This window comes from Kribbella yunnanensis, assembly GCF_039529655.1.
Lineage (GTDB): Bacteria > Actinomycetota > Actinomycetes > Propionibacteriales > Kribbellaceae > Kribbella > Kribbella yunnanensis.
In genome coordinates, this window is the sequence record NZ_BAAANF010000008.1 from 56,059 (window position 1) to 101,477 (window position 45,419).

52 protein-coding genes (1 of these 52 running past the window's edge) are annotated in these 45,419 nt (G+C 67.3%); 29 read left to right on the plus strand and 23 right to left on the minus strand.

Annotated elements, in window-relative coordinates; all coding sequences use genetic code 11:
* A protein-coding gene (locus tag ABD231_RS11655) for a hypothetical protein (RefSeq protein ID WP_344149393.1) crosses the window boundary here: on the minus strand, positions 1 to 101 show its 5' end (the start). 262 nt of this gene lie to the left of the window's left edge; the window shows 101 of its 363 coding nt (coding positions 1-101); the start codon lies at positions 99 to 101; its stop codon lies off the left edge, out of view.
* Between the two features lie 24 nt (positions 102 to 125).
* Here ABD231_RS11655 and ABD231_RS11660 point away from each other — a divergent pair, with 24 nt between their 5' ends.
* Complete coding sequence (locus ABD231_RS11660; protein ID WP_344149395.1) at positions 126 to 455, plus strand: Imm10 family immunity protein; 330 nt, start codon at positions 126 to 128, stop codon at positions 453 to 455.
* A 35-nt stretch (positions 456 to 490) separates the two neighbouring features.
* Here ABD231_RS11660 and ABD231_RS11665 read toward each other — a convergent pair whose 3' ends face one another.
* The 3 genes from ABD231_RS11665 to ABD231_RS11675 all read right to left on the minus strand — a co-directional run bounded on the left by ABD231_RS11665 (position 491) and on the right by ABD231_RS11675 (position 2,180).
* Positions 491 to 790 (minus strand): hypothetical protein, encoded by a 300-nt coding sequence (locus tag ABD231_RS11665; protein ID WP_344149397.1) that lies wholly within the window; start codon positions 788 to 790, stop codon positions 491 to 493.
* Complete coding sequence (locus ABD231_RS11670; RefSeq protein ID WP_344149399.1) at positions 787 to 924, minus strand: hypothetical protein; 138 nt, start codon at positions 922 to 924, stop codon at positions 787 to 789. The genes ABD231_RS11665 and ABD231_RS11670 overlap by 4 nt, the downstream gene beginning before the upstream one ends.
* 209 nt (positions 925 to 1,133) lie before the next feature.
* Positions 1,134 to 2,180, minus strand: a complete 1,047-nt coding sequence (locus ABD231_RS11675; RefSeq protein WP_344149401.1) for an SIS domain-containing protein — start codon at positions 2,178 to 2,180, stop codon at positions 1,134 to 1,136.
* Between the two features lie 112 nt (positions 2,181 to 2,292).
* Between ABD231_RS11675 and ABD231_RS11680 the strand changes: the two genes are divergently transcribed.
* Positions 2,293 to 3,012 carry a GntR family transcriptional regulator gene (locus ABD231_RS11680; protein ID WP_132407309.1) on the plus strand — a complete coding sequence of 240 codons (720 nt, stop codon included), beginning with the start codon at positions 2,293 to 2,295 and terminating at the stop codon, positions 3,010 to 3,012.
* 162 nt (positions 3,013 to 3,174) lie between these two features.
* Complete coding sequence (gene fbaA / locus ABD231_RS11685) at positions 3,175 to 4,200, plus strand: class II fructose-bisphosphate aldolase (protein WP_344149404.1); 1,026 nt, start codon at positions 3,175 to 3,177, stop codon at positions 4,198 to 4,200.
* A 66-nt stretch (positions 4,201 to 4,266) separates the two neighbouring features.
* Here the strand turns inward: fbaA and ABD231_RS11690 are convergent, their stop codons facing one another.
* Complete coding sequence (locus tag ABD231_RS11690; RefSeq protein ID WP_344149406.1) at positions 4,267 to 5,217, minus strand: type IV toxin-antitoxin system AbiEi family antitoxin domain-containing protein; 951 nt, start codon at positions 5,215 to 5,217, stop codon at positions 4,267 to 4,269.
* Between the two features lie 98 nt (positions 5,218 to 5,315).
* A complete protein-coding gene (locus ABD231_RS11695) occupies positions 5,316 to 5,765 on the minus strand; it encodes an HNH endonuclease (RefSeq protein ID WP_344149408.1) in 450 nt (149 codons plus the stop codon).
* A 145-nt stretch (positions 5,766 to 5,910) separates the two neighbouring features.
* Here ABD231_RS11695 and ABD231_RS11700 point away from each other — a divergent pair, with 145 nt between their 5' ends.
* From ABD231_RS11700 to ABD231_RS11710, 3 genes are all read left to right on the plus strand, one after another.
* On the plus strand, positions 5,911 to 6,318 hold the full coding sequence (locus ABD231_RS11700; protein WP_344149410.1) for a DUF3151 domain-containing protein: 408 nt from the start codon (positions 5,911 to 5,913) through the stop codon (positions 6,316 to 6,318).
* Between the two features lie 43 nt (positions 6,319 to 6,361).
* Positions 6,362 to 7,108 (plus strand): 2-phosphosulfolactate phosphatase, encoded by a 747-nt coding sequence (locus ABD231_RS11705; protein WP_344149412.1) that lies wholly within the window; start codon positions 6,362 to 6,364, stop codon positions 7,106 to 7,108.
* Positions 7,109 to 7,259: 151 nt separating this feature from the next.
* The gene (locus ABD231_RS11710) at positions 7,260 to 8,438 is read left to right on the plus strand and encodes an MFS transporter (protein WP_344149414.1); all 1,179 of its coding nucleotides are present in this window, start codon (positions 7,260 to 7,262) and stop codon (positions 8,436 to 8,438) included.
* An 8-nt stretch (positions 8,439 to 8,446) separates the two neighbouring features.
* On the opposite strand, the gene ABD231_RS11715 is transcribed toward ABD231_RS11710, so the two are convergent.
* The 4 genes from ABD231_RS11715 to ABD231_RS11730 form a co-directional block, all read right to left on the minus strand.
* Positions 8,447 to 9,268: a carbohydrate ABC transporter permease gene (locus ABD231_RS11715; protein WP_344149416.1), complete on the minus strand. Its 822-nt coding sequence runs from the start codon at positions 9,266 to 9,268 to the stop codon at positions 8,447 to 8,449.
* Positions 9,265 to 10,158: a carbohydrate ABC transporter permease gene (locus ABD231_RS11720; RefSeq protein ID WP_344149418.1), complete on the minus strand. Its 894-nt coding sequence runs from the start codon at positions 10,156 to 10,158 to the stop codon at positions 9,265 to 9,267. The genes ABD231_RS11715 and ABD231_RS11720 overlap by 4 nt, the downstream gene beginning before the upstream one ends.
* Positions 10,155 to 11,447: an ABC transporter substrate-binding protein gene (locus ABD231_RS11725; RefSeq protein WP_344149420.1), complete on the minus strand. Its 1,293-nt coding sequence runs from the start codon at positions 11,445 to 11,447 to the stop codon at positions 10,155 to 10,157. The genes ABD231_RS11720 and ABD231_RS11725 overlap by 4 nt, the downstream gene beginning before the upstream one ends.
* Before the next feature lie 103 nt (positions 11,448 to 11,550).
* Positions 11,551 to 12,372 carry a DUF6597 domain-containing transcriptional factor gene (locus tag ABD231_RS11730; protein ID WP_344149422.1) on the minus strand — a complete coding sequence of 274 codons (822 nt, stop codon included), beginning with the start codon at positions 12,370 to 12,372 and terminating at the stop codon, positions 11,551 to 11,553.
* A 54-nt stretch (positions 12,373 to 12,426) separates the two neighbouring features.
* Here ABD231_RS11730 and ABD231_RS11735 point away from each other — a divergent pair, with 54 nt between their 5' ends.
* The 5 genes from ABD231_RS11735 to ABD231_RS11755 all read left to right on the plus strand — a co-directional run bounded on the left by ABD231_RS11735 (position 12,427) and on the right by ABD231_RS11755 (position 16,074).
* On the plus strand, positions 12,427 to 12,927 hold the full coding sequence (locus ABD231_RS11735) for a VOC family protein (RefSeq protein ID WP_344149424.1): 501 nt from the start codon (positions 12,427 to 12,429) through the stop codon (positions 12,925 to 12,927).
* A 48-nt stretch (positions 12,928 to 12,975) separates the two neighbouring features.
* Entirely contained in the window at positions 12,976 to 13,710 is a 735-nt protein-coding gene (locus ABD231_RS11740) for a class I SAM-dependent methyltransferase (protein ID WP_344149426.1), read from the plus strand.
* Between the two features lie 329 nt (positions 13,711 to 14,039).
* Positions 14,040 to 15,320, plus strand: coding sequence for an adenylosuccinate synthase (locus tag ABD231_RS11745; protein ID WP_344149428.1), 1,281 nt, complete (start codon positions 14,040 to 14,042; stop codon positions 15,318 to 15,320).
* Between the two features lie 74 nt (positions 15,321 to 15,394).
* The gene (locus ABD231_RS11750) at positions 15,395 to 15,670 is read left to right on the plus strand and encodes a hypothetical protein (RefSeq protein WP_344149430.1); all 276 of its coding nucleotides are present in this window, start codon (positions 15,395 to 15,397) and stop codon (positions 15,668 to 15,670) included.
* Entirely contained in the window at positions 15,667 to 16,074 is a 408-nt protein-coding gene (locus ABD231_RS11755) for a type II toxin-antitoxin system VapC family toxin (protein WP_344149432.1), read from the plus strand. Before ABD231_RS11750 ends, ABD231_RS11755 begins: the two co-directional genes overlap by 4 nt.
* Before the next feature lie 7 nt (positions 16,075 to 16,081).
* Here ABD231_RS11755 and ABD231_RS11760 read toward each other — a convergent pair whose 3' ends face one another.
* Positions 16,082 to 18,091 carry a serine/threonine-protein kinase gene (locus tag ABD231_RS11760; RefSeq protein ID WP_344149434.1) on the minus strand — a complete coding sequence of 670 codons (2,010 nt, stop codon included), beginning with the start codon at positions 18,089 to 18,091 and terminating at the stop codon, positions 16,082 to 16,084.
* Positions 18,092 to 18,207: 116 nt separating this feature from the next.
* Here ABD231_RS11760 and ABD231_RS11765 point away from each other — a divergent pair, with 116 nt between their 5' ends.
* Both ABD231_RS11765 and ABD231_RS11770 read left to right on the plus strand, forming a co-directional pair.
* Complete coding sequence (locus ABD231_RS11765; protein ID WP_344149436.1) at positions 18,208 to 18,534, plus strand: DUF1330 domain-containing protein; 327 nt, start codon at positions 18,208 to 18,210, stop codon at positions 18,532 to 18,534.
* 57 nt (positions 18,535 to 18,591) lie between these two features.
* Positions 18,592 to 19,197, plus strand: coding sequence for a DJ-1/PfpI family protein (locus ABD231_RS11770; protein WP_344149438.1), 606 nt, complete (start codon positions 18,592 to 18,594; stop codon positions 19,195 to 19,197).
* On the opposite strand, the gene ABD231_RS11775 is transcribed toward ABD231_RS11770, so the two are convergent.
* Positions 19,178 to 21,223, minus strand: coding sequence for a sialate O-acetylesterase (locus ABD231_RS11775; RefSeq protein ID WP_344149440.1), 2,046 nt, complete (start codon positions 21,221 to 21,223; stop codon positions 19,178 to 19,180). The two genes, ABD231_RS11770 and ABD231_RS11775, sit on opposite strands and share 20 nt — an antisense overlap.
* A 126-nt stretch (positions 21,224 to 21,349) precedes the next feature.
* Positions 21,350 to 22,054, minus strand: a complete 705-nt coding sequence (locus ABD231_RS11780) for an SDR family oxidoreductase (RefSeq protein WP_344149442.1) — start codon at positions 22,052 to 22,054, stop codon at positions 21,350 to 21,352.
* Between the two features lie 90 nt (positions 22,055 to 22,144).
* Here ABD231_RS11780 and ABD231_RS11785 point away from each other — a divergent pair, with 90 nt between their 5' ends.
* Both ABD231_RS11785 and ABD231_RS11790 read left to right on the plus strand, forming a co-directional pair.
* A complete protein-coding gene (locus ABD231_RS11785) occupies positions 22,145 to 22,732 on the plus strand; it encodes a TetR/AcrR family transcriptional regulator (RefSeq protein WP_344149444.1) in 588 nt (195 codons plus the stop codon).
* A 20-nt stretch (positions 22,733 to 22,752) separates the two neighbouring features.
* Complete coding sequence (locus tag ABD231_RS11790) at positions 22,753 to 23,151, plus strand: PPOX class F420-dependent oxidoreductase (protein WP_344149446.1); 399 nt, start codon at positions 22,753 to 22,755, stop codon at positions 23,149 to 23,151.
* A 40-nt stretch (positions 23,152 to 23,191) separates the two neighbouring features.
* Here the strand turns inward: ABD231_RS11790 and ABD231_RS11795 are convergent, their stop codons facing one another.
* Positions 23,192 to 24,313: a glycoside hydrolase family 88 protein gene (locus ABD231_RS11795; RefSeq protein WP_344149448.1), complete on the minus strand. Its 1,122-nt coding sequence runs from the start codon at positions 24,311 to 24,313 to the stop codon at positions 23,192 to 23,194.
* A gap of 181 nt (positions 24,314 to 24,494) precedes the next feature.
* Here ABD231_RS11795 and ABD231_RS11800 point away from each other — a divergent pair, with 181 nt between their 5' ends.
* The gene (locus ABD231_RS11800; RefSeq protein ID WP_344149450.1) at positions 24,495 to 25,694 is read left to right on the plus strand and encodes an alginate lyase family protein; all 1,200 of its coding nucleotides are present in this window, start codon (positions 24,495 to 24,497) and stop codon (positions 25,692 to 25,694) included.
* Between the two features lie 66 nt (positions 25,695 to 25,760).
* On the opposite strand, the gene ABD231_RS11805 is transcribed toward ABD231_RS11800, so the two are convergent.
* Positions 25,761 to 26,594 (minus strand): siderophore-interacting protein, encoded by an 834-nt coding sequence (locus ABD231_RS11805; protein WP_344149452.1) that lies wholly within the window; start codon positions 26,592 to 26,594, stop codon positions 25,761 to 25,763.
* A 99-nt stretch (positions 26,595 to 26,693) separates the two neighbouring features.
* Between ABD231_RS11805 and ABD231_RS11810 the strand changes: the two genes are divergently transcribed.
* From ABD231_RS11810 to ABD231_RS11820, 3 genes are read left to right on the plus strand one after another with little or no spacing between them, the layout of a single operon-like run.
* Positions 26,694 to 27,764, plus strand: coding sequence for a FecCD family ABC transporter permease (locus ABD231_RS11810; protein WP_344149454.1), 1,071 nt, complete (start codon positions 26,694 to 26,696; stop codon positions 27,762 to 27,764).
* Positions 27,761 to 28,804, plus strand: a complete 1,044-nt coding sequence (locus ABD231_RS11815) for a FecCD family ABC transporter permease (protein ID WP_344149456.1) — start codon at positions 27,761 to 27,763, stop codon at positions 28,802 to 28,804. Before ABD231_RS11810 ends, ABD231_RS11815 begins: the two co-directional genes overlap by 4 nt.
* Before the next feature lies 1 nt (position 28,805).
* Positions 28,806 to 29,741 carry an ABC transporter ATP-binding protein gene (locus ABD231_RS11820; RefSeq protein WP_344149458.1) on the plus strand — a complete coding sequence of 312 codons (936 nt, stop codon included), beginning with the start codon at positions 28,806 to 28,808 and terminating at the stop codon, positions 29,739 to 29,741.
* Positions 29,742 to 30,109: 368 nt separating this feature from the next.
* Here ABD231_RS11820 and ABD231_RS11825 read toward each other — a convergent pair whose 3' ends face one another.
* A complete protein-coding gene (locus ABD231_RS11825; protein WP_344149460.1) occupies positions 30,110 to 30,730 on the minus strand; it encodes a DUF2238 domain-containing protein in 621 nt (206 codons plus the stop codon).
* A 109-nt stretch (positions 30,731 to 30,839) separates the two neighbouring features.
* Complete coding sequence (locus tag ABD231_RS11830; protein WP_344149462.1) at positions 30,840 to 31,211, minus strand: FKBP-type peptidyl-prolyl cis-trans isomerase; 372 nt, start codon at positions 31,209 to 31,211, stop codon at positions 30,840 to 30,842.
* Between the two features lie 56 nt (positions 31,212 to 31,267).
* On the opposite strand from ABD231_RS11830, the gene ABD231_RS11835 reads away from it, so the two are divergent.
* Positions 31,268 to 32,176, plus strand: a complete 909-nt coding sequence (locus ABD231_RS11835; RefSeq protein WP_344149464.1) for a cyclase family protein — start codon at positions 31,268 to 31,270, stop codon at positions 32,174 to 32,176.
* On the opposite strand, the gene ABD231_RS11840 is transcribed toward ABD231_RS11835, so the two are convergent.
* On the minus strand, positions 32,173 to 32,661 hold the full coding sequence (locus ABD231_RS11840; protein WP_344149467.1) for a GNAT family N-acetyltransferase: 489 nt from the start codon (positions 32,659 to 32,661) through the stop codon (positions 32,173 to 32,175). The genes ABD231_RS11835 and ABD231_RS11840 overlap by 4 nt on opposite strands.
* A gap of 1 nt (position 32,662) precedes the next feature.
* Positions 32,663 to 33,532 carry an alpha/beta fold hydrolase gene (locus ABD231_RS11845; protein ID WP_344149469.1) on the minus strand — a complete coding sequence of 290 codons (870 nt, stop codon included), beginning with the start codon at positions 33,530 to 33,532 and terminating at the stop codon, positions 32,663 to 32,665.
* A 48-nt stretch (positions 33,533 to 33,580) separates the two neighbouring features.
* On the opposite strand from ABD231_RS11845, the gene ABD231_RS11850 reads away from it, so the two are divergent.
* The gene (locus ABD231_RS11850; protein WP_344149471.1) at positions 33,581 to 34,291 is read left to right on the plus strand and encodes a hypothetical protein; all 711 of its coding nucleotides are present in this window, start codon (positions 33,581 to 33,583) and stop codon (positions 34,289 to 34,291) included.
* Here ABD231_RS11850 and ABD231_RS11855 read toward each other — a convergent pair.
* A complete protein-coding gene (locus ABD231_RS11855; protein ID WP_344149473.1) occupies positions 34,251 to 35,132 on the minus strand; it encodes an SMP-30/gluconolactonase/LRE family protein in 882 nt (293 codons plus the stop codon). The two genes, ABD231_RS11850 and ABD231_RS11855, sit on opposite strands and share 41 nt — an antisense overlap.
* A gap of 90 nt (positions 35,133 to 35,222) precedes the next feature.
* Here ABD231_RS11855 and purD point away from each other — a divergent pair, with 90 nt between their 5' ends.
* The gene (gene purD, locus ABD231_RS11860) at positions 35,223 to 36,500 is read left to right on the plus strand and encodes a phosphoribosylamine--glycine ligase (RefSeq protein WP_344149475.1); all 1,278 of its coding nucleotides are present in this window, start codon (positions 35,223 to 35,225) and stop codon (positions 36,498 to 36,500) included.
* Here the strand turns inward: purD and ABD231_RS11865 are convergent.
* A complete protein-coding gene (locus ABD231_RS11865) occupies positions 36,490 to 37,080 on the minus strand; it encodes a hypothetical protein (protein WP_344149477.1) in 591 nt (196 codons plus the stop codon). The genes purD and ABD231_RS11865 overlap by 11 nt on opposite strands.
* A 7-nt stretch (positions 37,081 to 37,087) precedes the next feature.
* Between ABD231_RS11865 and purB the strand changes: the two genes are divergently transcribed.
* Genes purB through ABD231_RS11880 form a run of 3 tightly spaced genes read left to right on the plus strand, consistent with a single transcriptional unit; the run spans position 37,088 to position 39,309 of the window.
* Positions 37,088 to 38,557 carry an adenylosuccinate lyase gene (gene purB / locus ABD231_RS11870; protein WP_425554170.1) on the plus strand — a complete coding sequence of 490 codons (1,470 nt, stop codon included), beginning with the start codon at positions 37,088 to 37,090 and terminating at the stop codon, positions 38,555 to 38,557.
* 3 nt (positions 38,558 to 38,560) lie between these two features.
* Positions 38,561 to 38,917, plus strand: coding sequence for a hypothetical protein (locus tag ABD231_RS11875; RefSeq protein ID WP_344149481.1), 357 nt, complete (start codon positions 38,561 to 38,563; stop codon positions 38,915 to 38,917).
* Positions 38,914 to 39,309 (plus strand): hypothetical protein, encoded by a 396-nt coding sequence (locus ABD231_RS11880; protein ID WP_344149483.1) that lies wholly within the window; start codon positions 38,914 to 38,916, stop codon positions 39,307 to 39,309. Before ABD231_RS11875 ends, ABD231_RS11880 begins: the two co-directional genes overlap by 4 nt.
* Here ABD231_RS11880 and ABD231_RS11885 read toward each other — a convergent pair.
* On the minus strand, positions 39,292 to 40,701 hold the full coding sequence (locus ABD231_RS11885) for an FAD-dependent oxidoreductase (protein WP_344149485.1): 1,410 nt from the start codon (positions 40,699 to 40,701) through the stop codon (positions 39,292 to 39,294). The genes ABD231_RS11880 and ABD231_RS11885 overlap by 18 nt on opposite strands.
* 145 nt (positions 40,702 to 40,846) lie before the next feature.
* Here ABD231_RS11885 and ABD231_RS11890 point away from each other — a divergent pair, with 145 nt between their 5' ends.
* From ABD231_RS11890 to ABD231_RS11905, 4 genes are all read left to right on the plus strand, one after another.
* Positions 40,847 to 42,064 carry a bifunctional glycosyltransferase family 2/GtrA family protein gene (locus tag ABD231_RS11890; RefSeq protein WP_344149487.1) on the plus strand — a complete coding sequence of 406 codons (1,218 nt, stop codon included), beginning with the start codon at positions 40,847 to 40,849 and terminating at the stop codon, positions 42,062 to 42,064.
* Complete coding sequence (locus ABD231_RS11895) at positions 42,052 to 44,022, plus strand: glycosyltransferase family 39 protein (protein ID WP_344149489.1); 1,971 nt, start codon at positions 42,052 to 42,054, stop codon at positions 44,020 to 44,022. The genes ABD231_RS11890 and ABD231_RS11895 overlap by 13 nt, the downstream gene beginning before the upstream one ends.
* Before the next feature lie 9 nt (positions 44,023 to 44,031).
* Positions 44,032 to 44,265: a hypothetical protein gene (locus ABD231_RS11900; RefSeq protein ID WP_344149491.1), complete on the plus strand. Its 234-nt coding sequence runs from the start codon at positions 44,032 to 44,034 to the stop codon at positions 44,263 to 44,265.
* 87 nt (positions 44,266 to 44,352) lie between these two features.
* The gene (locus tag ABD231_RS11905; RefSeq protein WP_344149493.1) at positions 44,353 to 44,775 is read left to right on the plus strand and encodes a hypothetical protein; all 423 of its coding nucleotides are present in this window, start codon (positions 44,353 to 44,355) and stop codon (positions 44,773 to 44,775) included.
* On the opposite strand, the gene ABD231_RS11910 is transcribed toward ABD231_RS11905, so the two are convergent.
* Positions 44,753 to 45,346, minus strand: a complete 594-nt coding sequence (locus ABD231_RS11910; protein ID WP_344149495.1) for a TetR/AcrR family transcriptional regulator — start codon at positions 45,344 to 45,346, stop codon at positions 44,753 to 44,755. The two genes, ABD231_RS11905 and ABD231_RS11910, sit on opposite strands and share 23 nt — an antisense overlap.
* Between the last annotated feature and the right edge of the window lie 73 nt (positions 45,347 to 45,419).

Below are 45,419 nucleotides of genomic sequence, written 5' to 3' on the forward strand. Positions count from 1 at the left end.
TTCGCCGGGGTCGCCGACACCGAGCCCACGCGCATCACGCGGGCATGCGAGAGCGCGATCGGGTAGGGGTCGGCCTGGATCAGCGGTACTACGGCACTCATCCGTACATCGACGGCGTCATCGCGGTGGTCTACGACCTTGCCGGCACCTTCACCAACATCGCCGGCTTCGAGCAGCAGGCCGACGGCAAAGGCTTCATCTTGCTGTTCCAGTCGGGCATGGAAGAGCCGGACGAGCAGGAAATGGCTCTAGGTTTCGACACGCACTGCCTCGTCACTGCGAATCAGGGCACGGCCTACGGGTGCGTGCGAGAGGTCGTCTTGTCCGGTAACACTCTGCACGTCTCGCTGGACCCTGAAGCGCTCGTTGCTCTGGGCCTGGGAGCCAGCACGGCCACTGGCGCCCCACCCTCGCCAACAACTCCCGGTACTCCAACAACCGTGGTTACCAGTTAACTCACGGGAGTTGCGTCTAGTGCACCACCCACGCGCTACTTCGCGCTGGCCTTGATGTTGACGACTGCAAACGTCCATCGAGTGCTGTCAGGGCCGGTTGCGTACACCACGATCTGCTTCGGCCCGTCCGCGAGCACCAACCGGTTGGTCTTGCCGTCACACGGAGGAAGCCACGGGTAGCTGCCCTGCATTTCCTCGACCCGGACCAAGATCGATTCGCCGCGGCAGCGTGCGTACAGCGCATAGTCACGGCCGACAGTGACTTCACGCGGATGATCCACACCATCGCGATCGCCGTAGGTGAGAAGCTCCTGCTCGTTCGGCTCGAACGTCAACGAGACATCATCCGGCGGCGCGGACGGCGTCGGCTGCTCGGCTTCACCGCTGCCGGCTCGTCGGCCGGCCCGCAGCCGCCAAGCATTGTGATTGCGGCGAACGCGACGGCAGATCCGAAGGCCGGGTTGCGCATGGGACTCTCCTCTCTTGCCCCCGGATCGGAGAGTAGGTCCCGCTGATCGGACCATGGGCCGACCTGCAACAACCTGCCACCTTCAGTGCGGCAGGACTCAGCGTCTACTCCCGCCTCATCAGGTCCCGTTCCTGTCAGCTAATTGTCGGAGGTTTGCAACCCCGGCCGGCCACAGTCGAACCGACGTCACCGACAGTTCGACCGAGGGTTTAGTCGGTTTGGGTGACCTTGCGGAGGCCGCGGGGGGCGTCGGGGTCTAGGCCTAGTTTGCGGGCGAGGGCCTCGATTGCGCGTTGGGCGGGGATGACCAGGGCCAGCGGGGACAGGGTCTCGGGGAGATCGGGGCCGGGGAGGTTCACGTCGCAGCGGGAGGCGAAGGTGGGGTCGCCGCCGATGCCTAGGATCTTGCTGCCCTTTTCGCGGACCAGGCCGGCCAGCTCGGTCATGCCGGGGAGGGCGGGGCCTTCGCCGGCTGCTACCAGGATGGTGACCAGGTCGGCGTCGACGACTGCGATCGGGCCGTGCTTCAGGTCGGCGTACGAGAGACCGCGGACCGGCTGGAGGCAGGTCTCCTCGAGCTTGAGTGCCACCTCGAGGGTGGTGCCGAAGGTCAGACCCCGGCCGCTGGCGAGGACGTCGTGGGCGCCGGCGAGCAGTGCGGCGGCTTCCTCGACTGAACCCTCGAGCATCTTCGCGGCAACATCCGGAACCCGGGCGATATCGGCGTCCAGCGTGCCCGGCTTCTGGGCGAGGGCGTCGACGGCGACGGTGATCGCGGCGAGTTGGGTGGTGTAGGTCTTGGTCGCCGGGACCGCGAGCTCCTTGCCGGCCTGCGTGATCAGGGCGACGTCGGCGGTCGAGGCGAGCGGGCTGTCGCCGTCGTTGGTGATGCCGACGACGGCTGCGCCGTTCCGCTTGGCCCACTCCGCGGTGTCGACGATCTCCTGGGTCGCGCCGGACTGGCTGACCGCGACGACCAGCGAGTTCGACAGGTCGAGGTTGGCGCCGTACAGCGTCGCGACCGACGGAGCGGCCAGCGCGGCCTGGCGGCCGGCGTGGATCTCGGTCAGGTAGCGGCCGTAGACACCGGCGTTGTCGGACGACCCCCGGGCCACGAAGATGACGTTGCGGCGACCCGCGGCGAGCCGCGTGATGTCGTGCCGCAGCGGGAGAACGTGCTCGAACGTCGCGGCCAGGGCGGCCGGCTGTTCGGCGATCTCACGCGCCATCTGGGTTGCCGGGGCGGGGACAGACACCACTGCGATCACTGGTCCTATCTGGTCTTAACAGGTATGCTGCGCACGATAGCAGTGAGCGGCGTCCCGGGGCACCCCCGAGGCCCGCCCAGGTCTGGAGGATCGAGATTCGATGGTGGCGACGAAGCGGGCCCAGGTCCGATCGGTGCTGGAACGACTGATCGATGTCGAGCTGCACCCCGGGGATCCGATCCCCTCGGAGCGGGCCCTGGTGGACAAGCTGAACGTCTCCCGGGTGACCGTCCGGCAGGCGATCAGCGACCTGGTCGAGTCCGGCGCGCTGGAGCGGGTGCACGGTAAGGGCACCTTCGTCACCGGCCCGCAGGTCGACTCGCAGCTGCACCTGACCTCGTTCTCCCGGGAGATGCGGGCGCGCGGTCTGGAGCCCGGCACGGTGGTGCTGTCGGCCACCGAGATCGAGGCCTCCGACGAGACCGCGAAGGGCTTGCGGGTCGCCAAGGGCACCAAGGTGATCCGGGTCGAGCGGCTGCGCACGGCCGACGCCTCGCCGATGGCCTACGAGGTCGGCTTCTATCCGTCCGCGCTCTTCCCCGGCCTGCTCGGCCGTGAGCTCGGCACTCTGTACGACGTCTTCGCCAGCGAGTACGACGTCGTCGTCACCTCCGGTGAGCAGACCGTCCGGGCGGACAACGCCGACGGTCATGTCGCCCGGGTTCTCGGCGTGGCCAGGCGGGCACCCCTGCTGGTCCTCGAGCGCACCACCTTCGCCGGCCGTAAGGTCGTCGAGCTGTCCTGGTCGGCCTACCGGGCCGACCGGTACCGGCTGCACATGGCCCTCACCCCGCGGGGCCCGCGATCCGGATCGGCCTGACACGTACTGGACCGATCCTGTCATCAACTGGTCTGTTCTTCTGCTGTTCGCTCCACGGTCACCTGACCGGTCAGCAGACGGGCCGCCGGGTACGACGAAGTGCCCAGCGGCAATACTGGAGCTCAACACACACGAACTTTGTTGTGAGGAGTACCGCGAGACATGCCTATTGCCACCCCTGAGGTCTACGCCGAGATGCTGGACAAGGCCAAGCAGAACCGCTTCGCCTACCCGGCCATCAATGTCAGCTCCTCGCAGACGCTGATCGCCGCGATCCGCGGTTTCGCCGAGGCGGGCTCGGACGGCATCGTCCAGGTCTCCACCGGCGGCGCCGAGTACCTGTCCGGGTCGACCGTGAAGAACATGGTCACCGGCTCGGTCGCGCTGGCGGCGTACGCGCACGAGGTCGCCAAGAACTTCGACGTGAACATCGCGCTGCACACCGACCACTGCCCGAAGGACAAGCTGGACGGTTTCGTCCGGCCGCTGCTGGCGATCTCCGCCGAGCGCGTCGCGCGTGGCGAGAACCCGCTGTTCCAGTCGCACATGTGGGACGGCTCGGCCGTGCCGCTGGACGAGAACCTCGAGATCGCCAAGGACCTGCTCGCGCAGGCGGCGGCAGCCAAGATCGTGCTGGAGATCGAAGTGGGTGTCGTCGGCGGTGAGGAGGACGGCGTCGCCAACGAGATCAACGACAAGCTCTACACCACCGTCGAGGACGGCCTGGCCACGGTCGAGGCCCTCGGCGCCGGCGAGCACGGCCGCTACCTGACCGCGCTCACCTTCGGCAACGTGCACGGCGTCTACAAGCCGGGCTCGGTCAAGCTGCGCCCGGAGATCCTGAAGGACATCCAGGACGCGGTCGGCGCCAAGATCGGCAAGGAGCGCCCGTTCGACCTGGTCTTCCACGGCGGCTCCGGCTCGACCCTGGAGGAGATCCGCGCCGCCGTCGACCACGGCGTCATCAAGATGAACGTCGACACCGACACCCAGTACGCCTTCACCCGCCCGGTCGCCGCGCACATGTTCGGCAACTACGACGGCGTCCTGAAGGTCGACGGCGAGGTCGGCAACAAGAAGGCCTACGACCCCCGCGCCTGGGGCAAGGCCGCCGAAGCCGGCATGGCCGACCGCGTCAAGGAAGCCTGCGAAAGCCTGCGCTCCACCGGTACGTCGCTGAACGCGTGACATCTGGTTTCTCCTGGTAGGTCTGGTGTTTCGAGGGGCTCATCGCTGACGCGGTGGGCCCCTCGGTCACATCCGGGCGAAGTCGACGTGCCGGATGTCGGTCCGGCGGGCGGCTCGGGCGAACGTGCTCGTGATGCGGTCGAGCACGGTTTTGGGGTGGTCGAGGTCGGGCCAGGGGATCCAGCAGGTCTCGACCGGGGGTGGGCCGTCGGCGGTGGGGGACGGGGGTGGTTGGTCGGCGTCTTCTTCGAGCTCTTCGCGCCAGTAGGGGTGGCGAGGTTCGAACTCGAGGAGGGTGCGTTGTTCGGGGAACCAGAGGGCATCCTCCAGCTCCGGGACTTCGAGGTCCGGGGGAAGTGCTGAAGCTGGGTCGGGGAGGCCGGCGGCGCGCAGGATGAAGCGCAGTCGCGACTCGGCGACCGAGGCCGAACCTCGGCAGTGGGCGAAGACGCCGAGGGCGCGATCGCCGCCGTACTCGAGGAGGCCGGCTGCTCGGCGCAGGGTGCGTTTGGTGGCGAGACCGGCGTACAGAGCGGCGTCGGCCAGGGCGATGGCTGGGATCGTCGGGGAGGTCGCCGCGACCTCGGCGACCGAGCGAGCTGCGGACACCATCGGCAACCGGTTCCAGATCAGTACGCCGGGGCCGACCGGATCCCGGATGTGCCGGTACACACCGCCGACCCGACCACTGCGACCCCCGGTTGTCGTCACGTGCACGGTCGAGAGGTCCAAACCCCAGACCGGCAGGGCGTGCAGGGCCGCGGCCGACTGGTGGCTGGCGAACACCTCGCCCCCCGCTGCGCGGAGCGCCCGATGCACGCGCCGGAGGTACAACGCCTTGTCCGTCACGACCTCGAACGCCCGCTGCTCCGCATACGTCCCGCGGCGGATCCGTCGCCACCCGCCGGTCGCCAGCAGGTAGTCGATGTCCGCGTCGTCATAACCACAAGCCCGGGCATCGCCCCGGCGAAACACCCCACCCCGAAGGCAGGCCATCACTGCTAACTGAGGATTCATACCCAAGAAGTTGCAGCAATCAGCCCCGGTTTCTGCCACCGACTTCCAACCTGTGGAGAACTCCTACGCCGGCCGGATCCGGGCATAAAAAATGCTCGTCATGTGATGATGACGAGCTCGGCTCTGGTTGGGACCCAGGGTTGCCAGAGGAGGGGCATGTTGGCCTCTACCGGGGTCCTGTTGCCCTTGCGCTCGTTGCACGAGGCGTGGGCGGCGACCGCGTTGAGCCACTCGGTGCGGCCGCCTCGGGACCTGGGTTGGACGTGGTCCATGGTGTCGGCGTTCTCGAGACCGCAGTAGGCGCAGCGGAACTTGTCGCGGCGGAGGACTCCGTGTTTGGAGTACTTCATCCGGCCGGCGGCGTAGCGCCAGTGGGTGACCACGTAGCGGACCAGGCGGAGGACGCGGGGGACCGGGAAGGGGCCGATGGTTCGTTCGCCGTGCGCCTCTTCGACCACGGCGACCTCGCGGACCAGCATCCGGATGGCGTGCTGGATCGACACGGTGTGCAGCGGCTCATATGACGCGTTCAGGACGATGACGCTCATCCGGTGCCTCCTTCCGGCCGTAGCTGGGAACCACGGCGGTCTTGACGCAGGGTCTCAAGCATCCGTGGCCGGTCGGTGAACGGTCAACGGATTTCGCCAGACGGTCACGTGCCGGGTTGGCTGCGTGATCGGCGAAGATGTGCCTATGGAATTGAACAATCTGCTCTCTGGCCCACCCGAGACACTACTCCCAGTGGACCCGGCCGCGGCGGAACTCGCCGCCGGGACCCCCGCGGTGGAGGTCGCGGCCAGCTTCCCGGCCTCGTCACTGGCCTGGGGGACGCTGGCCGAGGCGGCCCTCGCCGAGGGGAACACCATCGAGGCTTACGCCTACGCACGCACCGGTTACCACCGTGGCCTGGACCTGCTCCGGCGCAACGGCTGGAAGGGCCACGGCCCGGTTCCGTGGGAGCACGAGCCGAACCGTGGGTTCCTGCGCTGCCTGGCTGTGCTGGCCAAGGCCGCCGGGGCGATCGACGAGAAGGAGGAGGCCGAGCGCTGCGCCACCTTCCTGCGCGACTCGTCACCCACCGCAGCCGACGTACTGGCCTGAAACCGGGTTGCCGGGCTGGTCACCCGACGGCAGGATGCGTCGGATGACCAGTCCGTATGCCCAGCATGGTTACCGCGTCGGCTTCGACTGGGGTCCGGTCGGTGCCGCCGTGGTCGCCGGCCAGTTGGTTGCCGTTGTCGACGTGCTGTCGTTCACCACGGCAGTCACCGTCGCTGCCGATCTCGGCATCGACGTCTACCCGTACCGCTGGCGTGACGAGACAGCGGTCGCCTACGCCAACCAGTACGACGCCCACCTCGCCGTCGGCCGTTCCGAAGCCGGCCCCGGTGACGTGAGCCTGTCCCCGGTCACCATCCGTCAGGCAACCGGAGTCACCCGGTTGGTGCTGCCGTCACCCAACGGCTCGACCATCGCGCAGCAACTGAGCGACAGCGGCGCCACCGTCATCGCAGTCTCACTCCGTAACCGGCTGGCCGCGGCGGAGTGGGTGAACGGACGGCTTGCTGCGGATCCGGGGCTGAAGGTTGTCGCGATTGCGGCAGGCGAGCGCTGGCGTGATGGGTCGCTCCGGCCGGCTGTTGAAGACCTGTGGGGTGCGGGCGGGTTCTTGAGTGCGCTGCGGTGCGATGGCTTCTCCCCGGAGGCCCGAGCTGCCGCAGCTGCCTACGACGCCGTGGCCGACGAGCTGCCGACGCTCCTGCACGACTGCGCCGGCGGACGCGAGCTAACGCAGTACGGCTATCCCGAAGATGTCCGGATCGCGGCGGAGGTAGACCAGAGTCACTCCGTGCCAGTCCTGAAAGACGGTAAGCTGAGCGCATCAATCTGAAACGATGATTTCTGCCCGTTGACAGAGCCGGTAGGCGGCGCGCGTCCCCGCTTCCTGCCGAACATGGACGGTTGTAGGCGGATTCGGCAGACCGGTGAAGCAGGACGCCCACGGTCGGTCCCCGCCCCGACGGGCAGCGGAAGGCTCTACCGTGCCGGCACTCACCGGACGGCTCAGCTACGCCCAAGTACTCCGTACTCCCGGGGCGTGGAAGTTCTACCTGGCAGCTGCACCAGCCCGCATCGGCATCGCCATGACGAGCCTCGGCATCGTCTGGCTGGTCCACGGATCCACTGACTCGTACGCCGTCGCTGGAACTGTGACCGGCGGTTTCGCGGTCGCCGAAGCGGTGGCGGGCCCGCAGGTCGCCCGTCTCATCGACCGCTTCGGTCAGACACGCATGTTGCCGATCATGCTGCTGACCCACGCATTGACGGTCGCGCTACTGATCGGCCTCACCACCAAGCAGGCACCACTCTGGGCACTCGTGACAGCAGGTGTTCTCGCCGGCTCGTCACTGCCGCAGGTCGGTGCACAGACCTCAGCTCGCTGGGCGCATGCCTTACGCGGCTCACCGTTGCTGTCGTCCGCATTCACGCTGGAGGCGCTGAGCGTTGGCATCGCGTTCCTGGTCGGTCCAGCGCTGATCGGTCTACTGAGCTCGCTCTGGAGCCCGGTGGCCGGATCGGCGACTGCCACCGGCCTGCTGCTGCTTGGCGGATTCGCGTTGGCCGCACAGCGTCGTACGGCGCCTCCACCTGTTGAACGTGGTGAGCAGGTGAGCTCAAGTCACCTGCTGCACAAGGGATTCCTCGCGCTGGTTGCCGCCACCGTTGGAATCGGACTGTTCTTCGGCAGCATGCAGGTGTCCGTCACCGCGTACGCCGTCGAGCGTGGAACGCCGGCGCTGGCCGGACCGCTGTACAGCATCACCAGCCTGGTCAGTCTGTTCGCCGGACTCGTGTACGGCGCCAGGCGCTGGCGGATGGCGGTCGAGAATCAGTTCGTCCTGGTGCTGGGCGTTCTGGCCGTCACGTCGATCCCTCTGCTGGTCGTCAATGCCCCTTGGACGCTCGGGATCGCGTTGGCCCTGCCAGGGCTGGCGATTGCGCCGTTCCAGACGCTCTCGGCGGTCATGACCGAGTCATCCGTGCAACCGACCGTACTGACGCAGGCCTTCACTTGGCTGAACTCGGGGAGCGCTGCAGGGATCGCACTGGGGGCCGCGCTCGCGGGGCGCGTGGTCGATGCGCACAGTGCGCACTACGGCTTCGCCGTGGCCCTGGCGGCGACCCTGCTCGCCACTGCGATGGCTGCGCTAAGGCGCTGAGGCGGTAATCATCCCTTCAGACCACTGGAGAAGCCGCGGATGACATAGCGCTGCAGGACCAGGAAGATGATCAGGATCGGCAGGGCCGCCAGCACCAGACCGGCTGCGACCAGCCCGTAGTCGGAGGTGTATTCGTTGACGAAGGCGAAGATCCGGACCGGGACGGTCTCGCGGCCGGAGCCGCCGAGGTAGAGCAGCGGGGTGAAGAAGTCGTTCCAGATGTGGACGGCGTTGAGGATCAGTACGGTGCCGGTGATCGGCCGCAGCAGTGGGAAGATCACGTGCCGGAAGGCCTGCAGGTGTGAGGCTCCGTCGATCAGCGCCGCGTTGGTGTAGTCGGCGGGCAGGGACCGGATGAAGCCGGTGTAGAGGAAGACTGTGAAGGGCAGCTGGATGCCGGTGTAGAACAGGATCATGCCCTGGTAGGTCCCGAGCAGGCCGAGATCGCTGACGAGTTGGTACAGCGGAATCATGCCGAGCTGGAACGGCAGGATGATCCCGACCAGGAACAGGATGTAGAGGCTGTAGCTCAACCGCGAGGCGCGGCGGGCGAGGAAGTACGCCGCCAGTGCGCCGAGCACGATCAGTGCGAGCACACTGGTCACCGTGATCAGCGTGCTGTTGAGCAGTGCCGAGCCGAGGGACGCGGACTGCCAGGCCTCGCCGAAGCTGTCCATCGACGGTGGGTTCGGTGGCGACAGTGGCGCGTTCGCGATCTGGCCGGGGTCCTTGAACGCCAGCGTGGCAAGGGCATAGACAGGGAACAGGAAGGCGACCGCGACGGCCACCATCACCAGCTCCAGAACGAAAGTACGTGGCCGGTACCTCATGCGACCGTCTCTCTGGAACGCAGGTAGCCGATCTGAATGAAGGACACCGCGGCGACGAAGATCGCCAGCACGAGCGCGACTGCGGTGCTGTAGCCGAACTTCCCGAACACGAACGCCTGTTTGTAGAGCACCGTCGACAAGGTGTCGGTGGCATAGCCGGGACCACCGTTGGTCATCGCGATGATCTGGGTGAACAACGTCAGCCCACCAACGGTGGACAGCATCACGTTGATCGTCACGGCCGGTGCCAGCAGCGGCCAGGTGATGTGCCGGAACCGCGCGACCGTCCCGGCGCCGTCCACCATCGCCGACTCGTGCAGCTCCGGCGGTACGCCTTCCAGACCGGCCAGGAAGATCACCATCGAGTAGCCGGCGCACTGCCAGATCACCGTGAACGCGACCGACCAGATCGCCAGCGACGGATTCCCCAGCCAGTCCTGGCGCAGCGCGCCGAGACCGACCGCCCCGAGGGCAGCGTTCAGCCCCGCGTCGGGTGCAGGGTTGTAGACGTACTTCCAGAGGAACGACACCATCACCGGACTGACCACGACCGGCGCGAAGAAGACCACCCGCAACACCATCCGGCTCTTGATGGTGGTGTGCACACCGAGTGCCAGCAGCAACCCCAGCCCGTTCTGCACCACCACGATCGCGACCGTGAGCAGCAGCGTGTTTCGCAGTGCACCAAGCGCTTGGTCGTCGTGGAGCAGTTCCCGGAAGTTCGCTATCCCGACGAACGACCGCTCCTCGCCAACACCGGACCAGTTCGTGAACGCCGATCCGGCTCCGACGATGCTCGGATAGAGCATCACCAACGCGTAAACGAGCAGAGCCGGAGCCGCGAAATACCAGGGCGGCGCGAGCCCACCCCTTCGTCGTACCGTCGTCATGCCGTCTTCCGGTAGGCCTCGTCCATTTTCTTCAGGGCGCCGTCGACCGTGGTCCGGCCGCCGAGAAGCTCTTGTACGACGGCGAAGTGGGTCGGCTGGACCTCCGCGTTCGGCCAGCGCTGATCCATGAACGGCACAGCCTTGTTGTCCGCCAGGTAGGGCAGAAACGGCTTCAGCACCGGATCGACCTTCGCCGCACCGTCGGAGTACAAGGGAACACAGGCGACGGCCTCGGCCCAGGCCCTGACGACCTCCGGCTGTCCGCAGAACTCGATGAACTTGCGGGCCTGGTCGGCCTTCTTACTCTTCGCGCTGACGGCGAGGCCGACCACGATCCCGCCCGGGATCCAGTTGTCCGCGACCGTGTCAGTGGCCGGCAACGGGAACATCCCGAGGTCGTCCGGCGTCGGCGCGGCCGCCCGGTACGCCTGCAGGACGGCCGAGACCTGGACGGCCATCGCCGCCTTGCCGGTGCCGACCATCGAGGTTGCCTGCTCGTACGTCGTTCCGTTCGGGTTCGCGTTGAAGTAGCCGCGCTTCTGCAGTTCCAGGTACTTGTTCATCGCGTCGGCCCAGCCCGAACCGGCGAATGTCGCCGAGCCCGCCGCCATCTTGTCGTCGAAGTCGGGCTGCTTGGCGTAGACCGTGCCCGGCACCAGGGCGTAGTTGATGAGCTGCGTCACCCAAGGGGTTTGTGCGCCGAGCGCAAGCGGCACAATCCCCTTCTTTTTAAGGGTTTCACAGACTGTCAGCAGTTCGCTCCAGGTCGTCGGCGGCTCGACCCCGGCGGTGGCGAAGGCCTTCTTGTTGTAGATGGCGCCGAGCACGCTGGTGCCCGGCGAGAAAATATAGGTCTTCCCGTCCTGCTGGTAGGCGCCTTTGAAGCCGGTGGGGATCTTCTGCGTCCAGGCTTGGTCGCTGAGATCGGCCAGCAGTTTCGCCTTGCTCAGCTGGACCATCGACATCGCACTGCCGTTCCCCGGATAGACCGCGTGCAGATCCGGCGCGTTGCCGGCCGCCAGCTGCGCGCGCAACGCCGTCTGCAGTTGGTCCGCGGGCGAGAAGGACAGGTTGAAGTCGAAGTCGGCGTTCTTCGCCTTGTACTGCTCCAGTGCCTTGCGGAGACCGGCCTCCTGACTGCCTGCCCCAATCACCTTCAGCCTGCCGTTGCCGTTGCCACTGCCGGACGAACTGCTCCCGCAGGCCGCGAGCGTGCCGGCGGCGGCCGCACCACCCATCAGCTGCAGCATGCGCCGGCGAGGCAGGGGACGCTCGTATACGGATGCCACGGATCCTCCTGAGCTCGGGAGATATCGTCGAATGACGTGAATTCACCGAGAAGAAGTGTTAACTTCTCACGCCGCGCACGCTACGGACGCCGTGGAGCGGGTGTCAAGACTTCATTTGAAAGGATTCACTGGCTGCGGCCCGCGCCGCGTACTCGGCCGGGGTCAGGCCGATCTGCTGTTTGAACTCCTTGGAGAAGTGCGCCTGGTCGAAATAGCCGAGCGCCGCCGACAGCGCGGCCAGCTCGGTGACCTCGCCGCGCGCCAGCAACTCGGCGCCGTCGTGCAGCCGGTAGCGGCGCAACACCCACTTCGGCCCGACGCCGACGTACCGGCGGAAGAGCCGTTGCAGAGTCCGGATCGGTACGTCGAACCGCTCCGTGACCTCGTCGACCCGGGCCAGCGTGCGGTCGGCGGCCATCGCGGCGACGATCTCGCGCACCAACTCGTACGACGGGTCCGGCGGCGCGAGGTGGTCCCGCAAGAACGCCTCGAACACGGCACGACGCCGTACGTCGGAGTCTTCGGTGAACACGAGATCCGCCAGCCGATCGCCGTCCGGGAAGACTGCGGTCAGCGGCAGCACCCGGTCGCTGAACGAACCGACGTCCAGCCCGGTCACCGCACCGAATCCACCGGCCCAGAACTTCACGCCGAACACGCGGCCGCGGCCGATGAGCTGGCGCTCGAACTTGCGCGTGTAGACGCCGTTCACGAAAGCGCCGCCGGGCTGCTCGAAGGTGACGTTGACGCTCGGGAACGGAAGCACCTCGGCGGTGTAGGGCTCGTCGAGATCCCACTCGACGATCCAGTACCACTCCACGAAGCGTGCGGCGTCGGGGCCGGGCGCGAGCCGGTTCAACGTGCGATGCCGGGCCTGCTCCCGCGGGTGCAGGATGCCCTTCTCGCTCTCCGACGGGATGCTCAATGGCTGTCGCTTTCTTACAAGACCGGTCCGGGCGCCGGTGGGTTGACTAAGAGCATGACGACGGACACCGACAAAAACAGCGTAGTAAAGCCCATCCCCGACGGTTACCACTCACTCACGCCGTACCTGGCGGTTCCGGACGGTCCGAAGGCGATCGCGTTCTACCAGGAGGTTTTCGGGGCCGAGGTGATCAGCCGGCAGGACATGCCGGACGGGCGGGTCGGCCAGGCGGAGCTGCTGTTCGGGAACTCGATGCTGCAGCTCAGCGACCAGATGCCGCAGATTGGGTTGCAGGCGCCGAACGGCGAGTGGGTGCACTCGTCGCTGGTCCACTACGTGCCGGACGTGGACGCGACGTACGCGAAGGCTGTTGCGGCCGGCGCGAAGCCGGTGGAAGAAGTGCAGACCTTCATGACCGGTGATCGCTACGGGACGGTGATCGATCCGTTCGGTCATCGCTGGGCGATCCTGACGAAGGTCGAGGACGTCTCCCGCGAAGAGGCCGATCGAAGGGTCCAGGAATGGCTGGACTCCCAGCCCGAAGAGCTCGCCTGATCGGGCACATTCGCCGTACAGGACGGCATTCTGCGTATCGTCGAAGAGGTGACGACCGACTGGAGTTTGCTCGAGGTCGCGGAGAGCTATGAGGACTACGAGCCGATCCGCGAGCGGGCTTTCGCATGGACGGCCCTGTTTGAGCAGGCCGGCCTGGCGGAGCTCGGGTCCCGCACCGTGCTCGACTACGGAGCGGGCACCGGCCGCGTGGCCGAACAGATCGTTGGCAGGTACGACGTTTCGGTGATCGCCGCCGACCGGTCGCCGAGCATGCTGCAGGTTGCGCGGCGCAAGCGCCGGACTTCGCGGATCACCTACCAGGCGATCGGCGTCGACCAGCGGCTCGACCTGGACGATGGCGCGGTCGATGCCGCGATCTCGACGTTCGTCTTCGTCTGCATCCCGGACGCCGAGATCGTGCAGGCGATCTTTTCCGAGGTCTACCGGGTCCTGCGTCCGGGCGCGCGGTACGCGATGCTCGACGTGAACCCCGATTCGATCGGCGTACCGTTCGAGATCGGTCAGTACGGCGAGGTGGGGCGCAGCTACGCGGCGGGGGACGCGGTTCGGATGCGGCTGACCCGGCCGGACGCGGAGCCGGTCGACCTCGTGGACTACCACTGGCCGAAGGACGTGCAGCTCGAGCGGTTGCGGACGGCGGGATTCCGCGAAGTCGGCTTCATCGAGCCGACACTGCCGACCGAGTACGACGGTCCGGATGCGGATCGGATGGCGGTGGAGCGGACGCGGCCGCCGTACGTGATCTACACAGCGGTGAAGTAGACACAAGCCTGTTCTTCCTCAGATATGAGGAAGCGGCCCGCCGGAACCGTCCCCTGCGGCAGTTTCGGCGGGCCGCTGACTAAGAGTGTGCACGTGATCACGGAGATTGGCAACCCGTTGCGTGATGAAACACTTACTTGAAGTGGTCGTTGGTTGGGTTTCAACGATGAACTCAGGGAGTGGACCTGGTTCCGGTAAGCTTCGGTCGTAAGAGCCTGGGTACGTTGCCGCGTGAATTGCCGGTGAACGTCTCCGGGCTTCACCGTTTCCAGCGTCCGGCTGCCGCGCGTCGTGAGGGCTGCGGCCGGCGCGTGAAGAGGAGGGCTGAGATGCCCGCAATCGTGCTCGTCGGCGCCCAGTGGGGCGATGAGGGCAAGGGTAAGGCGACCGATCTGCTCGGCAACACGGGCGAGGTCATCGACTACGTGGTCAAGTTCAACGGCGGGAACAACGCCGGCCACACGGTCGTGATCGGCAGCGAGAAGTACGCGCTGCACCTGCTGCCGAGCGGGATCCTGACCCCCGGCGTGACGCCGGTGATCGGCAACGGGGTGGTCGTCGACCTGGCAGTACTGTTCGAGGAGCTGGACGCGCTGCAAGCCCGTGGCGTCGACACGTCCCGGCTGGTGATCAGCGCGAGCGCGCACCTGATCCCGCCGTACAACCGCACGCTGGACAAGGTGGCCGAGCGCTTCCTCGGCAGCCGCAAGATCGGGACCACGGGCCGCGGGATCGGGCCGACGTACGCGGACAAGATGAACCGGATCGGCATCCGCGTCCAGGACCTGTACGACGAGAAGATCCTGGAGCAGAAGGTCGCCGGGGCGCTGGAGCAGAAGAACCAGCTGCTGGTGAAGATCTACAACCGCCGCGCCGTCGAGATCCGCGAGGTCCTGGACGAACTGCTCGAGTACGCCGACCGCCTGCGCCCGATGGTCGCCGACACCAGCCTCCTGCTGAACAAGGCACTGGACGACGGCAAGACCGTCCTGATGGAAGCCGGCCAGGCGACTCTCCTGGACGTCGACCACGGCACGTATCCGTTCGTCACCTCGTCGAACGCGATCTCCGCCGGGGCGTGCACGGGTACTGGCATCCCGCCGACCCGCATCGACCGCGTGATGGCGGTCGTCAAGGCCTACACGACCCGCGTCGGCGAAGGCCCGTTCCCGACCGAGCTCCTGGACGCCGACGGCGAGTGGCTACGCCAGCAGGGCTTCGAGTTCGGTACGACGACCGGTCGCCCGCGCCGCTGCGGTTGGTACGACACGGTGATCGCCCGCTACGCAGCCCGCGTGAACGGCGTCTCCGACTTCGTCCTCACCAAGCTGGACACACTGACCGGCCGCTCGACCATCCCGGTTTGTGTGGCCTACGACGTCAACGGCGTCCGCCACGACGAGATGCCGATGACCCAGACCGACTTCCACCACGCCACCCCGATCTACGAAGAGTTCGACGGCTGGACCGAAGACATCACCGGCTGCCGCACCTTCGAGGACCTCCCCAAGGAAGCCCAGTCCTACGTCCGCGCCGTCGAGTCCCTCAGCGGCGCCCGCATCTCCGCCATCGGCGTAGGCCCCGAACGCACCCAAATCGTCCAGCTCTGACCCCACCCGTCGGCTGCCCACCCCGGGCAGCCGACAGTCATACCTTGGTCATACTTTGTGGGTATGCTGTTGTCATGGCGGTGAAGAAGAAGACCTTGTCATTCGACGCGGAGACCTGGGCGGCAGTCGAGCGACGTGCGCGGAGTGCACACACGACACCGTCGGCGTACGTCAACGAGTTGATCGACAAGAGCGAACGCCTGTACCGCGGGCTGGAGGCGGTCTCGGATTGGGAAGCTGAGCATGGCGAGATTGCCACCGCCGATCTTGAGTGGGCGGACCGAGCGCTGGCCGAGGCGCAGCGGGAGGCGGCTGACGATCGCCCCGCGACGGAGGATCCGCAGGCGTGACGCGGCTGGTGTACGACGCAGGAGCGTTGATCGCTGCCGAGCGGGACGATTCTCGTCTATGGGCAATGCACCTGCGCGCACTGACGCGCGGTATCGAGCCAACTGTGCCGGCTGCTGTGCTGGCGCAGGTTTGGCGCGGTCATCAGCAGCGGAGCCTGCGGCGACTCATCCAGGGCTGTGAGGTCGTGCCGCTTACTCAGGAGTCGGCAACGTGGGTCGGTGAGTTGCTGGCGATCGCTGGGCGAGCTGATGTCGTGGATGCGCAGGTTGTCGCGTGCTGCCTGCAGCAGGGCGCTACCTGCGTGACCTCGGATCGTGGTGACATCGCGCACCTGGCCGAGGCCGCCCGTGACAGTGCTTGGCGTGGTAACACGCGATGGAAGGTGCCGATCATCTCGTTGTGACGGCTCGTCAGTTGATGCCGATGAGGGGGATGTCTCGGATGAAGGGGGCTTGGCGGAGGTCGTTGAGGGTGGGGCGTTCGACTTTGGCGCCTTGGGTGGGGTTGCGGGCCCAGTCGGAGCCGGCGCCTTGGGTGGCTTCGTAGAAGGTGTAGCCGCCGATGGCGAGGAAGATGACGGCTGCTGTGGTGGCCAGCCAGCGGGGGCGGAAGAGGTTGCGGGCGGTGATGTGGGCGCCGCGGCGTAGGGAGTTGCCGCCGGGTCCCCACCAGGCGGTGAAGAGTGCGGTGAGGCCGGCTGCTCCGAAACCTACTGCTGACAAGGGCTGCCAGGTGAGGCTCTTGGCTGTGGCGGTGACGCCGGTGGCGATGCCGCCGACTACTGCACCCATCACGAGCGGCAGGATCAGACACAGCACAGTGATGAGTCCTGCGGTCACTAGCTGGATCGGGGACGAGGCGACCGCGACGACACCGTCCGAACGACCTGCGCGGCCGCGGACCTGGCGGCGGCGCATCAACGCCGTACTGCCGCGGTCGACCGTTCTGGCGATGACGAAGAGGATGGTGGCGGCTACCGCGCCTAGCAACGGGTAGAGCGCGATGAGTCCGGTCAAGCCGACCATGAGGCCGACAACTACCGCGGTACGTCGGCCTGTCGCCGGTGCGCGGTGTGGTTCCACCTGCTGCCCGGGCTGCTGGTACGGCGACATGTCCTTCGACGGCGCCTTGTACGGCGACACCTCCCGCGACTGCGGTTGGTACGGCGCAACTGGTTGCGGGCTGCCCTGGTATGGCGCGACTGGCTGGGGTGAGCCCTGGTAGTACGGCATCGCGCCAGGTGCGGCTGCGACGGGTGCGGGACTGTACGTCGCTGGATGAGTCATCGGCGGCGTACCGAACGGTCCAGCAACAGGAGCACCGGCAGCACCGGCACCGGCAGCGCCTGCTGCGGCGGCTCGGGTGGCTTTGCGGGTGGCGGCGGCGTCTCGGACTTTGTTGGCCAGGGGGGAGAAGTCGGAGAGGGAGGGGATGACGTGGGGGACGAGGTTGGCTACCTCGGTGGGGGACGGGTCTGTCGCCTGCGGTTCTGCGGTGGTGTCCGCGGGCATGACTTGGGTCAGTTGGCGGGTGGGTGGGTGCAGTGGGGCGGTTTCAGCTGCGGGGGACTCGCGTGGGGGGAGGGCGTCGCGGCCTTCGGCGTAGCGGGTTAGGCCGGTCATGATTTCGGCCTGGGTGGGGCGGTCCTGCTTCTTGGGGGCCAGGGCTGCGGACAGGAGCGTCTTGAGGCGGGGGTCGAGTCCCTCTAGGTCTGCTTGGCCGGTGTGGACTCGGTGCAGGACGGCTTCGAAGGGGCCCTTGCCGAAGGGGCGGCGGCCGGTGGCGGCGAAGGTTACGGTTGCGGCCCAGCCCCACCAGTCGGCGGACTCGGAGACCATCTCGCCTTCGATGAGCTCGGGGGCCAGGTAGCCCGGCGTACCGATCACCAGGCCGGTCTGGGTGAGGCGGAGGTCGTCGGCGGCCTGGGCGATGCCGAAGTCGATCATCACCGGCTTGCCGTTGAGCATCATCACGTTGCCGGGCTTGAGGTCGCGGTGGATCACTCCGGCCAGGTGGATCGCCTGGAGCGACTCGGCGAGGCAGCCGGCCAGCGGGAGCCACTTGCGCGGGGTCAGCGGACCACGGTCGTCTACCTGCTCGTCCAGAGGACGGCCAGGGACGAAGCGTGTCACCAGATAGGGGCGGTCGGCTTCCAGGTCGTGGTCGAGGATGCCGGCCACACCGGGGTGGCTCACCTTCTGCAGTGTGGTCGCTTCACGCTGCAACCGCGCGCGTGCGGTCTCGTCGTGGGCCACGTGCGGCCGCAGGACCTTCAGTGCGACCTCTTGCAGGTCGGGTCCCTCGGCCAGGTAGACAACGCCCATGCCGCCTTGGCCGAGGCGCCGGATCAACCGGTACGGGCCGACGTGCTCCTCCACCTCCCCGGCCGACGTGGAAGGCGTTCCCCCTGTGACTGACATGCCATCTACCGTACGTCGGCAGCAGATCAACCATCCACGATGACGTCCGAGGTAATCGTCAGAACGACCTCCACGCCCGAGGCTGATACCACCATCAGCCGCGCGAGGAGGCACCTGTGACGCACTACGCGATCGCCAACCTGCAGAACGTCAACGTCGGCCCGGACATCGTCGAGTACCTGGAAAGCATCGACGCGACACTCGCGCCGTACGACGGTCATTTCATCGTGCACGGCCATCAGCCGGAGTACGTGGAAGGTGAGTGGGCCGGGACTCTGATCGTGATCGAGTTCCCCGACCAGGCGAGTGCCCGGGGCTGGTACGACTCACCGGCGTACCAGGCGATCCGGCCGCTCCGCACCAACAACTCCGATGGCGTGACGATGCTCCTGGAGGGTGTCGACCGCACTCACCGGGCCACCGATGTACTGGCCAGATCCTGAGGTATATCGGCCATCTGGCCGCTGGTCGGCTAAGCAACCAACCGGTTGGCTGGAAGCATGCGAATCGAGATTCTGGTCTTCGACGGTGTGGACGAGATGGACGTGATGGGCCCGTTCGAGGTGTGGAGTCACGCCTCCCAGCGAACGGACCTCGAGCTCGCGCTGGTCGGGCTGGCCGGCCCGGCGGAGGTGACCGGCATGAGCGGGCTGCAGTTCCGGGCACCGGACGGACTAGGGACTCCGGATGCGTTGGTCGTCCCCGGCGGTGGCTGGGGAAGCCGTGCCGAGAAGGGCTCGTGGGCGGAGGCGCGACGCGGTGTGCTGACCGCACGCGTTGCGGAGTTGGCACCTCAGTTGCGCTGGATCGGCTCGGTCTGCACCGGCACGATGCTGCTCGCCGAAGCCGGCCTGCTGAAGGGTCGCCCGGCTACCACCCATCGCAGTGCGTTGACCGAGTTGGAGGCGTTCGAGGTCGACGTCCAGCGCAACCGTGTGGTCGACGACGGTGACGTGATCACCTCCGGCGGCATCACGTCCGGTATCGACCTGGCCTTGTACGTCGTCGAACGCGAGTACGGCGTGGATGTCGCGAACGACATCGCGGGCTGGATGGAGTACGACCGAACCCGCGATGTCCTCGTGACTAGCTCACAGGCATCCTGAACGCGAGTAGTCCGGTACCGGTTGCGTTCGTGATCGCCGGTCCAGAGCCGTTGTGGCTCTGGTAGATCAAAGCGGTCACTCCGGTTGCCGGCCCGGACAGTGTGAGCACCAGACTCCCACCGGCCTGGTAGGCAACAGATGACACCGTGACTGTCGAACCCTGCACCCGGAAGTCCGCAGCCGAGCCGGCGGCCACAGTGAGCGGATCAGCCGTCCGGAGCTTCACCACGAGCTGTGAGCCGGAGGCGGTGACACTGGCCGGGTTCGGCGCAGACACACCGGCCGACGGGCCGCCGTACAGGTCGCGTGCGATCACTGCGAAGTTCTGGTCGCCCAGATCGCGGTAGCCGCCCAGGTAGGCGTAGTGACAACCGTCGTGGCCGGGCAGCCCATTAGTGGAGAGCAGTACGACGCCGTCGGTGTCGCCGAGCGCACGCTGCGCCTCACGCAGGTTGATGTTGGTGGTGTTATTGCAGGGCGACGTGCGGACCTGGTTGACGTAGTACCGGGTCGCACTGCCGAAGTCGGCGCGCCAGTCCGCCAGTAGAGCGCGGAAGCCGGCCACGTGCACCGCTGCGTTGTCGTTGTCGCTCTCGCCTTGGTACCAAAGCACCCCGCGCACCTGACTGATCAGGCCGGCAGCTTTGAGCCGCGTGCGCAGCCGTCCGTAGTTGGTGGTGAGGTCGTCCGGGTTCTCATCGTTCCGCTGGAAGAAGCTGATCGGCTGACCGCCATGCGCGCCCTGCACGATCGCCACCGGCACCCTGTAGGTGTCGACGATCCGACGACCCATCCGGATCGCCCACTGCCCGACCGAACCAGACTGCACTGTCACGTCACCGGTCGCGTAGTGCCAGACGCGGTCCGCCCCGGAGATCTGACCGTCCGAAGTCGGCGTGCCGTAGCTGCGCAGCCAGGGCGACTCCTCCGCATTCGCAGCGCCATTGAACTTCGCCGCCTCCGCGTTGGACTGCCCCTGGATGACATACACATCACCCGAGACCACACCGGTACGCCGAGCCACCACTCGCTCGGTTCCACCACCAACAGCACGCAGTTCGAACGTGTACTCCTGCAGTGCCGCATTGATCCGCGGAGTGAACCGGAAGTCGCGCGCCTGCGAGCTGTAGGTGTCGGTGTGTCCGTTGCTGGTGACCCGCAACCGCACCTCGGACACGTTCGACGAGGTGATCCGCCCAGCCACCGGCACGTTGGCGCCGTTCGCCGCATCGCGTGGAATCAGCTGCCGATCCTGCGGCGCCTCGGACAGACTCACCAGGGAGGTCCGTACGTACGCAGTCAGCTTCCGCTGGGTGAGCCGCGGGGCGTTGCCGGCGAACGTCCAGTCCGGCTGACCGGACGGCGAAGTCCCGATCCCGATCGACAGCGGTACGTCGGCAGGCTGGGTGAACGAGTTGATCGCGAGCACCGTCTTGGCAGCCGCGCCAGATGGCCGGGTGGCGCCGACCTGCGAGACCTGGAACGACCCGTACGCACCGTTGGTCGGGCTGTCGTCCACGTCGTACGTGATCGGAGAGGTGTTCGCTACCTGCGTGCTGGTCTGCTCGGCGTAGGTGTTCGGCCACATCTCCAGGTAGCCGGTCTGTCCGAGGCCAGTGGTCACGTTCGGCACGTTGGAGGCGACCTCCAGGTCATCCACGCGCTGCCGGGTGACCTGTCCGGCCTTGGTGGGTAGTCCGATGTTGCGGGCGTCCTTGGAGAACGGCTCCATCGCAGTCCACACGCGCTGTGGACCGTCCGGCCCGTTCAGCTCGAGGCAGTATCCGACGCGGTCGAAGTTCGACCCGACCTCGGTACGGCGGTCAAGTGTGTACGGGAGCTCTTTGTCGAGCCACCCGGCGCGCTCCGGCAGTGTCAGCTGCAGCACCGGTGTGAAACCGACAGTTGCGGCAGCACAGCCGACTCCAGGATCTCGGACTGCCGGAAGGATGGCATTGGCCGGCGCGGTGACGGCCGAGCCGAGCAGAGTGGCGACAACGGACACGGCAAGAAGACGGCGAGGCATGGGCGGACCTCCGGGGCGGCGGCGGACTGTCACTCACCTTGGTAGCGACAACCCGCCTCGGCGGCTTCGGCCGGACCGCCGTCTTGCGGCCAGCGGTCCGAACCGTGCGCCCAGTGGCCTTCGTTGTCAGCTCTTCTGCAGCTCCGGGTAGACGCCCTCGAGCGGACCGGCGACAGCCTTCTTCGCCCACCGCGCGGTGTCGTCGGCCAGCACCTCGTAGGCTCCGGACTCGATCCCGTCGAGTGCCTGCTTGGCGACATCCTCCGGCTGCGTCTTCGGCCCCGGTACCCCGGCGGTCATGTCAGTTTCGGTGTATCCCATGTGCAGGCCAGTGACACCGATGCCACGGTTCAGCAGTTCGAGGCGCAGCGAGTTGGACTGATGCCAGAACGCCCCCTTGGTGGCCGAGTAGGCGCCGTGCCGGGCCACCCAGGACAGGGCCGAGTGGGCATTCAGGATGTGACCGCCGCCGTTGCGCTCGATGATCGGGACGAAGGCCTTGGTGACTTCCAGCGGGCCGAAGAAGTTCGCTTCGAAGACCGCGCGCAGCTCGTCGGTCGGAGCGTCCAGGTAGGTGTCCGGCGAGCTCGCGCCGGCGTTGTTGATCAGCACGGTCACGTCAGGCGCCGCGGCGGCCAGGGCCGCGATCGACGCCGGGTCGGTGACCTCCAACGGCAGCGGTACGACGCGGGGGTCGGTGCTCGGCTTCGGTGTCCGTGCGGTCGCGTACACCTTGGCGGCGCCGCGGGTGAGCAGGTCGTCGACGAGGGCCTTGCCGATACCACGCTGGCCGCCGGTGACGAGGACGACAGCACCGTCGAGTGAGGTCATGAAATGCTCCAAGCAGTAGGAAACCGATCTGTTTCCAGAACAGTAAACCGATCAGTTTCCGAATTCAAATCGAGCCGGTACCCTCGTTGCATGAGCACCTCCGCAACACCCCGCGAACGTCTCCTCGAGGCCGCGGGCGATCTCTTCTACAGCGACGGCGTCAACATCGGAGTCGATGCGCTCTGCAAGGCCGCCGGGGTGTCGAAGAAGTCGATGTACCAGCTGTTCCGTTCCAAGGACGAGCTGATCGCGGAGAGCCTGGCGAACCGGGGGCCGGCGTACCAGGCCACGCTGCAGCCGGGCCCGGACGACCGGCCGCCGCGGGAGCGGATCCTGGAGGTGTTCGAGCGCCTCGACGACCTCGTTGCCGACGGCAACTTCCTTGGTTGTCCGTACGTCGCGACCGCGGTCGAGCTGAAGGATCCGGAGCACCCGGGCTCGGTGGTCGCGCGGCACTTCAAGCAGCAGCTGACCGACTTCTTCCACCGCGAGCTGGTGAAGGCCGGCGCGGATGACCCGGGCACGCTGGCCATCCAGCTGACCATTGTCTTCGACGGCGCGAGTGTTCGCGCGGTCGTCCGGGCCCAGTCGCTGGGTGGTATCGGCGTGCTGACCGCCGGCGCGCTGCTGGATGCGGCCGGTATCCACGCTCCGGAACTGGCCGGTCAGCTGAACTGATCGCGGGTTACTGTCCGGGGATGGAGATTCCCGCCGAGTTCAAGGATCTGCTGTCGTCGACGGCGATCGCGATCGTGGGCACGATCGGCAAGAAGGGCGAGCCGCAGGTCACCCCGCAGTGGTTCCTCTGGGACGGCGAGCAGGTCCGGATCAGTCTGGTGGAAGGCCGGCAGAAGCTGCGCAACCTCCGCCGGAACCCGGCGATCTCGGTGATGATCGTCGACCCGGCACAGCCGACGTACTATCTCGAGCTGCGCGGCCGGATCGACGAGCTCGTTCCCGATCCCGAGTTCGATCTCGAGCAGGCGATCGCCCGCAAGTACGTCGGCGAATGGTCCGACGTGGAACCACCCGGTACGCCGCGGTTCGCCGCGAGCGTCGTCGTCGAGCGCATCACCAGCCAGCTCGGTCACCCCTGACGACCCCCAAAAAGGTCACTGTCGTCAGGGGTGCCTGCGATCAGTTCGTCAGCAGAGCGAGCTCAGCGCCAGCCAGCAGGAAGGCGCCGACGCCGAAGTCGGCGGTCGACTGGTAGTTGACCGGCTGGCTCGATTCCGGCCGGTCGCCGACCTTCTGCACATAACCGAGGAAGCCGTCCGGGTGCACGGCGGTCTGAACCATCCCGTTCCAGGCCCGTGCCGCCATCGGCAAATAGGTGACCGAAGGCAACAATCCGGTCCGGACCGCGTACGCGGCCGAGTACGCGAAGAACGCCGTACCGCTGGTCTCCGGGCCGGGCAGGTGCTGCGGGTCGGCCAGGTTGACGTTCCAGAAGCCGTCCGAGCGCTGGATCGACCGCAACGAACCCACCAGCTGCGTCAGGCCGGTCTTGTACTCCGCGACATTCGCCTGGTCGGCCGGAAGTGCCTTCAGCGTCTTGACGTGACCGGCCGCGACCCAGCCGTCACCTCGTGACCAGACGACCGGTTTCCCGTTGGGAGAAAGGATTCCGGTCGGCAGGAACCGCTCGTCGCGGTACCACAGCCCGTTCGACGGGATCCACAGCTTCCGGGTCCGCTTGGTGTGGTTGTAGAGCTGATAGACCTTCGTCCAGTACGCCGGATCTGCGCGCAGCCGGCCGATTCGCGCGAACGGCGGCATCGCCATGTGCAGGGCGTCGCACCACCACCAGTCGTCGATCTTGGTGCTGTTCACCATCCGGCTCAGGGTGTCGGTCGCCGCGGTCAGCTTGTCGGCGCTCGGTTCCAGGTCGTAGAGGTCGAGGTAGGTCTGAATGCAGTTGTGGTTGTCGGCATGCCGGGTCGTGACGCCGCCCGGGATGCCGTAGTTGTGCCGCTCGGCCCAGGCGCGCGCGTAGTTCAGGTAGCGCACCTCACCGGTCAGCTTGTGGGCGGCCATCAGGCCGCTGAAGAAGGTCGCGCGGGCCCAGCCGTTGTCGCCGGAGTTGCTGTGCGTGGCGATCCACTGGTCGGCGACGCGGCGGACCACGGCGATGATGTCGGCCCGCCGCGGCAGGCTGCTCGCCGGCGGTGCCGCCTGGGCGGTGGTAGCGGTTACAGAGGGTAGTGCCGGGGCGGCCATGACTGCGGTTCCGACGGTCAGGAACTGGCGTCTTTTCATGGGACAAATCCTCACTTTGTTCCACTGAGCTGGGAAGAAACCGGTATTGGTTCCAGCGTGAAGTAATGCCTGCTGAGATGTTGACGCCCTTACCGTCCGTCGTCAAACTTCCGAAAAGACTCTGCGGATTCTGGGGGGAGCTGCAGAGTCCTCCGCCCCCGAAGCAGCAAGGAATCCGCCCATGAAAGTGAAGGCATTTCTGGTGGCTGCAGCAGCCGCCGGTCTGGTGGCCGGTGCGCTGAGCAGCCCAGCAACCGCAGCACAACCCGCAACTCCCGCGCCGGCTGAGGCGCCGGCTGTGTTCGCGCACCCCGGGGTCGGCGTCAGCCGGGCCCAACTGGACTTCGTCAAGGCGAAGGTGCAGGCCGGTGCGCAGCCGTGGACCACCGCGTTCAACCAGGCCAAGAACAGCGCGTACGGTTCGCTGTCACGGACGCCGACGCCGCGTGCCGTAGTCGAATGCGGCCCGTACTCCAAGCCGGACTACGGCTGCACCAACGAGCGTCAGGACGCCATCGCGGCGTACACGGACGCACTGATCTGGTACATCAGCGGCGACGTGCGGTACGCGCAGAAGTCCATTGCCTTGATGGATGCCTGGTCGGCGACGATCCGCGATCACACCAACAGCAACGCACCGCTGCAGACCGGTTGGGCCGCGTCGTCGTGGCCGAAGGCGGCCGAGATCATCAAGCATGCCTACGGAAACTGGCCGAACTCCGGCCGCTTCGCGACGATGCTGCGTAACGTCTACGTTCCCGAGATCATCAACGGCTCGAACTCCAACGGCAACTGGGAGCTGACCATCATCGAGGCCCTGCAGGGCATCGGGGTGTTCCTCGAGGACAAGGCGATCTATGACAAGGCGATCTCGCTGTTCAGCTACCGGGCCCCGGCGTACGTGTACCTGGCGTCCGACGGCTCGCTGCCGAAGACGGTGCCGAGTCAGAACCTGAACACCCGCGACAAGATCGTCGGCTACTGGCAGGGACAGGGCACCTTCGTTACCGGTCTGACTCAGGAGACCTGTCGCGACTTCGTCCACACCGGCTACGGCATCTCCGCGATCTCGCACGTCCTGGAGACGGCCCGGATCCAGGGCATCGACATGTACCCGCAGTACGGCGAGCGGCTGCGGCAGGCCCTCGGCTTCCAGGCCAAGTACGAGCGGCAGGCCGAGCCGGTCCCGTCCTGGCTGTGTGGCGGGAGCGTGCAGCGCGGTCTCGGTCCGATCACCGAGGTCGGCTACAACGCCCTGCACACCCGACTCGGGATCGCGATGGCGAACACCCAGGCGCTCACCGAGGCCAACCGCCCGGCCGGTACGAACGCTCTGTTCCTGGCGTGGGAGACCTTGACCCACGCGGAGAACCCCGCCTGAGGTAGCAGACTCAGGCTTCCGAGGTGATCCGGAAGCGCCTGGACCCGGCGCTTCCGGATTGCCGTCTCAGCCGATCGCTTCGCCGCGTTTCCAGTAACCCTGGAAGGAGATTGCGGGCTTCGGCAGTCCGACGACGTTGACCAGATGGCGTCGTACCGCCTTGATCATCGCCGACTCGCCTGCGACCCAGGCGAAGTCGACGGTGTCCGCGAGTACGGCGGATTTGAGGGCCTCGAGCAACGGAATCTCGGCATCCGATTCCGGGGTCGCGGTGATCCAGGTGACGTCGGCGGTTCCGGGTGTCGGCAGTGCGCGGATGTCGCGGCCGTCCGGGACCTGGGCGAAGACGGTCGCGTGTACGCCAGGTTCCAGCTGCTCGAGAATGCCGGTCAAAGCAGGCAGTGCGGTCTCGTCGGCGATCAGGACGCGATGCGCGCTCGTGCTCGGCGGAACGTAGTCGACACCGGAGTTCAGCATCCCCTTCGCGCTGGTCGTGTCGACCGCGAACGGGAGGAACAACGCGATCTCAGCACCCGGTACGACGTTCGTCGCCCACGCCGAGGCGGGTCCGTTGACACCGTGGAGCACGAACTCGATATCGAGCTCGGACTGCTCGGCCCGCAGTTCGCGGATCGTGTACGTGCGCATGATGACGCGCTCGTCCTCCGGCTGGGCGCACCAATCGGCGTACCAGTCCTCGCCGCCCAGGAGCTTGAGGGCGCCGCCGTTCGGAGGCGGCAGCAGGACCTTGATCCGCTGGTCAGGACCGGCGACGGCCGCGTCGGCGATCCGCGGTGCGGTGAACGTCACGCGGCGCAGGTGCGGGCTCAGATCCTCGACGGAACGGACGGTCACGAACAGCGAATCGAAGACGATGGGCCGGGTGGCGACTGCGGTCATCGGGTTCTCCAAATCAGCCTCGGATGCACAGGCGGGAAGGCTCGGGTTATTCTGAGGCACCTAGAGGTTAGCCTTACCTAAGAGGATTCCGAAAGCCTGATGCCACCGTCCGATACCGCCGTCGACTCCGCCAGTGCGACCGCTGCCGTGTCGGCACGCCCGCGCCGGACCCGGCGGACCACGTTGGTCCTCGGGCTGATCGGCTCCATCGCCCTGCTCGCGCTGGTGGTGCTGCTCAGCATCGCGGTCGGCTCGAAGCAGATTCCGTTATCCACGGTGATCGACGCCTTGCGGCATTACGACGAGGCGAATACCGATCACGTGATCATCCACTCACTGCGTGTGCCCAGAACGCTCATCGGACTCTTGGTCGGTGCGGCGCTGGGATTGTCCGGTGCGTTGATGCAGGGCGTCACCCGCAACCCGCTCGCCGACCCCGGAATTCTCGGGGTGAACGGCGGCGCGGCGCTGTTTGTTGTCGGCGGCATCTATTGGTTCGGGCTGGCGAGTTTGACGGCGTACGTCTGGCTCGCCTTCGCCGGTGCGGCCGCGGCCTCGGTGGCGGTCTACTTCCTCGGATCACTCGGCCGCGAGGGTGTGACGCCGGTCAAGCTCGCGCTCGCCGGTGCGGCCCTGACCGCGATGCTCGGATCACTGACGACCGCCTTGCTGATCAGTGATGTCGATACTTTCGATCAGTTCCGGTTCTGGTCGGTCGGTTCGCTGGCCGGCCGCGGTTCGGACATCGCCGGCCAGGTCGCGCCGTTCATCCTGATCGGGATCGCGCTGTCGCTCGTCTGCGGCCGGGTGCTGAACGCGATGTCCCTCGGTGACGAGGTCGCGAAGTCGCTCGGTCAGCGCGTCGGGCTGGCCCGGTTGTTCGTCGCGGTCGTCGTCGTCCTGCTCTGTGGTGCCGCCACTGCGGCCGCGGGGCCGATCGGGTTCGTCGGGCTGACCATCCCGCACATCGCGCGGCTGATCACCGGGCCCGACTACCGGTGGATCCTGCCGTACTCGATGGTGCTGTCCCCCATCCTGCTGCTCGGTTCCGACGTGATCGGCCGGGTCGTCGCGCTGCCCGGTGAGCTCCAGGTCGGCATCGTGACCGCGGTCATCGGCGCCCCGTTCTTCATCATGCTGGTTCGCCGGCGGAAGCTGGCAGACCTGTGACCACAGCCGAAGAAGCCATCCACATCGTCAGCCGGGCCCGCGCGGTACGACAGGCCCGCACGGTCGCAGTGGTCGCCGTACTGGCTGTTCTTGTCTTTGCCACGTTCTGCGTCTCGTTGTCATTGGGTGACTTCAAGATCCCGGTGGTCGACGTGGTGAAGACGCTGTTCGGTGGCGGCGATCGGGCCACTGAGTTCATCGTGAACCGGTTGCGGCTGCCTCGTGCCCTGACCGGTCTGATGGTCGGCGCCGCGCTCGGTATGTCGGGCGCGATCTTCCAGAGCATCGCCCGCAACCCGCTGGCCAGCCCCGACATCATCGGTGTCACGTACGGCGCGAGTGCGTTCGCCGTGTTCGCGATCGTCACCCTCGGGATGACCGGGCTGGCGGTGTCCGGGTTCGCGATCGTCGGCGCGATCCTGACCGCGTTCATCATGTACGTGCTGGCCTGGCGGCACGGGGTGTCGAGCTACCGCTTGATCCTGATCGGGATTGGCATCGGCGCGATCGCCACCAGCATCACGTCGTACCTGCTGACCAAGGCCCGGGTCGAGATTGCCCAGCAGGCGCTGATCTGGCTGACCGGTTCGCTGAACGGGCGGGACTGGTCGAACGTGCAGGCGATGACGGTCACGCTGGTGATCGCCGCGCCGCTGTCCGTCTGGCTCGTGCACCGGCTGCGGATTCTCCAGCTAGGCGACGAGACGGCGTACGGGCTGGGGTTGCGAGTGGAGAGCTCGCGGCTCGGGCTGATCGTGATCGGGGTCTTCCTGGCCGCGGTGGCGACGGCGGCGGCTGGGCCGATCGGGTTTGTTGCGTTTGTCGGTCCGCCGATCGCGCGCCGGCTCACCCGGTCGCCGGGACCGGCGATGATCTCGTCCGCGCTGATCGGTGCGTTGGTGGTGGCCTTGTCCGACTTGATTGCCCAGCACGCGTTCGGCGAGACCCAGTTGCCGGTCGGTGTCGTGACCGGTGTGGTGGGCGCGCCGTACCTGATGTATCTGCTGGCCCGGACGAACCGGGTGGGGAGTGGTGGCTGAGATGGAGAACCCCGTGGAGAAGCCTGTGACACGACACAGTCTGGCAGCCGAGGGACTCGCCGTTGGCTACGACCAGCGGCAGATCATCGACGACCTCTCGGTCGAGATCCCCACCGGCAAGATCACCGTCATCGTCGGTGCGAACGCCTGCGGCAAGTCCACGCTGCTGAAGACCCTGGCTCGGCTGCTCAAGCCGTCGAAGGGCACGGTGCTGCTGGACGGCAAGAGCATTCAGTCGATTCCGACCCGCGAGGTCGCGACCAAACTCGGCCTGCTGCCGCAATCACCGACCGCCCCGGAAGGCATCACGGTCGCCGACCTGGTCGGCCGCGGCCGCTACCCGCGGACCCGCTGGATCCGCCAGTGGACCAAGACCGACGACGAAGCGGTCGCTCAGGCGATGACCTCGACCGACGTACTGGAGATCGCGGACCGACCGATCGACGAATTGTCCGGCGGTCAGCGGCAGCGGGTCTGGATCGCGATGGCGCTCGCCCAGGAGACGGACATCCTGCTCCTCGACGAGCCCACGACGTTCCTCGACCTGACCCACCAGTTCGAGGTCCTCGACCTGCTCGTCGACCTGAACAAGCGCGACGCCCGCACCATCGTCCTGGTCCTGCACGACCTGAACCAGGCCTGCCGTTTCGGCGACCACCTGATCGCGATGAAGAACGGCGCGATCGTTGCCAAGGGCAACCCCGGCGAGGTGATCACCGAAGAGGTCGTGCACGACGTCTTCGGGCTGCACGTCAAGATCATCCCCGACCCCGTCGCCGGTACGCCGATGGTCGTCCCGCTCGGCCGTCACACCACCCGCACCGACCGCCCCACCGACGTACCCGCAGCCGACCTACCGACCACCGCCAGCCCGGCAGCCGCCGCCCTAGCCGCCTCCGCCGCCGCCAACGGCGTCTGCCGCCCCACCGACCGCTGACCCACTGGACCCATTTGGCGGGTGCACCCCAAGGCCGGTTAGTTAAGGCAGCTCGGGCGACCCAACTCCCCAAACCGGTTCGGGGAGCGCCAGCGCACCGCCCGTAGCCATTCGGGGAGGATCCACCCCCCAAATACGACCGATATCCACCCCACACCAGATCGACACCGGCCGACATCCTCCCCAAACCGGTTTGCGCGGGACCCACCACCACGCTTTCCACACGACCGGGGAGCCCTACCCGCCGATTCGGTGGGGTAGCGCTCCCCAGCCTCGCCGTACAGCACCGCTCTCGACACCACCCCCGAACCGCTTAACTAACCGGCTTTGGGGTGCACCCACCAAATGCGCCTGGTGCGGGGTGGGGGTTAGCGGTGGGGGCGGGGGGTTAGGTGGTGGAGGAGGAGGCCGGCCAGGAGGGCGCCCAGGGTGCCTAGGGCTAGGTCGCCGAGGGTGTCGGTGTAGGCGGTTTGGAGTTCGGGGGACTTGCGGACGAAGGCGACGTACTCGCCGAGCTCCCAGATGACGGCCGCGGTGGCGCCGAAACCCAAGGCCACAAAGGCGGTGACGGCGCGGGAGAGGTTGCGCGGGGCAAAGGCGAGCAGGGCGCCGGCGGTGAGGAAGCCCCAGAGGACGAAGTGCATGGCGTCGTCCCACCAGGTGACGCTGTCGAACAGGTTGAGGCGGTTGCCGATCAGGTCGATCAGCCAGGGCAGTGTCAGCAGCAGGTCGGCTGGCCAGGGGAAGGTCCGGTGCAGTTTGCTGCGGGTGCGGCCGTAGGCCCACCACCAGAGCGGAAGCACCATCGCGCCGATCGGGTAGACGATCAGGCGGGCGGTGGAGGCTTTGCCCTTGATCCCGCTCAGGTCCGGCCAGATGAGGGCCGTGAGCAACAATGCGAACAGCAGCACCTTCGCGATCAAGGCGGCGTACCGGACCCGGTTGCGGTGCGTGGCCGGGGCTGTCGTAGTGGCAACCATCGTCGTCATGCCTCTCAGTCAAACCGACCGCTGGGCGAGGCGGATGAGTACATCTACGCGAAGAACCCCCGCGATGACCGTCATTGTGACGGATCGCGGGGGTCCTAGGGAGTAGCTGTCAGCCGACGCTCAGCAGGTCGACGACGAAGATCAGCGTCTCGCCGGGCTTGATCGCGTTGCCCGCGCCGCGGTCGCCGTAGCCCAGGTGCGGCGGGATGACCAGCTTGCGGCGGCCGCCCACCTTCATGCCCTGGACGCCGGTGTCCCAGCCCTGGATGACCTGGCCGACGCCGAGCTGGAAGCCCAGCGGCGCGCCCCGGTTGTACGACGCGTCGAACTCCTCGCCGGTCGAGTGCGCGACGCCCACGTAGTGCACGTTCACCCGCGAGCCGGCCACGGCCTCGGCGCCGTCACCCACGGTGATTTCGGTGATCTCGAGATCCGCCGGCGGCGGCCCGTCGGGAAAGTCGATCTCTGGCTTGTCAGTCATGCCACCACGATAACCAGACGCCCGGACCACCCCCGACCGAGGGGCAGAATGACGGTATGCCGACCTATCGCGCGCGTTTCGATGCCACTGTTGCGTTCACGAACGGAGGCGGGCTGCAGGTGCAGGGGTTCCTGGTCGACGTTCCGTCAGCCGACGTCACGTCGGGTGAGATCGGTGAGCTCTTCCTGGACTCGTTGGGGTTGTTGATGGCGGGGAAGGTGCAGCTCAGCAAAGTGGAGGTCGTTGAGGCTGCGCACAAAGGCACTCGCGGTGGGCCCGCCGCCGGCGGGGCGGCGCGCGGCGAGGGGACGGCGTACGTCGAGCTCAGTCACGTCATCCGTGACGGGATGGTGACGCTGCCGAACCTGCCGGGGCCGAGTTTCAGTCAGCAGTTGACGCGGGAGGCGTCGCGGGAGATCTACGCGCCGGGCACGGAGTTCGAGATCGGGCTGCTGACGATGGTGACGAATACGGGGACCTACATGGACAGCCCGTATCACCGCTACCCGGACGGGCACGACCTGACCGGGTTCAGTCTCGAGCGGACGGTCGACCTGCCGACGGTTGTCGTCCGGGTGGAGGACAGCGGCCGGCTCGGGATCGACGCGGCCGCGCTGGCGACGTACGACGTACAGGGCAAGGCGGTCCTGCTGCATACCGGTGACGATGTGCGCTTCGGTACGCCGGAGTACGTCGAGGAGCCGCATTTCCTCACGCGGGACGGCGCTGAGTGGCTGATCGATCGCGGAGCGGTGCTGGTCGGGATCGATGCCGCCAACATCGACGACATGACCGACGGGACTCGTCCCGCGCACACCCTGCTGCTCGGCGCGGGAGTCGCGATTGTCGAGCACATGACCAACCTGAGCGCCGTACCGCCGACTGGTGCACTCTTCACCGCGACCGCTCCGCGCATCGAAGGGCTCGGGACCTTCCCCGTCCGCGCTTACGCCAAGCTGCCCTAGGGACTGACGTGGGCGTGCAGGTGAGCGTCGTGGCGGCCGTCGTCCAGCTGCCAGGCGCTGCGCAGGGTTCCTTCCAGGAGGTACCCGGCCTTCTCCGCGACGCGGCAGGACTGGTGGTTGCGGGTCGAGTGCTGCAAAGCGATGCGCTGGAAGCCGAGGCCGAAGCACCAACGCTCAAGCGTCGCGATCGCCTGCGCGGCCAGTCCTTGACCACGGGCCGCGGGGAGCATCCAGTACGACAGGCTGACGGTCGCCATCTCCAGGTTGATCTCCCGGAGCCCGATCTGGCCGACGACGGAGTCGCTGGTGATGGCCCACGAGGCAGCCTCGGCCGCTGGCGCGGTGTCGATGCGCAATACGTGCCAGCGCTCGATCTCGGCGTTGGTGAACGCCTCGATCACCGCCGGTACGTCGGTATTGCGCCACGGCCGGAGGTTGTCGAGCGCAGGCTGGCCGGCCGCGAACGCCGTACTGGGGACTGGCATGTCAGCGGGAAGCCAGGACCTCGCGGAGTTTGGCGGCGAACTCGGTCGGTTTGCCGGGCATCCCGTACTCGTCGCCGAGGAAACCGCCGTGGTTGCTCGGGAAGACGACCGGGGTGAGCCCGAGGCGCTCGGCGAGCGCCTGGCCGCCGCGCGCGGCGAGCTGGTTCGCGGACTCCTCGCCACTGCCGATGATGAGGTGGTCCTTGACCTTCGCGAGGCGGTCGAAGTCCGGCTCGTACGACGTGGTGCCGCGAATGTTCTGGCCCATCAGGATGTCGTCGCGGCTGCCGTCGTCTTCGGTGGACAGGCCGAACATCGCGGGATCCGGCGCGGGCCGGTCGGTGTAGTCGGCCGGGAACTCGCCCTCGAAGCTGACCAGCGCAATGAACTTCGCCATCCCCGCGCCGTGACCGTCCCGCTGGTAGGTCTCGTAGACATCGGCGTTGGCGGCCTGCGCGGCCTCGGTGTCCGGGACCAGCTTGACCAGCGGCGGTTCGTGCGCGACCACCGTGCGGACGAGGTCGGGGCGGTTGGTTAGGAGCGCCAGCGCGTTCACCGCGCCGCCGCTGCTGGCGAAGATGTCGACCGGCCCGACGTCCAACGTCTCGATCAGTACGGCGAGATCGCCGGCATGGATCATCGGGTTCAGCTCGCCGCTGTCGGTCCGCACGCTGCGCTCGACGCCCCGGGGATCGTAGGTGACCACGGTCCGGTCGGTGAAGTGCGATGCGAGGCTCGGGAAGCCGCTCGCGCCCATCGGGCACCCGATCAGCAGCAACACCGGCTGGTCGCGATCGGTAAGACTTCCACGAACGTCGTACGTGAGGGTGACGTGAGGGATGTTGATCGTGCTCGTGACCGGTTCCGTCATGAGCCGAGCCTCTCACCCTCGCCCTCTGCGGGACTACCCTCGGAGGCCATGCGGAGGAAACTTCTGGTGACGTTCCTGGCGGCCGCGCTGACTCTGGGCGGCTCCGGTACGGCGCATGCCGTCGGACCGAACTACGGCGAGTACTCGCTGATGTTCGAGAAGTCCGCCGGCCAGTACTGGGCAGGTCAGACCGCGGCCGGGCAGTGGGCGTGGTCGCCGTTGAGCGCGACCGAGTCCGATATCTCGTGGGGCGACCCTGCGGCCTGGCCGCCGAAGTACGCCGAGCACTTCATTCGTGACGGCGACTGGGTTCTCGTCGAGGGCTACAACGACGGCGCCGGTCGGCCGCTGACGCAGGTCCAGCGCGTGACGTCGGAGCAGCTCGGTGACGCCGACTGCAACAACCTCACGCCGATCCCCTCCGCGGGCGGCCGCCAGCACTACGTGAAGTGGAACATCCCGGCCACCGGCTACTGCCTCGACGCGACCGGCACCATCAAACCCCCGAACGGCTCCACCACCGTCAACTTCCGCCATCTGCAGAAGTGGTCACCACCGCACGCCTGCTCCAATCCGTACTTCAAAGCCCAGACGTGCATCACCCAGTTCGAGCAGTGGTGGGACGACAACAACCACCCCTACTCCCTCCAACTCACCCGCACCCTAGAACTGGCCAAAGGCAAAGGCATGGCCTTCACCAACCGCACCACCTTTCCTGTCAGCTGGAACGCCGACGCCCGCTACTACTGGCACTACTGAACGGGTAACCGGCCGACGTGGCCGGGGCTTGGTGCGTGAGGATGCGGCCGGTGGGGGTGGCGAGGAGGCGGGCGAGGTTGGCGTCGAAGGAATCGTCGAGGTGCCAGTCGGCGGTGAGGATGTAGAGGGTCCGGGAGCCTAGGGCGCACGCGAAGCCGAAGTGTTCGAGGGGGACGGTTTCGAGGACTTCGCCGCCCTCGGCGATCCGGAGGCAGCTGGGACCGGCTTCGGTGAAGCCTGGAGTCCAGATCGCGCCGTCGGCGTCCATGCACATACCGTCGCCGGAGTGCGCCGCCCAGACGCGCCGGTTGATCAGCCCGCCGTCGGGAAGGACGTCGTACGCCGTCAACGTGCGGGCGAACGACTCAGCGACCACCAGCGTTTCGTTGTCGGGCGTGATGACCATGCCGTTGGGGAACGCGAGTTCGTCGGCGACCCGACGTACTGTGCCGTCTGGCGTGATCAGCAGGATGAACCCGGGTCGCTCGCCCTCGGCCGGAGTGAACGAGCAGCCGCCGTTGACGTAGATGTTGCCGCGGCCGTCGACCACGAGTTCGTTCAGGCCGCCGTACGACGAGAGGTCCGCGTGCACGGTGAGTTCGCCGGACGGCTCTTGGCGCAGCAGCAGGCCTTCCTGGCCGGAGACCACCAGCAGACGGCCGTCGGGCAGCCAGTCGATCGAGAAGGGCAGGGTGGTGTCGACGCGCGCCATCACCTCGCGCTTACCGTCCGCATCGATGGCGAGGATCTCCTGCGTTCCCCAGTTCGCACACCACAGGCGGCCGTCGTGCCAGCGGGCCGACTCACCGATGACCAGTCCGTCAAGCAGCACTTCAGTCATGTTCCAGCTCCTTCAGGTGAGGCTTGTTTACCTGTCTACGAACGAACCGGATCGCATTCGACAGCCCAGGGCACGCTAGGCTGAGCGCCCGTGAAGGTCTTGGTGATCGGTACGGGTGGCCGCGAGCACGCTCTGGTGTGGGCATTGGCCCAGGACGCGGATGTCGACGAGGTGGTGGCGGCGCCGGGCAACCCCGGTATCGCCGTACTGCACCCGGCGTACGACGGGCAGACGATCGTCTGCCGGCCGGTGGACGTCTCCGACCACGCTGCGGTCGTCGCACTGGCGACCGAGATGGGTGCGGATCTGGTCGTTGTCGGGCCGGAAGCGCCGCTCGTTGCCGGGCTCGCCGATCCGCTGCGTGACGCCGGGATCGCGGTTTTCGGGCCGTCCAAGGACGCCGCCGAGATCGAGGGGTCGAAGGCGTTCGCCAAGGACGTGATGGCCGCGGCGAGTGTGCCGACCGGGCGGGCCTATGTCTGTACGACGCCTGAGCAGGCCGCCGAGGCGATCGACGCGTTCGGACCGCCGTACGTGGTGAAGGACGACGGGCTCGCGGCGGGTAAGGGTGTCGTGGTCACGTCGGACCGCGACGAGGCGCTCGCGCATGCGGCCGGTTGTGAGCAGGTGCTGATCGAGGAGTTCCTGGACGGTCCCGAGGTGTCGCTGTTCGCGATCACCGACGGGACGACGGTGCTGCCGATGCAGCCTGCGCAGGACTTCAAGCGTTTGGGTGACAACGACGAAGGCCCGAACACCGGTGGGATGGGCGCGTACACACCGTTGCCTTGGGCACCGGAAGGATTGGTTGCCGAGATCACCGACAAGGTGCTGCAGCCGACCGTCGACGAGCTGCGTCGCCGCGGTACGCCGTTCAGTGGTCTCCTGTACGCCGGTCTCGCGCTGACGTCACGTGGTCTGCGCGTGATCGAGTTCAACTGCCGCTTCGGCGACCCGGAAACCCAGGCCCTGCTGCCGATGCTGAAGACCCCGCTCGGTGGTCTGTTGCTCGCGGCTGCCACCGGCAAGCTGGCCGCGTACGACAAGCTGAGCTGGAAGAACGGCTCCGCGGTCGCGGTCGTGGTTGCCGCCAAGAAGTACCCGGCGAGCCCGCGCAGTGGCGACCCGATTACTGGTGTCGACCAGGCCGAGGGTGACGACGTCCGCGTCTTCCACGCCGGTACGGCGCTCGACGGCGAGGAACTCGTCACGTCGGGTGGCCGGGTGCTCGCGGTCAGTGCCACTGGCAAGGATCTCGACGAGGCGCGTCAGCGGGCTTATGCGGCGGTCGGTCAGATCCGGATCAAGGGTTCGCAGCACCGCACCGACATCGCGCTGAAGGCCGCCCGCGGCGAGATCACGGTGTAGCGTCCAAGCCCCAGACCTGCAGGTCGGGGTGCGGGCCGATCGTGCCGTCGATCGTGTTGTCCCGGATCGGGTTGACCCCGGCGAACTTCGGTACGCCGGGCAACGGGTGCTCGAAGATGTCGCGCAACCGCTCGTCCTCGATCCCCTCCACGCCCAGCACGGCCACCCGCCGTACGCCGGTCGCCGCCTCCTCACGCAGTTGCCGATGCAACGGGCTGAACCGCGGCAGAACCCGTGGCCGACGCACACCGCGCGCCTCCAGCGCCGAGTCGAGCGCGCGAATCGCCGGGCTGGCCGCCAGCCGCGTGACGAACTCGTACACGGGCAGACCGGACTCAGGCAGCAGATCGAGCGCAGCGCTCTCGATCCGCAGCCCGACAGACCCCGCGGCGGATCCAGCGCCCGACGCCGCGGTGGAGCCGTCCACCGAGTCCAGCGGGGCCTCGCCTTCCTTCACGCGTTGGCGCTTGTAGGCGACGTCTAGCTGGCCGGCGGTGGTCATGGTGATGAACACGGTCAGCGCCACTCGGCCGGCGCCGCCGAGGATCCAGGCGGTCTCGTAGTCCGTGAGTCTGTTCACCTTTGCCATGGTGCGGCGGAGACGGGGTCATCCGATCTGGGAGAATGGGCCTGTGAAACCCCGGATTCCGAATGTTCTCGCCTCCCGTTACGCCAGTTTGTCGATGGCGCGGTTGTGGTCGCCGGAGCACAAGATCGTGCTCGAGCGGCAACTGTGGCTCGCCGTACTGAAGGCGCAGCAGGAACTTGGTGTCGACGTACCGGACGGGGTTGTCGAGGACTACGAGCGCGTCGTGGACCAGGTCGACCTGGAGTCGATCGCGGCTCGGGAGCGGGTCACGCGGCACGATGTGAAGGCTCGGATCGAGGAGTTCAGCGCGCTCGCCGGGCATGAGCACATCCACAAGGGCATGACGAGCCGCGACCTGACCGAGAATGTCGAGCAGCTGCAGATCCGGGCCGGGCTCGAGCTCGTCCGCGATCGGGCGGTCGCGACCGCCGTACGGCTTGGTCAGAAGGCTGCTGATCACGCCGCGCTGGTGATGACTGGGCGGTCACACAACGTGGCCGCGCAGGCGACCACGCTCGGCAAGCGGTTCGCGTCGGCGGCCGATGAGCTGCTGGTCGCGATCGCGCGGCTTGAGGAGCTGATCGAGCGGTATCCGCTGCGCGGGATCAAGGGGCCGGTCGGGACTTCGCAGGACATGCTCGACCTGTTCGGTGGTGACCCGGCCAAGCTGGACAAGCTGGAGAGCGACATCGCCCAGCACCTCGGTTTCAGCCACACGCTGACCAGCGTCGGCCAGGTCTACCCGCGGTCGCTGGACTACGACGTCGTCTCCGCGCTGGTGCAGCTCGCCGCCGGCCCGTCGAGCCTGGCCACCACGATCCGGCTGATGGCTGGGCACGAGCTGGTCACCGAGGGTTTCAAGGAGGGCCAGGTCGGCTCCTCCGCGATGCCGCACAAGATGAACACCCGGTCCTGTGAGCGCGTCAACGGGCTGGCCGTGATCATCCGCGGCTACGCGTCGATGGCCGGTGAGCTGGCCGGCAACCAGTGGAACGAGGGCGACGTCTTCTGCTCCGTCGTACGGCGGGTTGCCCTGCCGGACGCGTTCTTCGCGCTGGACGGTTTGTTCGAGACGTTCCTGACCGTGCTGGACGAGTTCGGCGTCTACCCGGCCGTGGTGAGCCGCGAGCTCGAGCGGTACCTGCCGTTCCTGACCACGACCAAGGTCCTGATGGCCGCGGTGAAGAACGGCATCGGCCGCGAGACCGCGCACGAGGTCATCAAGGAGCACGCGGTCGCGACCGCGCTGGACCTGCGCAAGGGCCTGGCCGCGAACGACCTGTTCCACCGCCTCGGCGAGGACGGCCGCCTCGGCCTAAGCGAGGAGCAGATCGTCGGCATCGTCGGCGAACCGCTGTCGTTCACCGGCGCGGCCGTCGCGCAAGTCGGCACGGTCGTCGCCCGCATCGACGAGCTCGCCAAGCGCTACCCGGAGGCCGCCGCCTACAACCCAGGTGACATCCTCTAGCTCGTGTTCGAACCGCTGACCTGGGCCTTGGTGGGCCTCAGCCTCCTCGCGATGGTGTACGCCGCGGTCCTGGCTGCCCGGGACAAGCGGATCGACTGGCCGGTTCTCGGCGTACTGGGGCTGGTCGAGGTCGGCCTGCTCGCGCAGCTCGTCGTCGGCATCGTCCAGTTGGTCGGTACGGACCGGGACGTCTCGGGACCGTTCTTCGTCGGGTACCTGATCGGCGGGCTGCTGGTGTTGCCGCTCGGTGCCCTGTGGGCGCTGGCCGAGAGCAGCCGGTGGGGTGCGGGCGCGCTCGCCTTCGCCTGCCTGGTGATCCCGGTCGTCGAACAGCGCCTGCACGAAATCTGGATCGCATGAGCGCCGACCCTTCCGCGACCAAGCGTGGACCCGGGCGGATCCTCGTGCTCGTGTACGGCGTGTTCGCGCTGGCCGCGACCGCCCGTGCCGGCGTCCAGATCGCGACCCAGTTCTCCGACGCGCCGATCGCCTACCTGCTCTCGGCGGTGGCCGCGATCATCTACTGCGCCGCGACCTTCGCGCTGGCCAAGGCGACCGCGTTCTCCCGGCGCGTTGCGACGATCGCGATCGCCATCGAACTGATCGGCGTACTGGGGGTTGGTGCGTTCAGTTACGCCGTACCGGAGGACTTCCCGGATGCGACTGTGTGGTCGCACTTCGGGCAGGGGTATGGGTTCGTCCCGCTGGTGCTCCCGGTTCTCGGGCTGCTGTGGCTACGTCGTACTCGGTAGCAACGCGAACCGCAGCGCCCGCAGGATGAACTGCGGCCGAGCGAGCGCGGTCGGGTGGTCGAGCATCGTGGTGACGCGGTTGAACTGGACGTTCAGGTCGTCGTCTTTGGCGGTCGCCGCGAAGATCAGGCTGGAGAACCACTTCGTCAGCCGATAGCCGCGTGGGTATGGCCCGTCGACGTGCGGCAGCGCGAGGTCGGCCAGCGTCGAGAGCTGCCAGGCGACATCGACGACCACGTTGACGTCGTCGAAGTACGAGCGGGCTGGCTGCGTGAGATCCGGGTCCGAGGACAGGTACGCCGACAAGCACGAGGCATGCAGAGTCGCCGAGGTCATCCCTTGCCCGTAGATCGGGTTGAAGGACGCGACCGCGTCACCGGCCACGATCAGGCCGGCCGGGATCCGCTCCAGCGCGTGGTAATCGCGCCGGCGGCTGTCAGCTTGGTGATAGGTGTTCACCTCGCCGATCAGTTCACCGTACTCGGCGATCTGGGCGAACTCGGTGGGGTAGTCGGAGCGGCAACGCTTGCGGAAGTCCTCGATATCGCGAGTCGGCCGGTCGTCGGCGTACCCGGCGACGAGCACCAGCCAGCGATCGCCCTCGACCGCGAGGATGCCGCCCTGACGCAGTGGCCGGCCGCTGCCGGGCTGGTTCTGCGCGATCGAGACGCCGATCTCGGAGATCTTCGGGTCCCGCCGGAACAGCGCGCTGGCGTAGTTGAGCTTGATCGGCATCCGGTGCATCGTCGGCTGCGGCCAACCGGCTGCGCCGAGCCAATCGCTCAGCCGGCTCGAACGGCCGGTCGCGTCGACGACGAGGTCGGCGGGCACGGTGATGACGGACTCCGGTCCGGCGGTGCCGTCCGGCTGGTACCGCGCCGCGGTCACCCGGTCGCCGCTGATGTCGATGCCGTCGGCGCGGCCGTGCACGAGGCGGATGTTGCCGATCTCGAGCGTACGACGCCGGACCATCGACTCGAGGAACGGACGGGTGCTGATGAGCGCCTCGCCGAGCGAGCCCGGCGGCGGTCCCGGCCGGAGCTCGCCGTTGATGTAGGTCCGACTCTCTTCCGGCGGCGGGCTGGTCGCCCCAGCGGCCAGTGCCTCCGCCGTGAACCCGGGGAACCACCGATCCAGCTGCGCCTGCCCGGCCGGTAGCAACGCGTGCACCTGACTGCCCTGCGGTACGCCGGGCCGCGGCTCGGTGGAGTCGCCGGTCGTGTCCCGCTCGACGATCAGCACCTCGTCGGCGTGGTCGGACAGCACCCGGGCCGCCATCAGCCCGGCCATACTCGCCCCCAGTACGACGGCGCGTTCGATCAGGACCTTCGGTTTCGCCGGGCGCTCCACCCCCGTGATCCGGGCGAAGCGTTGTGCGGCGGACTCGACCATGGTGCCCCCCAGGCAGAAAAGTGGAAGTAGCTGCCACTTTAAGTCGGGTGCCTGATCACCGCGCGGTGGGCGCATGTCGCGACTCCCAGCCAACTGCCAGCCGCGCACAGGGACCACCCAAGGTTCGCTCGACAGCATCGAACTCATGCAGACATCAGGTCATCCTCGGGTCGAGATCGTCGTACCCGTCAAGAACGAGGAACACGACCTCGGCCCGAATATCCGGCGGTTGCGGGAGTACCTGGACACCGCCTTTCCGTATCCGGCCGAGGTCTGCATCGCCGACAACGGAAGTACGGACGCGACGTACGAGATCGGCTCGCTGCTGGCGGTCGAACTGCCCGGGGTCCGGGTGGTTCGGCTCGAGCAGCCGGGTCGTGGGCGGGCGCTGAAACAGGTCTGGTCAGAGTCGACAGCCGACGTACTCGCCTATATGGACGTGGATCTGTCCACCAATCTGAACGCGTTGCTGCCGCTGGTGGCACCGCTGTTCGCCGGGCACAGTGATGTTGCCATCGGCACTCGCTTGTCGAACGGGTCGCGGGTGGTCCGGCGGCCGAAGCGGGAGTTCATCAGTCGCTCCTACAATTTGTTGCTCAGGGCAACTCTCAGTACGCACTTCTCTGATGCACAGTGTGGGTTCAAGGCGATCCGGGCGGATGTGGCTCGCGAGTTGTTGCCGCATGTCGAGGACACCAGCTGGTTCTTCGACACCGAACTGCTGGTACTGGCCGAGCGTGCCGGGCTGCGGATCCACGAGGTGCCGGTCGACTGGGTCGATGACCTGGACTCCCGGGTCGCGATCGCCAAGACGGTCGGCGAGGATCTGCGGGGGATCGCCCGGTTGGCTCGGAGCCGGATCGACCTCGAGCCGATCAGGGCGACGTACGGGCGTCCTCGGGTGCTTGATCCACGAACGGCCTTGGCTGCAAGGATTCTGCGGTTCTGCGCGATCGGCGTACTGAGCACGCTGGCGTACGCGCTGCTGTATCTCGTGCTGAGACAAGGGATGCCGGCGCAGGTCGCCAACGTGCTTGCGTTGCTCATCACGGCAGTCGGCAACACCGCACTCAATCGACGGATCACCTTCGGAGTCCGCGGCGTCGAGGGTCGATGGCGACATCAGCTGCGCGGTCTCGTCACCTTCGGCATCGGCTGGAGCCTGACCGCGTGCTCGCTGTGGTTGCTGCACACCGCGGTGACCGCGCCGCATCAAGGCGTCGAGGTGACTGTGCTGACCCTCGCGAACCTCGCGGCGACCATCGTCCGCTTCAGCCTCTTCCAGACCTGGGTCTTCGACGACGACGCACCCACCCTCCCCGCAACCCTCGAACCTCAGGAGCAACTGACATGGCGACACTGACCGAATCCAGACCCCGAGTGGTCGCGAGACCACTCACGCTGAGCCGGGACAAAGTCCTGTACGGCGGGCTGCTGGTCCTGACCGCGATCGCCTACCTCTGGGGGCTGTCCAAGAACGGCTACGCCAACGAGTACTACGCGGCCGCCGTCCAGGCCGGATCGACGAGCTGGAAGGCCTGGTTCTTCGGGGCGTTCGACTCGTCGAGTTTCATCACCGTCGACAAGACGCCGGGCGCGTTGTGGGTGATGGGTCTGTCCGGGCGGATCTTCGGGTTCAGCAGCTGGAGCATGCTGGTTCCGGAGGCGCTGATGGGCGTCGCGAGCGTGGGCTTCGTCTACGTTTCGGTACGGCGATGGTTCTCGGCCAACGCGGGATTGCTGGCCGGCGGAATCCTCGCGCTGACGCCGGTCGCCGTACTGATGTTCCGGTTCAACAACCCGGATGCGTTGCTGATCATGCTGCTGTGTGCCGGAGCGTGGGCGGTCACTCGCGCGATCGACTCCGAGAAGCACGCGGCGCGCTGGATGATGCTGGCCGGTGCGCTGGTCGGGTTCGGGTTCCTGGCGAAGATGCTGCAGGCCTTCCTGATCCTGCCCGCGTTCGGGCTGGCGTATCTGGTGGCCGGCCGGTCCGCGCTCGGGAAGCGGATCGTGCACAGCGTGCTCGCGGTAGTGGCGATGATCGTGAGTGCCGGCTGGTGGATCGCGATCGTCGAGTTGGTGCCGGCGTCGGCGCGGCCGTGGATCGGCGGGTCGTCGACCAACAGCATTCTCGAGCTGACGCTTGGGTACAACGGTCTCGGGCGACTGAACGGGAACGAGACTGGGTCTGTTGGTGGCGGTACCGGGAATCCCGGTTGGGGTGGTGCGACTGGGGTTCAGCGGTTGTTCGGTGGTGAGTTCGCGTCGCAGATCGCTTGGCTGCTACCGGCTGCGCTGCTGGCGATCGTCGTACTGCTCGTGGCTGCTGGGAAGGCGCCGCGGGCGGATCGGACTCGGGCGTTCACGATTCTGTGGGGCGGCTGGCTGGTGGGGACCGGATTGGTCTTCAGCTTCATGCAGGGGATCATCCACAGCTACTACATGATCGCGCTGGCGCCGGCTATTGGTGCGCTGGTTGGGGCGGCGATGATGGTGCTCTGGCGGCGCCGGGACGAATGGTTGCCTCGGGCAACTCTTGCTGGTGGGATTCTGCTGACGGCCGGATGGAGTTTCGCGCTGCTGAACGAGACGCCGAGCTGGAATCCGTGGTTGCGGTGGGTCGTGTTGATCACTGGAGCGATCGCGGCCGGGGCGGTGTTGATGGTGCCTGAGTTCGGGCTCAATCGGGCGACGGCTCGGCGGGTCGGGTTGGCCACGGGGGCGTTGCTGATCGTGACGGCGCTGGCCGGGCCGGCGGCGTACTCGGTGAGCACGATCGCGACAGCCCACGCCGGTGCGCTCCCGACCGCTGGGCCCGAGGGCGCCGGTGGGATGGGCGGACGCGGCGGGATGGGTGGTCGCGCAGGCGGACCGCCCGGGCAGACCGGTACACAACCTGGGACGACGACTGGAACTGCACCGACTGGCGGGATGCGTGGTGGTGGAGGGTTCCTTGGTGGGGGCGGGATCAGCAGTGTGTCTAGTGAGCTGGTTGCGTTGTTGCAGAAGGGATCGACGGGGTACACCTGGGCCGCAGCGGCGGTAACCGCTAACGGTGCTGCGCCGCTGCAGATCGCGGCCGAGGTGCCGATCATGGCGATCGGTGGGTTCAACGGGACGGATCCCGCGCCCAGTCTGGCCGAGTTCAAGGAACTGGTTGCTCAGGGCAAGGTTCACTACTTCGTCGGCAGTTCCGGCGGCGGGTTCGGTGGTAGCCGGGGCGGCACCTCGTCCGAGATCTCCACCTGGGTATCCGAGAACTTCACCGCTCAAACCGTCGGCAGCACCACCGTCTACGACCTCACCACCAGTAACTAGGAGCATTTGATGACGAATCCTCAGCTTCCAAGCGGGAAGGTCCTGGCCGGAGCCGGCTCCCTGGTGGCGGTACTCGCCTTCCTTGGTGGCATGGCGGTCGGGCACGCGTGGGACGGCAGTTCGAGCGGTACGACGCAGTTCGGCGGGCCTGGTGGCGGCGGGTTCCGGCAACTGCCCGGGAACGGGCAGGGCGGCGTACCGGGCCAGCAGGTTCAGCCTGGTCAGCAGGGTCAACCGGGGTAAGGAAACGTGCCCGGCGAGTGTGAGCTCGCCGGACGTTTCCGGGCAAGGGGTGGTGTGACATGTGTCGAGTGGGGTAAGCATCTGGGGGTGGAATGGTCGAACGTCACCTGGTTCCTGACCGCGCTCGGTGCGGTCGTCGTGCTGTTGACGCGCGTCCGGCTCGGGGGTGCAGTGGTCGACGGCACCGGCCGATCCAGTGGCGTGGCCGGGTATTCGGCTGCCCTGCTGCGGATTCACACCACCGTGGGTGTGCTCACCCTGCTGGTCTGGATCGTTGCCTTGGTCACCGGTCGCCGTGAGATCGCGCTCCTCGGGCTGGCCGGCTGGTGGCTGCTGGCGGTGGTCGGATTGTTGCTTCTGGCCCGTTGGCTACCGAGCGGCGGCAAACATTCCGAGCACTCCCGCGGTGACGCCTGGGGCTCCGGTGCGGGACTCTCGCTCCTCGGCCACATCGGCGTACTGCTCGGCACCGGCTACTTCACCTGGGTCACCGTGACCGACCGTCTCTGACCAACCCGTCCAGTACGGCGGCAACAGTCCGCCGTACACCGTCCTCGAAGTCAGCCTCCGACAGCGTCGAGCCGGTCCCGGCGACGCGGTCGTACAAGAGCCCATCCAGCATCGCCGCCAGCGGCCACGCTGCCCGCTCAGGATCCGGTACGCCGAGTGCCGCGAGCAGTTGTCCCAGCATCTCGCGCAGTTGCCGCCCACCGGTGTCGATCGCGGTCCGCAGCTCGGGCTGCCGACTCGCCTCCAGTGACAGCTCGTAGCGCGCGATCAGGTCGTCAGGCCGCTCGGTAGCGAGCCCGAGGACCATCGCGACCACCAGTTCGGTCGGCGGCAGCTCGGTCTGGGCTGGACCGACCGTCTCGACATCGCGGGCGAGCATCCGGTTCACGCATGCGGTCAGCAGCGCGCTGCGGGTGCGCAGGTAGTACGACGTCGATCCCGGCGGCAGCCCGGCTTCGCCGTCGACAGCCCGATGCGTGAGCCCACGCAGCCCCCGGCGAGCCACCAGCCGAATCGCAGCGTCCGCAATCGCATCCCGCCGCTCCGCCCCCAACGGCACCCGCTTACTCACCCCCGCAGTCTCCCACCCCCACCCACCCCCCCACCGACCCCCACACACCCCACCGACCCCCACGCACCCCACC

Excerpts from the sequence above, each read along its gene's own strand:
- ABD231_RS11670 (WP_344149399.1), bottom strand. The coding sequence starts at position 924 with ATGCGCAACCCGGCCTTCGGATCTGCCGTCGCGTTCGCCGCAATCACA.
- ABD231_RS11680 (WP_132407309.1), top strand. The coding sequence starts at position 2,293 with ATGGTGGCGACGAAGCGGGCCCAGGTCCGATCGGTGCTGGAACGACTG.
- fbaA (WP_344149404.1), top strand. The coding sequence starts at position 3,175 with ATGCCTATTGCCACCCCTGAGGTCTACGCCGAGATGCTGGACAAGGCC.
- ABD231_RS11690 (WP_344149406.1), bottom strand. The coding sequence starts at position 5,217 with ATGAATCCTCAGTTAGCAGTGATGGCCTGCCTTCGGGGTGGGGTGTTT.
- ABD231_RS11695 (WP_344149408.1), bottom strand. The coding sequence starts at position 5,765 with ATGAGCGTCATCGTCCTGAACGCGTCATATGAGCCGCTGCACACCGTG.
- ABD231_RS11700 (WP_344149410.1), top strand. The coding sequence starts at position 5,911 with ATGGAATTGAACAATCTGCTCTCTGGCCCACCCGAGACACTACTCCCA.
- ABD231_RS11705 (WP_344149412.1), top strand. The coding sequence starts at position 6,362 with ATGACCAGTCCGTATGCCCAGCATGGTTACCGCGTCGGCTTCGACTGG.
- ABD231_RS11715 (WP_344149416.1), bottom strand. The coding sequence starts at position 9,268 with ATGAGGTACCGGCCACGTACTTTCGTTCTGGAGCTGGTGATGGTGGCC.
- ABD231_RS11720 (WP_344149418.1), bottom strand. The coding sequence starts at position 10,158 with ATGACGACGGTACGACGAAGGGGTGGGCTCGCGCCGCCCTGGTATTTC.
- ABD231_RS11735 (WP_344149424.1), top strand. The coding sequence starts at position 12,427 with ATGACGACGGACACCGACAAAAACAGCGTAGTAAAGCCCATCCCCGAC.
- ABD231_RS11745 (WP_344149428.1), top strand. The coding sequence starts at position 14,040 with ATGCCCGCAATCGTGCTCGTCGGCGCCCAGTGGGGCGATGAGGGCAAG.
- ABD231_RS11750 (WP_344149430.1), top strand. The coding sequence starts at position 15,395 with ATGGCGGTGAAGAAGAAGACCTTGTCATTCGACGCGGAGACCTGGGCG.
- ABD231_RS11760 (WP_344149434.1), bottom strand. The coding sequence starts at position 18,091 with ATGTCAGTCACAGGGGGAACGCCTTCCACGTCGGCCGGGGAGGTGGAG.
- ABD231_RS11770 (WP_344149438.1), top strand. The coding sequence starts at position 18,592 with ATGCGAATCGAGATTCTGGTCTTCGACGGTGTGGACGAGATGGACGTG.
- ABD231_RS11775 (WP_344149440.1), bottom strand. The coding sequence starts at position 21,223 with ATGCCTCGCCGTCTTCTTGCCGTGTCCGTTGTCGCCACTCTGCTCGGC.
- ABD231_RS11780 (WP_344149442.1), bottom strand. The coding sequence starts at position 22,054 with ATGACCTCACTCGACGGTGCTGTCGTCCTCGTCACCGGCGGCCAGCGT.
- ABD231_RS11785 (WP_344149444.1), top strand. The coding sequence starts at position 22,145 with ATGAGCACCTCCGCAACACCCCGCGAACGTCTCCTCGAGGCCGCGGGC.
- ABD231_RS11790 (WP_344149446.1), top strand. The coding sequence starts at position 22,753 with ATGGAGATTCCCGCCGAGTTCAAGGATCTGCTGTCGTCGACGGCGATC.
- ABD231_RS11795 (WP_344149448.1), bottom strand. The coding sequence starts at position 24,313 with ATGAAAAGACGCCAGTTCCTGACCGTCGGAACCGCAGTCATGGCCGCC.
- ABD231_RS11800 (WP_344149450.1), top strand. The coding sequence starts at position 24,495 with ATGAAAGTGAAGGCATTTCTGGTGGCTGCAGCAGCCGCCGGTCTGGTG.
- ABD231_RS11805 (WP_344149452.1), bottom strand. The coding sequence starts at position 26,594 with ATGACCGCAGTCGCCACCCGGCCCATCGTCTTCGATTCGCTGTTCGTG.
- ABD231_RS11810 (WP_344149454.1), top strand. The coding sequence starts at position 26,694 with ATGCCACCGTCCGATACCGCCGTCGACTCCGCCAGTGCGACCGCTGCC.
- ABD231_RS11820 (WP_344149458.1), top strand. The coding sequence starts at position 28,806 with ATGGAGAACCCCGTGGAGAAGCCTGTGACACGACACAGTCTGGCAGCC.
- ABD231_RS11825 (WP_344149460.1), bottom strand. The coding sequence starts at position 30,730 with ATGACGACGATGGTTGCCACTACGACAGCCCCGGCCACGCACCGCAAC.
- ABD231_RS11830 (WP_344149462.1), bottom strand. The coding sequence starts at position 31,211 with ATGACTGACAAGCCAGAGATCGACTTTCCCGACGGGCCGCCGCCGGCG.
- ABD231_RS11835 (WP_344149464.1), top strand. The coding sequence starts at position 31,268 with ATGCCGACCTATCGCGCGCGTTTCGATGCCACTGTTGCGTTCACGAAC.
- ABD231_RS11840 (WP_344149467.1), bottom strand. The coding sequence starts at position 32,661 with ATGCCAGTCCCCAGTACGGCGTTCGCGGCCGGCCAGCCTGCGCTCGAC.
- ABD231_RS11845 (WP_344149469.1), bottom strand. The coding sequence starts at position 33,532 with ATGACGGAACCGGTCACGAGCACGATCAACATCCCTCACGTCACCCTC.
- ABD231_RS11850 (WP_344149471.1), top strand. The coding sequence starts at position 33,581 with ATGCGGAGGAAACTTCTGGTGACGTTCCTGGCGGCCGCGCTGACTCTG.
- ABD231_RS11855 (WP_344149473.1), bottom strand. The coding sequence starts at position 35,132 with ATGACTGAAGTGCTGCTTGACGGACTGGTCATCGGTGAGTCGGCCCGC.
- purB (WP_425554170.1), top strand. The coding sequence starts at position 37,088 with ATGGTGCGGCGGAGACGGGGTCATCCGATCTGGGAGAATGGGCCTGTG.
- ABD231_RS11880 (WP_344149483.1), top strand. The coding sequence starts at position 38,914 with ATGAGCGCCGACCCTTCCGCGACCAAGCGTGGACCCGGGCGGATCCTC.
- ABD231_RS11885 (WP_344149485.1), bottom strand. The coding sequence starts at position 40,701 with ATGGTCGAGTCCGCCGCACAACGCTTCGCCCGGATCACGGGGGTGGAG.
- ABD231_RS11890 (WP_344149487.1), top strand. The coding sequence starts at position 40,847 with ATGCAGACATCAGGTCATCCTCGGGTCGAGATCGTCGTACCCGTCAAG.
- ABD231_RS11895 (WP_344149489.1), top strand. The coding sequence starts at position 42,052 with ATGGCGACACTGACCGAATCCAGACCCCGAGTGGTCGCGAGACCACTC.
- ABD231_RS11900 (WP_344149491.1), top strand. The coding sequence starts at position 44,032 with ATGACGAATCCTCAGCTTCCAAGCGGGAAGGTCCTGGCCGGAGCCGGC.